Here is a 57,671-nt window from a genome sequence, read left to right on the forward strand (position 1 = left end):
AAGACAAGACATACAAGCGCTTATCGAAGATGCAGAACATACCATTTTATGGCTTCCACCTTATAGCCCAGATTTAAACCCTATTGAGCAAGTCTGGGCTTGGGTTAAACGCAAACGTAAAGAGTGGCGTCTAGATTGTATCGATACTTTGTTCTTTTATTTCCTCTGGCTATGTGGCAGTTTTTAAGTTCGTTGACTATATATGTCTACGTACTTATGCCTACGTACTTATGATGATAGTCGTAGGCATTTTTATTTTCGTATAAAGAGTAAGCTGTCAGGGCATTAACCAGATAAAAGAGGGATCAGAGAAAACTGATACCGACATTGATGAGACCGCCACCGACGATCAACCATAAAAACATAATCGCGCCTAGTATTAGAGGTTTGATGCCCGCTTGTTTGATGGCGCTAATATGAGTGGTTAGACCAAGGGCAAACATTGCCATCGTGAGTAGCATGTCATCAAATAAGACCATACTGTGCTCAAAGCCCACAGACATCGGTATCCAAGTATGAAGCAAGACGATTAAGATAAAGATAAAGGCGAACCATGGTACTTTGACTTGTTTGACACGGCTTATAAATGAAGCGGTTTCACCATTTTCGCTATTGCCTTTGATCAGAGCAAAAGATAATACCAGCAAGAACGGGGCGAGCATCATCACCCGAATCATTTTGGTGACGACTGCTGTGTCGCCAACGTCAGCACTGACGGTATTACCAGCGACCACCACTTGCGCAACTTCATGAATGGTTGAGCCAGTATAGACGCCATAATCTTGCGCGCTGAGCCATGGCTGCAACCAACCTAGATGGTAAAGAAAAGGATATAGTATCATGGCAATGGTGCCAAATACGACGACCGTTGCGACCGCGATAGTGACTTTGTGCGCTTCTGCTTTGACGATTGGATTGGCGGCGATGACGGCTGCTGCGCCGCAAATACTGGCACCTGAGCCTATCAATATCGTGGTTTCTCTATCCACTTTTAATAATTTGATACCTATCCAGTAGGTGAGAAGAAAGGTTGAGGTGAGCACCAGCGCATCGCTCATCACCGCCGGCAGACCGACACTTGCTACTTGAGTTAGCGTCAATTTAAAACCATAGAACATGATAGCGAGTCTTAAAATCTGCCCCTTAGCAAAACAGACACCTTTATTTAAACGCTCAGCAAAATTGGTATAGACCGTATTGCCAAGTATCATACCGATCAAAATCGCCAGCGTCAGTGATGACAGTCCTACGATGCGCCCATTTGTCCATGTGTTTACACTAGTATTGAGCCATAAACAAAATAAGCTGCCAATCAGCACGACGACCAATCCTGCTAGATGGTGGCTGCGTGGAAAATAGTTGTTCACTGATTGGGTCAAGGCGTACATGACTGGCTGTCCTATTATCTATAATCGAAATAAGCATAAGCTTATGAATAAACATTATAATGCAGTGTTATCTATAATAAAAATAGATTAATAAGATAGGAACTATCTATTTTATAGGTTAATTAATTGGTTTTAATCCTTAGTCAAAAAGCAATCATGAAAAATATTCAAACAAACATAAGTAAGAACAGACATAAGGGATAGATGTCCTCATGAAAAAAGTCGTACAGACTGTACCAAAGATTACCTTGCGGCAACTGGCAGTCTTTGTCAGTGTCTATCAGACAGGTAGCACCAACCGTGCTAGTGAAGCGCTGCATTTGTCACAATCAGCGGTCAGCAGTGCATTGACAGAACTGGAGTCAAGGTTACAGATGCCATTGTTTGAGCGAGTCGGGCGCAGACTCAATCAGCACTCCAATGCCCATCCTATTTATATACAGGCACAAGCAATCTTAGGGCAGTCGTTGACGCTTGAGCATTATCATAAATCTCAAGTAGGGCAGATTCACATTGGCGCAAGTACCACCATTGGTAATTATGTACTGCCGCTGCTGCTTGCCAAGCTATACGAGGCGCTGCCAGATGCGGATGTTGATATGTATATTGCCAATACCCAAGAGGTAGTAGCAGAGATTGAGCAGTTAAATATTGATATTGCTTTGGTCGAAGGTATGCCGCGCCCAGTGGATATGAAAGTCATCGAGCAGCGCAAGTGGCGCACAGATACCTTGATGATTTTTGCGAAACATGACAGTAAGTGGTTGAAGGATGTGGCTAATTATAACGATGTTAATAAATGTTATGAGCTGAGCATTGAGCAACTGTCAATGCTGCCACTATTGGTACGAGAAGCGGGGTCGGGTACGCGGCAGATTATCGATGAGCAGTTATTGCAGCATCTGCCCAATGCTGAGGTGATTATGGCGATTCAGCAGTCAGAGGCTCTTAAGCGTATGGTCAGTGCTGATATTGGGCTTGGTTGTCTATCACAGCATGTCATTGAGGCAGAGCTTGCAACAGGGAAGCTGGTACAAGTACAAGTACAGGTAGCGGGCATTGATTTGTCACGAACATGGTGGCTGGTCTGGCACAAAGCGCGCCATCAAAGCCCGATTTGGCAGACCTTTATTGATATTATTCAAGAGGATCGTGTTTAAAGGTAGCTATAGTCAGCCCCGTATTAAAAAATATAGCGAAGCTGGGATAAATTTTTTGTAGCCTCTGTCGGCGCAGCCACAGCAAGCAAGAAAAATTTGTACCAGTTTCGCCCTATAATAAAGTGCATTCACCTTATTTAGTATCGACTGTATTAATTCTATGCTTATACCTATTTATTAACTGGCTTATCAAGTCTCACAACTAAGCTGTCACAAGGCACATTTGGCAAGATATTATCTGCCGTTGCGCCGCTGAGCCAAGCTGCGATGCCATGACGTTCATGACGACCGATGACCAATAAATCAACGTCATTCTTATGGCAATAGTTGACAATACCTTCACTATTTGAGATAGCGGTCGTCACCTCAGAGTTGACGACATGTAAGTCGTTACGATCCAAAAACTGGGCCAGTTTTGCGCGCGCTTCTTGGCAACGCTCATCATCAATCTCATCATATAAGCTTGAGGCAGGCACCAGCTCATAGCCAAAGCCAACCATAGTATCTTTTACGATATGCAATACCGATAATTTGGAGTCAGGACGGTTATCAACGATGCGTTTGGCTTTTTGAGCAACCACATCAGCATCAGATAGTAAGTCGGTGACCAATAAAATATGTTGGTAACTCATGAGCGGCTCCTTCCTTGTGACAGATGATTTTAACTATAGCACTACTAATGACTGCTGTTAAGTAGGCTTTGTTAAATCGGGCGTTATCTTTGTCAGCTATTCTTGATGACTTATTATTTTTCTCCACCCACTGTCTTGACTTACTAGCGTATTAGCCCCATCTACTGTCGTTAGGCAAATTCTTTTTAGCTGATAAATGCCATTCAATTCGAAGATGACCTATGAGGCTTTGATAACTTTAATTGTTTATTCAAAGCCATCTTTTTATAAATATAAATTTTACTATTTTAATTGCTGATATCGATTTCATACCTTGGTTATTGGCTAAGATGATACTGAAGTAATTAATGCATAAGGATAACCATGACTGACCCGCTATTTACTGCTGATTTAACCCTACATCCTGCCTTTGAGCTGATTGAGCACCGCCATATCGATGCATTATCGATGGAGGTGCTGATCAGTCAGCATATCAAAACCGGAGCGATGCATTATCATTTGGCGCATCCAAGTGATGAAAATGCCTTTTTGGTCGGCTTTCGTACCCAGCCAATGGATTCAAAAGGTGAGGCGCATATTTTAGAGCACGTCGCATTATGTGGCTCAAAGAAATTCCCTGTCCGTGATCCGTTCTTTTCGATGATTAAGCGCTCATTAAATACCTTTATGAATGCGATGACGGCGGCTGATTGGACAGCATATCCGTATGCCACGCAAAATAAAAACGACTATTTTAACTTGCTTGCTGTCTATCTTGATGCGTCATTTTTCCCGAATATTCATCCGCTCGATTTTGCTCAAGAAGGAATCCGTGTTGAGTTGGACGAAAATGATAAGCCGCAGTTTAAAGGTATCGTCTTTAATGAAATGAAAGGCGCAATGAGTGGCGAGATTGACCAGTTGTATCATACGGTCGCCCATCATTTATTCCCGACGACGACGTATCACTATAATTCGGGCGGTGATCCTGCTGATATCCCAGACTTGACTCATCATGAGCTGGTTGAATTTCATCAGAGCCATTATCATCCGTCAAACAGTGTGATTATGAGCTTTGGTAATATTCCAGTTGCTCAAACGCAAGCAAAAATTCATGACGATGCTTTGATTCAGTTTGAAGCGGGCAAAAAGCACGTCTCGCGTCCAGAGCAGCGTTTGTCTGCGCCGATTAGCGCGGTCGATACCTATACCGCTGATGAAGCGGGTCCCGATCAAACCCATCACGTGCTTGCGTGGTTATTGCCATCGATTACCGATCCTAAGCAACGTTTGGCACTGCGTCTCTTAGAAGGCGTATTGATTGAACATGCTGGCTCGCCGCTACGTGCGTATCTTGACAGTCATCCGCTAGGCAAAGCGCCAAGTCCGTTATTGGGGCTGGATGACAGTCATTATGAGATGGTCTTTTATACCGGTTTACGCGGTTCTAACCCTGAACATGCTGAAGCGGTAGAGCAGGGTATTATTGATTTGCTTAAAGAGGTCGCAAGCGCGCCAGTCGATGATGAAACCATTGAAACTATCTTGCACCAAATAGAGATTGATCAGCGCCATATCGGCGGCGATAGTATGCCGTATGGTCTGAACTTGATGTTAGAAGGCTTTAGTACCGCGATTCATGATGGCAATCCTATCGATGTGTGGGAAGTTGATGAGCACTTGCAATGGTTACGCGAGCAAGTCGTCGACGCGCAGTGGCTACCCAATCTAATTAAAACGCATCTGTTAGATAATCAGCACCGTGTGCGTATCACAATGACGCCAGATAGCGAAAAAACAGCTCGCCTTGCGGCAGCTGAGCAGACGCGTCTTGATACCATCGAGATGGATTTAACTGCTGATGATAAAGATATCCTTAAGCAGCAAGCGTTGGATTTGGCAGCGCGCCAAGCGGCACCTGATGATTTAAGCTTATTACCAAAAGTCGGTCTAGAAGATGTGCCAACCGATATCAGCTTTAAGCAAGGCACGCAAAAGCAGATTAATCTAAGCGGCAAAGCCAGCACGTTATTCGAATATGAAGCGGGCACCAATGGCTTGTATTATTATCAAATAATTGTACCGTTGACCGATGAGATTGGTCAGAGCCTCGTTAACAACAGCAACGAAGAGCTGCCAGTTAATGAGGTGATTAATCATCCGTTATTGCCGATCTATTTGAGCTTATTATCAGAGCTGGGTACAGATTCTCTTAGTGCTCATGAAATGCAAGCGAAGCAAGCAGCGCATTCGTCTGGTGTGACTGCTCGTATCAGCCAACGTACCAATCTCGATGACAGTCAGGCGATTAGCAGCTACTTTGTGGTAGCAACGCGTGCGCTGAATCGTAAACCTGAAGCGATTGATTTGCTGAAAGAAGTAATGGAACATAGCGTCTTTAGTGAGCATGACCGTATCAAAGAAATCTTGCAGCAGCGTCAAGCAGGCTGGCAATCAAACCTTGCCGGTTCAGGGCATTCCTATGCCATGCAAACCGCCAGTCGCGGCATGAGTCGCCAAGCGCAGCTAGAGTATGTGCGTAGCGGTTTACCTGCTTTAAATGCGCTAAAAGACTTCTTAACCCATGCCAGTAGCGATGATGCACAGTGGGATAAGCTTGCGACGAGTTTGATGGACTTACATCAACGTCTAATTAGTTTGCCTAAGCACGCGGTTATTATTTGTGAAGCGGAGCAAACTGAACGCTTAAGCAATTTAATCGTTGAGAGTTGGAAAGACAGTCAAGCACCAAAAATTGCAGCGCAGTTAAAAAATTCTAATGCGAGTATCGAAGCAAATATCCCAAGTGAGTTTACGGCATTATCGCTAAATGCTGCATTGAGTGGTGAAAACACAGCTGCAACAGAAGAAGTAGCCGTTGACGATTTGGCATGGCTAGTGCCGACCAACGTTTATCATAATGCCAGTGCTTATACCGTTCCTACGGCTGATCATCCTGATACGGTCGCCCTGATGGTATTAGCGCCTTACCTGCGTAATGGCTATCTACATAGCGCCATTCGTGAGCGCGGTGGTGCTTATGGCGGCGGTGCGGGCTATGATGCCAATGCTTGCGCGTTTAAGTTCTTTAGCTATCGCGATCCACAGTGCGCTGAGACTTTTGCGCATTTTGATGCCAGTATCGAATGGCTACTGAATGAGCCGCAAACGGATGAGCAATTAGAAGAAGCCATCTTAGGGATTATCTCAGGCATGGATAAACCTGGCTCTCCAGCAGGCGAGGCAATCAAAGCATGCTTTGCTGACTTGCATCATCGCGGCGTCGATTGGCAGCGTAAAATGCGCGCAGCAATATTGGCAGTGACGGTTGCTGACTTACAGCGCGTTGCCAAGCAATATTTGCAAGGGCAAAAACATGTGCGTGCGGTACTAGCGCCTTATGATAAAGAAGCCGCTGTGCAGGAGCTTGGCTTTAACGTTTGTAAAATTAAGAGTTAGTAGCGTCTAATGATTATATAAAAAACCGCCGCTTCCACTAAAAATAGAAGCGGCGATTTTTTTGTTAATACTAAACTTCAGCATGACCGCTTACACTCTTCCCAAGCACTAAAGTTAATGGCAATAGAGCAAAAAAGCATTGCAGTGTCAGCATAATATCCTCACCATTCGAATGAAGCAGTTAGCTTTGGACAATAAAAAACCGTTGATAAAATTTGAGCACGATTCTTATCAACGGTTTTTACTATTTGCTTTTGTAATGTAGCGGCTTTCGTTAGCTTCGCTACTAATAGCGCTTAATGGCTTGATCTTTGCCAATGATCTCTTGATGGATAGGAAATTGATCATAACTGTCATAGTGTTGACGGTCTGCAAAATAACTTTTTAAGGTACGGCGTACCGCTTCAAAGGCAAGCTTATCCCACGGAATGTCTTCTTCTGTAAATAACGCACAATCAAGGCTTTCAGAGCCGATACCGTAAGCACCATCTTTTAGTTCGGTGACATAAATGCTATAGATTTGACCAATATCTGGAATGTCATACAAGCAATATAAATGTGGATTGATCACGACCGCGTCGGCCTCTTCAAAGCTCTCACGCGCCGCACCTTCGGCCATGGTTTCGCCATTTTCCATAAAGCCTGCAGGTAGCGTCCATAAGCCATACTGCGGCTCGATTGCGCGTCGACAGAGCAGCACCCGATGTTTATGGACGACCAGTGAGCCGCAAATGACCTTGGGGTTTTCATAATGAATATAATGACAGTTTGGGCACACCAAACGCGGCATATTATCCGTGGCTGGTATTTTGCGTTCTGCTTCACAACCGCATTGTAGACAATAGCGCATATCGACTGCCTTATATAGTAAAAATAGGACGAAAGAGAAATATAGTGAGTTCAATATAAAAGAGTTAGGCTTAGAATAGCATGATGCTGGGATGAATTTCTGTCGCTTGCTGTGCGCTTCGCACTCCAGAGGCTTGGTAAAATTTATCCCAGCAGTACTGTGTTCTTTTCAAATTGAATCGACTATAGACTTATTTTAAGAATTACACTTTTTTGATGATAATAACAGTTGTTCTCTGAAATAGTCGTTATATAAGATAGTAGGGCTATCATATGTCAGAGCTATCAAAAGTCAGAGCTATCATATGTCAGAGTGTGTCTGATAATAACCTTTTATCCTAAGATAGCATAAATATTCAACTCACTGGCAGTGATAATGATAACAGCATATTTTTGATTGCTTAATCGCTGTCGCTTACCTTGTATGCTAACAAGGTAGACAAAGCCTATCAGTCACACAAAGTGTATGCAGTTATCGTCAGATTACGCTAGGCTAGACTATAAGAGAATCTCTTGTATTTTAAACGGACTATGTTACCAATAGCGCGGATAGTGTCTGCCACGTCCAACGTTGTTATAAATCAGCGCCACGACTACCAACGCAAGGGCACCTACTAGCGTAGGAGTAATCAAAAAATGCCACTTTACACCGCCAAGCATCACAATCAATGGATTGGAGCCTGCAGGCGGATGCGGTACTCGAAGGAGTAACATGAGAGCAATCGCTGTACCAACGGCAAGAGACAAGCTCCACCACTCAATCCCAAATAAAGACATAAAGGCTAAGCCAGTAAAAGTGGTTATAAGATGACCGCCAACGATGTTTCTTGGCTGAGCAAAAGGGCTTTCTGGATAAGCAAAGATAAGCAGACAGCTGGCACCAAATGAGCCTAAAATCATCGCGATGTTTTGCCAATTTCCCAGTAATGCCAGTATGGCAGTGGCAAATGTCCCGCCAGTCCAAGCAATGGCAATGATGACTAACGGCAGTCTTTGCGGGCAATCATCGGTTTTACCCTGCATTTTATGTAATGAAAAAATCTTATCCACGAGCGTTTCCTAAATAATATATGAATGACACTATTGATCCATGAGGACCAATCGCAGTCGTACAATGATAAAAGACCGTGTCTGTCTTACGGTTGTCGCCAATCCGCTTGCTGCGACTATCCAATGTTTTGATGTCTAATACTGATAAAAATATAGGGCAATTATAATGCTAAATCCCTCGCAGTCTGCACGTTTTGATGAATTGACAGTCGCTGTACCAGATTTTATTCGTTATCCTACTATCAGAAAGTTGGCTGAACGAGTGCAGCAAGAGACCTTGAAGGCTATTGCTGGTCCGGCGCTTTATGATTCTCATGGTTATTCGCGTAGTGCCCGTATTTTAAATAGTCTTTATCAAACGCCTATTGCCGATGCCTCTATCTTGGTGGCTATCACTCACGAACGCCATCCTAAGCTGCTGCTGACTCGCCGCGCGGCTCATATGAACAGTCATGCTGGCGAAGTATCCTGTGCTGGTGGCAAACATGAAGCAGGAGATGGTAACAATGTCGTGACCGCCCTACGTGAAGCCTGCGAGGAAACCGCGCTACCGCCTAATAAAGTTCAGTTACTTGGTCAACTGCCTATCCAAACCTCTAAAAGCGGTATGAGTGTGCGTCCTATTGTGGCGCTTATTGCGCCAGACTTGCTTTTAGTGCCGGAGCTTGGGGAGATATCGCGTATTTTTTGGGCGGATTTTGAGACATTGCTGACTCAGCCGACCGTCGAATATGCCATAGAATATATGTTGCAAGATCAGGCAGCGACGCTGCTCACACCGAGCTGGCAAGTAGATGGAGAGACAGTATGGGGGCTGACAGGACGAGTCATTGCCAGTTTATTAGAGACAGGCTTTGATCGGCAGCTGGAGTGGTACTACCGCATACAAGATACCCGATTATAGAAGTGTTAGATACTGGTGTAATGGACAAAATTCATGCTAAAAAGTAGAAGGTAGTCGCTAATGGACATAATTCATGCTATTTGAGTGACTTCGAGCCTAAAAAGTCTTTAATAAACCGTAACTTACGATGCTCATTTAGCCCGTGATGACTGTGTAATTGTCGCTTTAGCTCACTGAACAACCCTTCAAGAGAATTGGTGGTATTTGGTATGTCTAAATGCTCATACTCTTGATAAGTGAATAGCCAATCACCATTGGTTCTGAGGCTACGATAAGCACTTCTAAGACGTTTATGCGTGTACCATGTTTTACCAGTATCCTCATTGGTACTACGCTCACTTAGGTAGCCTTCATGAGTCAAGTACCAGTGATCTAAGCACTTTATGAACGCCTCTTTATCAAGCTTTGTTATTTTTAAAGTAAGTCGTCTAAGCTCGATACTGGCGCTGTTCTTAGGGCGACGGGTTAAGTAGCGGGTCACTATTTGTATTTGATGAAACTGGCACATCTGACAAGGTATACTGGTAAATAGCGTCCTAAGTCCTCGTCTGCCATCGCAGGTGATGCTTTGTATATCAATGCCTGACGATGCTAGGTGATCCACTCCTTGCTTATAGGCACTGTTGGTTTCATGACTCACTATCGCGTAATAAAGAACGGTTCTAGTTGTGTTGTCCATAAAGACCATTAAACCAAATTTGCGACCAAAGTAAGTGGTGTCCATGATGATATTAGCAGTCTTTGGCCGTTTAATCTGATACTCAATACTGATTTTGTCTAAGCGTCTTTGGATGGTTTTAAGACTACAGTGGTATTTTTCAGCCAGTTGTTTGTAGGTCTGTTTACCTTCGGTATATTCAATCCAAAGGGTTTGGTTGTTGAGTCTGGTGCCACCTGAAAACTGCCGTTTGCAAGCTAGACATTGATACTGCTGTTTGCCTAGTTTGCGCCCGTTCTTCTTGGTGTGTTTGTCACGACAAAAAGGGCAGTTTTTTGATTCATGGCGCTGATTCCTTGCAAATATAGACAGTATATAGCTTTAGAGCCTATGACAGCATGAATTTTGTCCATTACACCTAGATACTCGCTAATAATCATGTTTTTGGTGAAGGAGGATGGTTAGTATAGACGTTAGTGCTCATGGCTCATTATCTTCTATTGAGTACTAATATTTATGACTTAAGTTTCTAGTTAGAATTTATAACGTTTTTCTCTTTAGACGTTTTTAAATGAGTGCCTTCTATTTATAATAATCATCGTTTTTCTTAAGCCACCAGTTCATATTGTCTTGGCGCTTGGCACGAAATACCTCTAACTTATCTGCAACAGTACTATTATGCTGGCGTGCGGTATCGAGGGCAAATAGAATCGGCACCGAAGATAGCACCCCAAATCGTATTTTTGATTTTGGCAGATGTAGTCCGTCGCCGATATCATCACCGACCAAGGTACGGGTCACGCTGGCATTGACCATCTCAACAAAACGCCCACGGCGATTGTCTTCACCCATCAGCTGACGTGGTAAATCGTGCAGGGCTTTTGCCAGTGGTCGTCCCATTTTAAAATCAAGCTGTTGAATAGATAAATAGGTATAGAGCCACTCCCAACAGGCGGCTTCATCTTTGGGCAGTCGTTGTAAATCAACGCCCAGCCAATAACTGGCAAGATTCCATAAATGCAAGATGCCTTTGGCTTCCTCAGTACTAATACGGGCGCCAAGCAATCTCAGTCCGCGCATAATCAACAGTGAAAACTGCAAATGAGTAGCAATCATATCGGTTTGATTGATAGGGATACCCCAATAAGCCGTGTTCCAGCTACCATCAGGAAAATGGTACTGGTCGGCATTCGATATGACACCGTTCGCCGCTTTCGCTTTACCTTTAAGTAAATTTTGACGTACTAAAGTATGTATTTGACGTACTTTGATAGATTGCTGCCAACCTTCAGAGCCGATAGCCAATACTCGTTCAATATTAGGTTTGCTATGCTCTGAATCTAAATGCAATTGAGGGTGCTCAGAGACCGCCAAGATATAGGCGTAGGTACGCATCAATCTTGGTAAAGCGTCATGCATCAGTGCGCCAGTCTGAATCAGCGGTAGCGATAAGGCAGGAATACTGTAGCCTGCCATGAGTGCCACGTTACGCAATAGCCAGATCAGCATCAGCGGATAACGCCGATAGGCAATTGCGCCAATGTTCGCAAGCTTGGGATCAAACCAATCGGGATGACGGCTAAATTGTTCGGTTAAAGCGTTAAATGAAGGGTGATTTATAAGAGCATTGTCATCGAAGCGAAGGTTGTTTCTATCATCAATAACAAACTGCTGTAATGGCTTGGCAAAACGAATGCCGTCAGTGGCTAGATCATCCGCTAGTGGATCGCCAATATCGTAGCCTGCAACTATTTCCTCTAACAAATCTTGTGAGATGACAAAGTCTTTTGGCAATAAATAGCGCTTAATACGCTTTAAAACTTGCAAATCGCTATGGTCGTCAATAGCAGTGGTGCGTCCATGCCGCTGATAGTTTATCGCGTCTTTAGAAGCGTTATTATCTAAGGCACTTGAATGATCTATTGTATCTCTATCGATTGAATCCATCGTTATCCAATACCCTTTTATTAGGCTTTGACTCAGGTTTTGTATCGAGTGCTATTTACCAAGCATCTTTTGCATCGACAAGGTGTTTGTTAAAGGCTTTTGATACCAAATGCTATATAGTTGATCAACTTTTAAAAGGATACAGAGCTACTGGGGTTAATTATTCGCAGCTTCTGTCTGCATGGGCACAGCAAGCAAGAAAAATTTACCCCAGTAGTGCTTTATAACATTTGTATTTTTTTACTTAGGACTAACTATAGACACCAAATGCTATAAAAGCCTTTAAGCTAATAAAACACCGACAAATAACCTCTTAAACCTTTAAATAACTGAACGGTAAAAAATACGGTTAAGAATGGCGCGTTAAGTCTACAGAGGTTACATTAACCTCATCTTTTAAAGTGGCTTTGAGCATCATATAACCTGCGATACCAGAGACGATTGAACCCATAATGATACCCAAACGCTCATCAAATAATGGCGTCTCAGCGGCAAATGCAAGCCCACCGATAAACAAACTCATGGTAAAGCCCACACCGCATAATAAGGCTGCGCCATAGACTTGCTTAAAGTTCATGCCTTTTGGCATGGTAGAAATGCCCAGCTTAAAGATTAACCAGCACATCATCATAACGCCTAGTTGTTTACCGATGAACAGTCCGGCGGCAATACCAAGCGGCACAGAATGAAACAGCTCACCAAACCCTGCGCCCTTAAGCGAAATGCCCGCATTGGCAAAAGCAAATAGGGGTAAGATACCGTAAGAAACGGTGTTTTGTAGGTCGTGCTCAAGCTCTTCAAGCGGCGAGTGCTCAGGATCAGTGCGGTCAAATAAAGGAATAAAGAGCGCCAATACAACCCCAGCTAACGTTGCATGGATACCGGATTTGAGTACGGCAACCCACATGATAACGCCAATTAGCAAATAAGGCGTGATGCTAGTAACGTTACGGCGATTGAGCAGATATAAAAACGGCAGACATAAGCCCGCGATAGCCAGTGAACCAAGCGATAAATCATTGGTATAAAATAAAGCGATGATAATAATCGCGCCGATATCATCAAAGATAGCAATCGAGACTAAGAATACTTTTAATGAATTGGGTACGCGATTACCAAGTAAACTTAAGATACCAAGAGCAAAGGCGATATCAGTCGCTGCTGGAATCGCCCAACCTCGCCAAAATTCAGGGTTGTTATAGTTAAAAAGCAGATAGACGATGGCTGGCATGATCATACCGCCAAGTGCCGCCCCTGCTGGCAAGATAATTTGCTTTACATTGGACAGCTCGCCGATTAACACTTCACGCTTAAGCTCAAGTCCCACTAAAAAGAAAAATACCGCCATCAAGCCATCATTGATCCAATGATGAGCATCTTTGGCAATCTCAAAACTACCAATCTGAATGGCAACTGGTGCTTGAATAAAGGATTCGTACCACGTATTTAGAGAAGTATTAGCAATAATCATTGCTGCGATAGCTGCCAGCGCTAGGACAATACCGCCCGACGCCTCGAGATTAAAAAACGCTCTGATTTTATGTGTTGCCATATTGTCCTCATTAACCAAATAAAACGTGCGAAAGTATTCAAAAGCTCAAGTATTTTTCATATATCTATAATGGCTCTGCTTTAAATGCGAGACTGCGTATCGGGACGAGTCTTTGTTAGCATCAATGTTTATAATACCAGTGTCATAGACGTATATCGCTAGTTTCTCATATTCTTATTCATATAAACAAATGAAATAGGTTACCGGTTTTACCCTCTAAATTGAAAGCTTGATGAAAGTAAAAGCTGTTTTTAGAGTATCTTATATAGTTGCTCTACTTTTAAAAGAGTATAGAACTACTGGGGTTAATTATTCGCAGCCTCTGTCTGCGTAGGCACAGCAAGCAAGAAAAATTGATCCCAGTAGTGATGGATAACATTTGCGTTTCTTTTATTTAGGATGGGTTATATGCTAAATCTAGCAGACTTTGCTAGGTTTATGGCTTTTTTCGCGGTTTTAACTCTATAATAAGCCGCTTTATGCAATGGCTAGCATCAGATTTGGCTGTTATAAAATTGGCTGTTATGAAATTGGCCGTTATCAAAACAATATGCACATTATCTATCCATATATTTTTTGCCTGATAGGCATCCAACTGTTTTTAAATGAGCGTTTTTAAATAAATACGGCCAATAAACCGCTACTAAAAATCGCTGCTAAAAAGTACCACTAAAAAATGCTACCAAAAATTACGGTTGGTTGAACCTTTTAAGGCTTGTGTCTCTTATATTATAAATTTTGCAGGTCAGTGTCATGGACGTATCCCTTTCTATTGAAGTTATTTTAATGTTGACGGCTGTAGCGGCGCTGGCAGGTTTTATCGATGCCATTGCCGGTGGCGGTGGTTTGCTTACTATTCCTGCCATGCTGCTTGCCAATATTCCGCCTGTATTGACATTGGGCACTAATAAGCTACAAGCCGCTTCAGGGGCATTAGCAGCATCTATTACGATGATTAAAAAGGGCGTCGTCAAACCTAAAAATATAAAAACAGCGATTATTGCGGCTTTTATCGGCTCTATTTTTGGCTCAATTGCAGTGCAGTTATCGCCACCTGACCTGTTAGAAAAGCTGATTCCATTTTTGATTGCGGCAATTGGTATCTATACTTTGTTTGCCCCCAAACTTGGTGAAGTGGAAGCTGCCCCGCGTATCTCAGAGGGCGCTTGGCAAAAAATTGCTGCTCCTTTGATTGGTTTTTATGATGGGTATATGGGACCTGGGACGGGTATGTTTTTTGCGCTCGGCAATGTGGCGTTACGTGGTCGAAAAATTATTGAAGCAACTGGTGCGGCAAAGGTACTGAATTTATCTACCAATATTGGCTCATTAATATTTTTTATCTTGGGCGGTAATGTCTTGTGGACAGTGGGGCTGGCGATGATGGTCGGGCAAACCATAGGGGCGTATTTTGGCTCGCATATGGTGGTAAAAGGCGGCAGTCGACTCATTCGTCCGATGATTGTGTTGGTCTGTCTTGTGATGGTGACCAAATATGTACTTGGTTAATAGACAGTAGATTAACTGAAAAGAAAGCATCTTTTGATCTAAAAATATATTTGTTGCATAAAAAAACCTCAGTCTAATCGGCTGAGGTTTTTCAACATTTCATATAGGCTATTTCTACTAAGAACTAGCCGCGCTTAACATCGTCGTATTCACTACCCATCACACCATCATGAAAGACTGCCGATAATTCGCGTTCGCTGTTCTCATCGATATGACCGTCAAACATCTCTTTTGCACCCGCATCAGGATCGTTATAAATAGCCAAATCCATCTCACCCTCTGACTTTGCAACGATGACTGTAACTGCCGCATCGCCACCGACGTTCACCGCGGTACGTAACATATCAAGAATACGGTCAACCCCTAAAATCAAACCAATACCTTCAATAGGTAGACCGACTTGGGCAAATACCATGGATAGCATGATCAGACCTACGCCTGGCACGCCTGCCGTACCGATAGAGGCGAGCACTGACATCAAGATAACCGTCAGGTAACCGGTAACCCCTAATTGAACACCATACAGATTGGCGATAAAGATGGTCGCTGTACCTTGCATGATTGCCGTGCCATCCATATTAATCGTCGCGCCAAATGGGATGGTAAATGAAGCCACTGAATTACTAACGCCCATACGCTTGGTGACTGCGCGTAGAGTAATGGGAATGGTTGCGTTCGAGCTTGACGTACTAAAGGCAAAGATTTGTACTTCACGCATTTTTGCCAAAAAGGTCTTAACAGATAGCCCTGAAGTCAGCTTGAGTATCACCATCATCGTGACAAAAAAGTGAAAGAAGAGTGCAGCAACCAATACCGCGACATAGCCCAGTAGTGACCAGATAAGATCTAATCCAAGTTCTGCCATTGCTTTGGTCAGTAGTGCAAATACACCATACGGCGCTAGATTCATAATGATGGTCACCATTTTTAAGATGACTTCATTGATAAGCTCTAAGCTTTGTACCAAACCTTTTGCAGGCTTACCTACCATTAAAATACTAATACCGATCAACATGGCAAAAAAGATAATAGATAGCATATCGCCATTTGCCATCGCGCTGATGGGGTTAGCGGGGATAATATTGGAGAAAACGTCGATAAGGGGCGGTGCTGACTCTGCTTCGAATACCGCTTCAGTTTCGATTTGCATGCCTTTACCAATACCAAATAGTGAACCAAGCCCGATAGCAGTAGTAATCGCTAGTGCTGTGGTCACCATATAGATAAAGAATGTTTTGCCACCAATACGTCCTAATAGACGAATATCACCGATACCGCAGACGCCGCAGATAAGCGAAATCAAGACCAGCGGTACAACGAGCATTTTGAGCGAATTAACAAACAGCTTACCAACAATGGCAAGAAAACCATTGGTGATATAATTATTAACGAAGCTGCCTTGCGTGTTCAAGCCAGAATAGTTTATAAATAGACCCAGTATAATACCGAGCACCATGGCAACCATAATCTTGCCCGTCAAACCCATATTTTTCCACATAAACGCTATCCTTGGTGTCCGTTACGCACAACAATAGACGCAATAGCGCGCTCAATATGAGGGCAATATTTCTGTCATTGCTATTGTTGTGACGTCTATAAATATATGACCTGACCATCAAATCAGATTTTGGGGGACAATATAAAATAATAGTTAGGGGTACTGCAAGAATTTTTTATGAATTAAATGCCGTCACATTACAAGATTGGTATGTTCGAGATTTTTATCTGTCAGAAATTTATATAAAATGGACTGAACTAAGCACTGTTGAAGCAGTACATAATGTGTCAATATTACTTTTCGCTGACTATAGAAAAGCGAGATGACTCTGATGAGACCATCTCGCTTACTTCAATCAATATAGATACATAACGATATATAGACTAATCCTAGTTAGACATTGTCGTTTTCATCACGGCGCAACCCATCTTTCCATTTAGAGTCACTACTTTCTGTTTGCTGCGCGTGCTCATCTTGACCATTATCTGCGCTAGCAACTTTATCTTTGTTTAATTGGTGGTTGTAACTCATACGCTCATTTAGATGTGATGCTGCATCACGGTGACGCGAGCCGAGCGCTTCTGTTTGAGGATGTGAGTTCTGAAAATCAGTCTGAGCACGGACTTCCTCGGCAGTATCTTGCTCATTCACCATTTTGACATCGCCATCACTCTCATAGCCATGATTAGGATTGGCATCTCCTGTTGGTTGGTTATTGTCTGGCATTGAGTCAATTGATGCCATATTTTCAGAGGTCTGCTGCAGATCCTTATCGTTTGATGCTTGATTTAACGGAGCATTATTTTTTAACTGAGCATTATTTTTTAACTGAGCATTGTTTTTTAGTTCAGCATAGTCAGTTAGCCTATGTACGGCATTCTCTAGACTATGCGGGTTATCACGTTCTTGTACTTTTGATAAATGCTTATCAAATGTATCGGTCAATAATGAATCATAGCGTATTGAATTATAGGTTATCAGCTGCTCAGCTTCTTCTTCAGTAATATCACCATTTTGACTGGCATGAACCACATGATCTTCAAAGGTCAACCCTTCAAAGTTGTCTTTATGTTCTGCCTTTTTAAATTTCTGCCATAAGGGTTCAACTTCGAGCAGTATTTGATAAGCATGCTCCATACGCCCTGTAACATCATCTGGCTCAGTATTGTAATAAACCATGGTTTTAAGATAATCACGGAAGGGGTTGGCGGCAAAATCATCCATAAACGTATCGCCCAATTGGCGTTTTAGCTCATCGCTCACTGGCGCAAAGATACGACCACTTGGGAAAGTAACAAAGCTTACCAATTTGGCTGCCAACTGATTTGGGAAGTTAGCGAATAAGGACAGGAATGCTTCTTGAATAGTATAAAGGCTATTTTTTAGCGCCACTTCAGCATGTAAGCGTTCAGCGAATGATTTGCTGCCATATTGATAAAATTGTAGAATCGCTGTACAGATGAATAGGTGAGAGTGAATATCTGCTAAGCGCCCAGAGAGCATCTCTTTGCGTTTTAAATCACCAGCCAATAATCCTAGAGACATATCAGCGGTTAACGCAAAGCTTGCGCTTAGGCGGTTGATGTCTTTGTAATAGGGACGGGTAAAGTTGTCTGCGAAGCTTGGCGCATCATTGCTACCACCGACATAGCCTGCGACAAACGCCTTGGCACCTCGGTTGAAGGTATAGCCTAAATGCTTAAAGAATAAGTTGTCGAACTGCTTGAGTGCACTCTCTTTATCTTCACTTTGTAATAGTTGCAATTCATCGAATAAATAAGGATGACAACGCATCGCACCTTGACCAAAAATCATCAATGAGCGCGTCAATATATTAGCGCCCTCAACGGTGATCGATACTGGAATCGCTTGATAAGGAATGGCTAAAAAGTTACGCGGGCCCATTTGTACCGCGCGACCACCAACGACATCCATACCATCATTAATCACTGAACGCATGGTCTCAGTGGCATAGTATTTTGCCATCGCTGTCATCACTGACGGCGTACCACCTTGGTTTAGACCACAAGTCACCAGATGCCGAAAAGCTTCTAACATATAAGTATTACTGGCAATACGGCTGGTGGCATCTTGCACGCCTTCAAATTTGCCGACAGAGATTTTAAATTGCTCACGAACCTTTGCAAAGGCACCCACCGATAAATAGCTCATTTCACTGGCGGAAGTTGATAGAGCAGGTAAGGATATCCCGCGACCGACGCCTAAGCATTCCATCAGCATCCGCCAGCCGCGTCCTGCATTTTCAACCCCGCCGATAATATAATCTAATGGTATAAAGACATCTTGACCATCGACTGTACCATTCATAAATGGCGAACCGATTGGATTGTGGCGTGGACCGATAATGACCCCTTTATGCTTAGCAGGCACCAGTGCACAAGTAATACCATAATCCGTTTTTTCAGGATTACCTAGCAGCCCTTCTGGATCATGCATTTTAAATGCCAAACCCACCACGGTTGCAATAGGCGCCAAAGTAATCCAGCGCTTAGAGAAATTCATCCGCAGACCGAGTACTTGCTCGCCTTCATGCATGCCATAACAAACCACACCGGTATCAGGAATAGCACCAGCATCAGAGCCAGCTTCTGGACCTGTCAAGCCAAAGCAAGGAACCTCTTCACCTTTCGCTAAACCCGGCAGCCAGCGCAGCTTTTGCTCATCAGTGCCGTAATGCATGAGTAACTCACCAGGACCAAGCGAGTTTGGTACCATACAAGTAACAGCAGCAGTTGGTGAGCGCGACGCGATTTTACTCATCACCCGACTTTGGGCATACGAGCTAAATTCTAAACCACCATATTCTTTGGGAATAATTAAACCCAAAAAGCCATTGGCTTTGATAAATCGCCACGCCTCTGGTGACAGCTCTTTATCTTCATGATGAATTTTCCACTCATCAAGCATTGTGCAAAGCGCTTCTACTTCATTATCTATAAAGCTTTGCTCTTCTTCTGATAATTCTGGATAGGGATATTTTGCAAAAGTATCCCAGTCAGGCGCGCCCATAAACAGCTCTTTTTCCCACCAGCTAGTACCTGCATCAAGTGCCTCACGCTCTGTGTCACTCATACTTGGCATGGCACCGCCCAAGGCTTTATAGACAGGCTTGGTAAGCAGGCTTTGACGAATAGGGGTAATAAGCAGCACTAGGCAAAGTAGGGCAATAGGCAGACCTAAGATAAGTGACCATGGACTGATAAAAGCGGTAACGAGGACAGTAATTAAGGCAACGATGCTGCCAGTGACGCGCGATAATGACAACAAAAAGATGGCCAAGACCATGGCTAATTGAATGATGACTGCCAGAATAAATAAGCCAATGGCCATAACTGCCTCCTTTGCAACGCTCAATAAAAAAGCGTCAAAATATAAGTGAATAAGAACGTTTGAAATAAATATGATTGTTGTTTTATATTTCAGCCATTCTTTTTATAGTGAGTAATGATTTTAATTTTTGAAAGTAGTAATTTCTGATATATAGTCCGTTCAAAATAAAAGCGATACGATTGTAATAACGTCCTATTGGCTATAGTTTTTCTTGCTTGCTGTGCCTACGCAGACAGAGGCTGCAAAAGATTTATAGCCAACAGCACTGTATCGTTTTTAAAACGAATCGACTATAGCAGTTTTGAGGTTAAAAGTTTATTTTGAAAATAAAACTTTTCCCAAAAATAAAGTTAACTACCAATATGAAACAGTTGTTTATAACTATCAAGAGCGAAAACGCTACGCTGTGTCGATAATATGTATCAAGGTTTATTTATATAACCAAACGATATAGATATTTAATCAAAAGGCGCTAAACAACGCTCGGCATAAGATAAAGTTTCATTACGTCCAACAATGACATGGTCAATCAAAGACAAATCTATAAGATCACAAGCCTTTTTGAGCTCATAGGTTAACAAGTTATCCGCCGTTGATGGCTTAGCATCGGTATGCGGATGGTTGTGAGCAACAATGAGCTGGCTTGCGGCATGGCTCAACGCATGACGTAACACGTGCTTGATACACACAGAGCAAGAGGAGATGCCGCCTGTAAACAATATCTCGAAATTGATTAAGTTTAAGGCATTGTCCAAACATAGCACAGCAAACACTTCTCGCGGCTCACCGCGCAACTGGGTACTGATATAGTCTTTGACCATTTGCGAGCGATCAAGTCCTTGACCCGTTTTAAGCTGACTGTCCAAATAGCGTCTGCCCATCTCAAGTGAGGCGAGCATCTGCGCGTATTTGGCAGGACCGATGCCGTGACAAGCAAGGACAGTCTCTTGCGGCGCAGCTAAGAGTTCTGCAAGGCTACCAAATTGCTCAATCAAATGACGAGCCAGCTCAATAGCTGACTGTGACGGGGTGCCCGTGCGCAAAAATATCGCTAATATTTCGGCATCCGATAAATGTGCTGCGCCAAATTTTAATAGCTTCTCACGCGGTCTATCATCCTCATGCCAGTCTTTGATTGCCATGCTTACTCCTTGAGATGTCATTGCTACATGATAATTGCCACACAATAAATGTGTTAAATCCAGAAAACTTTCCCTAACTTATCTCATAATTGCTACTATAAGCGCAATTTTATCTTTCAATTTTTTGCTGATGCCACGCTTATGTCAAATATCCTGCTTGCTATCACCGGCGGTATTGCCGCTTATAAATCTGCTGTATTTGCCCGTCTATTAATCAAGGCAGGCTTTGAGGTACGCGTTATTATGACCTCAGGCGCTCAAGCCTTTATCACGCCATTGACGTTACAAGCTTTGACTGGTAATGAGGTGCATATCTCATTGTTAGATGAAAAAGCGGAAGCGGGCATGGGTCATATCGAGCTTGCCAAGTGGGCAGACCTTGTGGTCATCGCGCCGGCATCTGCCAATACCTTGGCACGGCTTGCAATGGGTATGGCTGATGATTTGCTAACGACCGTATGTCTTGCAACGACAGCGCCGGTCATTATTGCGCCAGCGATGAATCAGCAGATGTGGGCCCATCCAGCGGTCAACCTGAACGTGCAAACCCTGCATGATATGAATTATCAAATTATTAAGCCTGCTAGCGGTGAGCAAGCTTGCGGCGATGTGGGAGCGGGACGCTTACCTGAGCCTGAACAGTTATTAGAAGAGATTTTGCTGTTTCAAGCAATGCAGACGACGCCTCAGTTATTGGCAGGTAAAAGAGTGGTGATTACTGCTGGACCGACGGTTGAAGCCATCGATCCGGTGCGTTATTTGTCTAATCATTCTACAGGAAAAATGGGTTTTGCTTTGGCGCGTGCCTGTGTGGCTGCAGGTGCAGATGTTATCTTAATTGCTGGTGGTAAAATCGCTCTGCCAACACCCCTCAATGTCACACGCATTGATGTATTGTCAGCCAAAGAGATGCTGATAGCCGCGCAGCAATGTGTGACAGGTACGCATAGCGCGCTACAGTATATGGTTGAAGATGAGCATTCTCACGACCATAACCATGACCATAACCATGACCATAACCACGAACATGGGCATGACGATTACAGTGAAGAGCATGATAATAACGTCAATGATGACAGCGTGAAAGTAGCTGATATCTTTATTGCCACTGCTGCTGTTGCTGATTATCGCACTGAAGAAGCGGCGCCGCAAAAAATCAAAAAAACTCAAGCGGCGATGACGCTAAGCTTGGTCAAAAACCCTGACATCTTAGCGACGATTTCGCTTGCTCATCCTGAGTTGTTTGTCGTTGGCTTTGCCGCAGAAACGCAAGATGTTGAACGTTATGCTCGCGGTAAACTGCTCTCTAAAGATTTGGATTTGATTGCTTGCAATGATGTCTCACGTGCCGATATTGGCTTTGCCAGTGACGACAATGCTATGGAGGTTTTTTTCTCAACGCATTATAAGAATGATAGCATTACGCTTGATAAAGCGAGTAAAGATAAGATTGCCGAGCAGTTGACGACGATTATCGGTGAGACAATCTGGCAACGTCACAATGCTCAGTAATGCTCAGTAATGCTCAGTAATGCTCGGTAATGCTCAGTACAGTGATCATTGTATGGTTGAACTTTTAAAAGAGCACAGCACTACTGGGGTTAATTATTCGCAGCCTCTGTCTGCGCAGGCACAGCAAGCAAGAAAAATTAACCCCAGTAGTGATTGATAACATTTGTATTTCTTTTATTTAGGACTGACTGTAGTCACGCTACAATGATTAGTACGATGACTCATTACATAAGCACCTATATCGAAAATAAGCATCGAAAATAAGCATCGAATAATGACGATATCACTTACTCAACTGCCTTACCAAAGAATATCTGCTGCGCCAGTCGAAAGGTATTGCAGTGCGCTTCAACCACATCATTGATATCTTCTGAATAACCGCCGCCCATGACGATAGCGATTGGAATATTGGCGGTTTTGGCTTGGCGTAGAACATATTCATCACGCGCCTTGCAGCCTTCTATTGTCAACCCAAGCTTGCCCAATTTGTCCGTTGCCAGTACATCAACCGCAGACTGATAAAAAATCATATCAGGTACGAAATCGGCGATTAAGCGCGGTAGCGTATCCTCTAAAATCTGCAAGTACTCCTCATCACCGGTATCGTTATCCAGCTCAATATCCAAATCTGATACTTGTTTACGAAACGGATAGTTCTTTGCGCCGTGCATGCTAAAAATAAAAACACGTGGCTCATCTGCCATGATACTGGCATTACCATTGCCTTGATGAACATCCAAATCAATGACCAAAATTCTTTGCGCTTGTCCGCGATCGAGCAATAAGTTGCTTGCGACACAGACATCATTAAAGACGCAGAATCCCTCGCCATGATCAGCAAAGGCATGATGAGTGCCGCCCGCAACATTCATTGCCACGCCGTATTGCTGCGCAAAAAGCGCGCATTCATAAGTCGCGTGAGCAATATAACGACCACGTTCTACCAGCTCTGGTGTCATCTCAAAACCGATCGCTCGCGCTTCTTTTCGTGGTAATGTCTGGGTCTTAAGCTGATACCAATAGTCAGCAGTGTGCGTCGTTAAAATCTCATTTTCACTTAAGCGCGTAGGGGCAAAAAAATTATCGGCACTAATGGTTCCTTCTGCTAATAGTCGCTCAGGAATCATGGTGTATTTTTGCATGGGAAAGCGATGTTTTTCGGGTACGGAGTAACGGAAAATATCAGAGTAGGCAATTTTTAGCATCATATTTTTAACATCATATTTTTAATATATAGTCAGTGAAAAGTAATATCGACACATTATGTACTGCTGGTATCAACTTTTCTTGCTTGCTGTGCCCATGCAGACAGAGGCTGCAAAAAATTTATACCAGCAGTACCGTAGCGGTTTTAGAGTATTTTGACTATAGTATTGAGGGTTTCTTGAGTAGAGGGTTGTTTACAATGGGGAGTCTAAACTGATGGTTTTAAAGTGATTTCAATATAAGAAAAGTAAAGTCTTACTGAACAAACTGAGTAGGCAAAAAGAAGGTTCGTGAGTCTGCTTGCTTACGTAGCTGCAACAGGAGGTCTGGTAATTCTTCAGCAGGGTTTTGGTTATTGACCAAATCGCTAAATATCTCATGAGCAACCGTCGTCATGGCAACGATACTTTGCAATAAATGCTCAAGAATATCGTCATCAAGACCGACCGCTTCGATATCAATGGCGTTTTTATAGCGTATCTCACCATCATTGACATCCATCTCTAAATTGCCAATCACCATGTCATAGTTGATTTGAGTCATTAATAACATAGCGGCACTTTGATGACTCTCTGGTATCAAAAATGGCAAGATGCCATAGACTGCCAGCAGCTTATTTCTCTCTTGTACCCGAAACAGATAACCGCAATCAAGCCGTTTATTACGCATTCTTAAAGACAAATAGTGTGATTTTTGGCTGTCTCTTATTTTGGGCTGATAATGATTATAGTGCCACTCTTTATCATCAAAGTACTGTTTTAGATAATCGACAATAGGTATATCGCTATCACTTTTTTGCTCTGCACTATTTTGCAAATCCTTGCCAATAGCTGTATCAATATCGGTTTCAACTTCGATAGATTTATTCATTGTTTCGATGTTATCAGCGACATTTGTGTCTGCCCTAGACGCATTTTTGTCGCTGACAGCGCTGTCAATATTGTTAGGGTCATTTTCTTTATGATTAGTATTAATATTATCCGTACTAACCTTATCCGTACTAACATTATCAGTTGCTACTTGTGAAGCACTCACCTGACTATCAATCTCATCAATCTCATCAAAGTCAGCACTTGTCAAATCCTTCGACGATTTAATATTATCAATAACAAATCGCACAGTTGATGCGGTTAGCAGCTGCTTCATTTTTTGCCATAAGCTGAGTTTATTACGTTGACTCATAAATAGTCTGCTAACCAACAAATGAAATATAAAGATTAAGAAAAAATACACATAAAGAAGCAGGCAAAAATAAATTACTGGTCGTTAAAACCCAAACTGGCTTTAATATTGGGTTGGTTATAAAATTCTTGCAGCATTTCGCGAAGGTGTGCCGTCAACCATTCGCTTGCAAGCGCATCATTAATGATAGGTAAGAGGGTAGGAGTCAATTGCGCCATTGCTTGCTCATCGATATGTAAGCTTGCTGCCACAGTCGCTATGGTATCGGCTTGATGATTGCGATACCAAGTATCGACGCCAGCTGCTACTAGACTATGTAAATAGGGCGACATACGCAAGCGGTTGTAGCTCTGCCCAATACTGGCTTCAATATGATCGATACTGCTATTGTCAGGCTCATCACGTAGATAGGTTTGGATATGGCTAATCGGCTGCGCTTTAATCCGTGCCCAACCAGTGACCAATAATCGCGCGACTTCCTCGTTCGATAAATGCGCTTTGGCATTGGCTTCTGCGCGATGCGCCAAATCTTTAATATTGCGATGCAGATACGTCTGCAACTTTTCATCAAGGTTTTTATTGGTTACTTTTTCAAACGAGCTGCGCCCAAGTTTCATCAGTTTACCGACGCCGCCTGCTTTGTCTAAGGTGGTTTCCATAAAGTCATTGATGGCGTGATATAGCGTTTGGGTAAGTAAGTCTGTAAATGTCTCATTGCCAATCAGCGTATGAATCAATATATTGCGCTGCTGTTCATGGCTGCCGATATAGTCCGCTAGCGTTGCAACTTGCGTATCATCGACAAGCTCTGATAACGGCACATTGTCATTGACCGGATGATAAATCACCGTATGCAAAATATCACGAATATCAGCGCGCATCACCTCACTTAGCGGATGATTTAGCAGCCAATCATTAAGCAGGTATTGCAAATCATCGCGACTGATATATTTAGACAATGGCTGCCCACCGAACCACTGCCAAGCTTCCATGCTAAGCGGTTCAGCTTGCTTACATAACCATTGCTGCATAAAAGCCACTTGCGCATCAATTAAGCCGTCTATCGTTAACGCTGGCGTGTTTGGATTTTGAATATCTTTTGTGGTGTGAATAGGTTTTGAGGTCATAGTAATCGACAATTTGTTATACTGTGTGGTTGTGGTGGGCATGAGGTATTATGACACGAACATTGTCTTTATTTGTGATGAATATTGACCGCGGCTTATATTAATAAATGAGAGGTTTTGATGACAGCTCTAGATAGCGCTCTACTTGCGCTCGATAACCTCACGGTTCAGCGCGGTGAAATCCCTCTATGTGAAGCAGTGACTCTCAACCTAGCTGCTGGTAGCATCTGTCATTTGATAGGGGCAAATGGTACGGGTAAAACGACGCTACTGATGCAATTAGCTGGATTGTTACCGGTACTGACGGGTGACGTTTATTATCAAGGAACGGTAAGTTTGCCGATTCAGCCTTTATATGTCTCGCATCAATTGGGTATTCATCCAAATCTCACTGTCGCCCAAAACCTCACTTTTTTGCTGAATTTATATGGTATCACACCAAGCAAAGCTGATATTGATGACGCCCTTGTTTGGGTAGGATTGCAAGGATTTGAGACCATAAGCTCAAGCCATTTATCCGCAGGTCAAACAAGGCGAATCACCCTTGCACGCTTATATTTATTGACGCCAGAAGTGACGCCATTATGGCTACTTGATGAGCCATTTACCGCGCTTGATGTCGATATGGTGGCACGGATGGAAGAAAGATTGCGCGATTTTGCCAATGAGGGCGGTGCGATATTAATGACCAGCCATCAAGCCGTTGAGGTTGTCAATCAGCTGCTTGATTTGTCTGATTATATGGTATAAATAGTATTGATTTAAGTGCGATAGGCATCATGAAGAGCAAATAAATGATAGACACAGACAGTCCAGTACAAACCGTGAAAACAAGCTCAAATGCTCATGTAGCTGCTGCGCGTAGTATCAGTTTTATGCAGCTGTGGCGCCGTGAATGGCAAGTTAAGCAGCAAGGGGCAGTGCAGTGGTTGTATCCGCTAGTATTGTTTTTGGTGATTATTACCTTGTTTCCGCTGGCGGTTGGGAGTGAGCCTGCACTACTACAACGCCTTGGTGTAGCAGCGGTATGGATTGCTGCCTTACTGTCGCTTGTCATGGGCGTCGATGGTTTGTTTAAGCCGGCCTTTGATAATGGTACATTGGCGCAATTGATTGTCGCTAAGGCCTCATTACCGTTATGGGTGCTAATTCGATTGGTGATTCACTGGGTATTTAGCAGCGGTATTGTGGCGGCTTTAAGTCTGCTTGCCGTGCCTTTATTTCAACTGAGCTGGTTTGAGGCATGGATATTGATGGCTTCCATCGTCGCTGGCAGTCCGATGCTGCTCATGCTGTCAGCGGTTGCTAGCAGTTTGACGCTATCGCTCAAAAATGGCGCTGTACTGGTGCCTTTAATCGCTTTGCCGATGCAATTGCCGGTATTGATTTTTGCGACGGGTGCGGTTGATCTATTTGCTACGGGTCTTAACGGTTTGCCTATTTTGGCGTTATTGCTGGCAGGTAGTATTATGTCAGTTTTGATTATGCCATGGGTGATTGCTATGACGTTGAAAATGTCGTGGTTAAATTAAGACGTTATACTGGCAAAGTGTTTTCCTATTATTAAAGCCTTTTATATTAACAACATGATGAAAACGAGCAACTTTGCTATAATGACTTATCAATGCTTCATCGAACAAACAGTCATTGGTAGATTCTATCCAGCGTTTAACGCCAGCAGGTTTGCGAGCAATAGCGTTAATAAGGCGCTATATCGACCATAATCAACAAGCTGCGCAATAGGTTTATGTCCATGCCCAACCTGAATAATGTCTCATCTCCTAGCCTATGGCAACGCATTTGGCAAGTTTTCTTGACCACGGTGGGTACCAAGGAGTTTTTTCGCATCTTTTCGCCTTGGGTCAAGTGGCTTGCGATACTGGCAAGCCTTTGCTTGCTCATCGGCAGTATTTGGGGTCTTGCTTTTGCGCCGCCTGATTATCTCCAAGGCAACAGCTATCGCATTATCTTTATTCACGTACCAGCGGCCAGCCTTGCTATTTCCATTTATTTTGCCTTAGCAGTGCTTGGGGCGATCTATTTAGTCTGGAAAATTAAGACAGCAAGCCTTGTCGCTCAGGCACTTGCCCCTCTGGGATTTTTACTCTGTGTCATCAGCTTATTAACAGGTTCTATTTGGGCAAAACCCACGTGGGGTACTTATTGGGTTTGGGATGCGCGGCTGACATCAATGCTGATTTTGGCGTTTTTATATGCCGGTGTGATGGCGTTATTTGCAGCCTTTGAACATACGGCAAATCGCGGTAAAGCGGCGGCTATTTTGTCTATTGTTGGTGCAGTGAATTTGCCGATTATCAAGTATTCAGTAGAGTGGTGGAACACCTTACATCAAGGATCGACCTTTACCTTGACTGCTGCACCTAAGATGTCAGCAGATATGTGGCTGCCGTTGTTATTGATGATTATCGGTAGTTATCTACTGGTTGCGACCTTAGCGATTTATCGTACCAATACGCTAATCTTGCATCGTGACCAAGGTAAAGCGTGGGTGAAAGAATACATTCGCGGGCAAGCCAAATGACTGTAATGCCTTAATGCCTGTAATTACTGTCGAGCAACCAAATAACGGCTAGGAAAATATAATGCAGCCTTACTTTTATAGTTTTTCTGAGTTTATTGCCATGGGTAAGCATGGGGTGTTTGTCTGGTCATGCTGGGCGATTACCGTTGGTATGATGCTGGGTTTTGTATTTTATAGCCGTCGTCAAAGACAAGCCCTTATCAAGCAGCTGGCGATTCAGCAAGCCCGTCAAGCACAGCGCACGACCAGAATTCAAACACCTGTGATCAAAAATACTGACTAAAAATAATTTTTATATAGTCAGATGAAAATAAAAATGTTATGAAAATTTAAACGCGCTATTGGTATGAATTTTACGCAGCCTCTGGGAACGCAGCACGCCAGTAAAATTTATACCAATAGCGCTATAACACTTTTATAATAAAATCACTGTATCAGACCTTTACTGCCTGAATTTAATGTATTTCGCTGATAAATAAGGGAGCGGATAAAGAGTCTTAATAAAGGGTACTAGACGTATTGAGTTATAGCAAAAATGCTACCATATAGTTATTAGAAGAGTACGATTAGAAAGACATTTTTAGGACGTTTTTCTAATGGTAGTTTCTTTAATACTCAATATTTAATATTTTCTGTTTTATAAATAGATAGGATGTAAAACAGCGACTCATCAATGAGGTAGTGGTATGAACGCAGTTCGTCGCAAAAAACTAATGTGGGTGATGTTTACCCTTGCAGGAGCAGCGATAGCTGTGGTGTTGGTGATTTATGCTATTGGGCAACAAACCGATTACTATTTCGACGCGACCGCCATTGCGCAAGGTGAAGCACCACAAGACAAACGTATCCGTGCAGGTGGCATGGTCGTAGCAGGCAGTGTGCAGCGTGCGCCAAACGATCCGTTGAGCGTTGAATTTGCTATCACGGATTTTCAGTCGACCGTACCGGTCACTTATCAAGGTATCTTGCCAGATTTGTTCGCTGAAAACTCAGGGGTAGTGGCCACGGGTAAAATGCAAGGCGATACTTTTGTCGCAGGTGAAGTATTGGCAAAGCATGATGAAAACTATATGCCGCCAGAAGTTGCCAAATCGATGAAAGAAAACAATCGTAATGGTGCGGTACCGTCTTCTGAGCAATACAATCCAGCCGAACAGCTCCATGAGACGAAAACGTTGCAGCAATAATGATGGTCAGTATAGTTAGAATATCTCAAAAACGCTACAGTGCTGCTGGTATAAATTTTTTGCAGCCTCTGTCTGCATAGGCACAGCAAGCAAGAAAAATTAATATCAGCAGTACTTGATGTATCGATATTACTTTTCCCTGACTATACTTAAACTAAAAAAGCCAGTGAGTAGGTCTCACTGGCTTTTTTATGCAACTTGCATAGTCATCAATGTTGATTTAATCATCCCATTCTGGCGAATAATCTGGATGCTTAATTTTACGACCATCAGCACGCGCTAAGCTGCTTATTTTTTCAATCTCATCGCTGCTCAATTGCACATTGATAGCATCTAGATTGCCTTGTAGATGGTCAGGATTAGCCGTTTTTGGAATCGCAATGCGCAGCTTATCTGACAAAATCCAAGCCAACGATATCTGCGCTGGCGTAACCTTATGATTATGGGCAATCTCTTTGATAATATCGTTATCAAAGACATCACCGCGCGCAAGTGGCGAGTAAGCTTCTAATAAAATATGATGGTTGTTTAAAAAAGTCTGCAAGGTGTTTTGCTTAATAAAAGGATGAAACTCGACTTGATTGACGACGATAGGCACGTCAGCGTATTTCTCGGCTTCGATGATATTGGCGATATTAAAGTTAGAAACGCCGATATTACGAGTCAGCCCCTGTTTTTGCAGCTCGCATAGGGCAGGAATAGTCTGTGACAAAGGCACACGGTCATCAGGCCAATGTAGTAGCAGTAAATCGACATAATCCGTGTCTAAATTTTCTAAAGAGCGCTTAGCTGCTGCGATTAGTTTTTCCGGCTCAAACTTCATGTCATCTGGGAATATTTTTGTCGTTAAAAAAAACGTATCGCGAGCGACGCCTGATTGCTTGATACCTTTACCAACCTCGACTTCGTTGTCATACGCTTGGGCAGTATCGATATGCTCGTAGCCCATTTTTAGTCCCTGACTGACGACATCGATACAGTCTTGTCCCGTCGATTGCCAAGTGCCAAGCCCTAGTACCGGAATATTTGCTTGTCCAGCGGTACGAATATTATAAGTTTTAGCACGCATATTATTATCCTTGTGGTTTTTGTGATTTATTAATAGAGTGTTTAAGCAGAAATATAATGTTCCAGTCTCTATTAAGCTTAGCCACTATAGAAAGAAATTGCGGTAAGTGAAAGGGCAAGTGACGCTTTCATACAAACGACAAACAGGCTGTAACGTCATTTAAATTATTTTTGCTTATCATTCCTAAAATACAGACAAAAAAACGCCCATTACTATTCAGTAATGAGCGTCTACAACTATCAAAATACCCATAGGTTTAGGGTATTTTTTTGTTCAATAGCTTATTTAGCAGGATCTTCTACAGGGGCAGTACTTGCAGCGGTAGAGGTATTTGTGCTCTTGTCAGCACCCCAGATTTTTGGATATTTGTAGCCAGGGAAAGTGTCGTGAGCGTACTTTTTAAAGGCATCTGAGTTATAAGCGTTGGTCACGTCTTTGACCCATTTTTTATCTTTGTCGGCCGTTTTGACGGCAGACCAGTTCACATAAGCAAAGCTTGGCTCTTGGAATAATGCTTCAGTTAACTTGATACCAGAGTCAGTCGCGTAGTTACCATTAATAATGGCAAAGTCTACTTCATCACGCGCACGCGGTAATTGCGCTGCTTCTAGCTCAACGATTTTTATGTCGTATTTGCTGTTGTCAGCGATATCAGCTTTTGAGGCAGTCAATGGGTCGATATTGTCTTTTAGGGTAATCCAGCCAAGCTCATTCATCATGACTAATGCGCGAGCAAAGTTACTTGGGTCATTCGGTGCAGAGACGCTCATGCCCTTATAGACTTCTTCGATTTTGGTTTTTTTACCAGCGTAAATACCTAATGGAGCAGTTGGTACTTGAAAGACTTCTACCAAATCAAGATTGTTTTCTTTTTTGAAGGTATCTAGATACGGCTTATGTTGGAAGATATTGATGTCTAAGTCGCCATCTGCTAACGCAACGTTTGGACGGACATAATCAGTAAAGGTTACTAGCTCTACTTCATAGCCTTGTGCTTCGAGTGAACCTTTTACTTGGTTACGAACCATATCGGCAAAGTCGCCTTCGGTGGTACCGATGACGATTTTGCTGTGTTCAGGGTCGATATCACTGGTCGTAGTGGCTTCTGTATTGGTGGTTTCGGTTGTGCCTTCAGTGACTGGCTCTTTGGTGGCCTCTGGTGCTGATGAATTGTTGCAACCAACCAATACGAGACTTGATACGCCAACAGCAGCAAATGCCGTCGCTACTTGACGGCTGATATCTGTTAATTTCATGTAACTTCCTTAATAAGGGTAAGAATCAAAGGGTAAGAATCAAAGGGTAAAATACTGAGAGTAAAAACAGAATTAAAAAAACTGCATTAAAAAAGCAACATTATGTATAGTAATGCTGCTAAGTTAACGAGTGTTAATATAGTATCAAAATTAAAGGGAATCAGTTACAAAGTCAAGCATTTGCTTAGGATGAATCAGCATTGGACCCTGTGTATTATTTATATCAAGCATTATTCAATCATCAATCATCAATAGCCAATTTCAATGAACCAAGTAATCACAGGTTTTTAACGTTTATCTAATCGGGTCGCTATCCAATTGCCCAAGGCTTGGATACCGATGACCATGATTGATAGCATAATGACAATGAATACCATGACCTCAGTCTGATAACGGTAATAGCCATAACGAATGGCCAAATCACCCAAACCGCCGCCGCCGATCATGCCAGCTGCTGCTGAAAAAGAGAGCAAGCTGATACAAAGGATGGTCACAGATAAAACCAAGCCAGAACGGGCTTCATTGAGCAGTACCTTGATGATGGTAAAGGGTCTTGCACCCATCGATTCGGTCGCTTCAATAATACCGCGCGGCACTTCACGCAAGTTTTGTTCGACTAAGCGCGCAAAGTAAAATGAGCCTGCAATCGCAAGCACTAGTGAGGCGGCGATAGGACCAATACCGGTACCGACGATGGCTTTAGTAAAGGGGCTCATCGCAATCATCAAAATGACGAATGGAAAAGCACGCATAAAGTTCGTGATGCCGCCAAGAACAGCATAGAGCGTCTTATTTTGCAAAAACTGCCGATCACTGGATAAAAATAAGAAAACGCCAAACAGACCACCGATAAGAATGGCGACTGTCGTTGAAATACCAAGCATAATAAAAGTATCTAAAAACGCCTGCCAAATCTCTTTACGCAGCACGAGTAGCTTGTCTATCGAGGCGGATAATTCAGCACCGGTTATCATGTTTATCTCTCCTGCCTCATTAGTCCTCAAAGACTAAGCCTTTGCCAATTGGGGTGGTGGCCTGAATGAGACCGTCGCGGATATCTGCAACTTCAAGTAATTGTCCTTGATGTAACAATGCCGCGCGGTCACATAATCTACGAATGACGCTCATCTCATGAGTCACAATGACGATAGTGACGCCAAGCTGCTCATTGATATCACGTAAACAGGTTAATAAACTGCGCGTGGTGGCAGGGTCAAGCGCGCTGGTTGGCTCATCAGCGAGGAGCACTTTGGGGCTTGGTGCAATCGCCCGAGCGATACCAACGCGCTGTTTTTGTCCACCTGACAACTGCGCAGGATAGTGACTAGCACGATCAGTTAAGTCAACGATGTCTAAACAATCCATGACACGCTGATGAATATCAGCGCGAGGGTAACCTGCAACTGTTAAATTAAAGGCAACATTATCAAAGACGGTGCGGTTAGACATCAGATTAAACTGCTGAAAAACCATACCGATATTGTGACGGGCGATACGCAAATCACTGGCAGACAGGGTAGTTAGGTCTGTACCATCGACAATCACTTGACCTGAATCAGGACGCTCAAGCAAATTAATCAAGCGTAAAAGCGTTGATTTACCAGCCCCTGAATAGCCCATCAAGCCAAAAATCTCACCTTGCTGAACAGTCAGTGACGTCGGCTCGACAGCAGTAAACCAATGTGGCTTACCCTCTTTATCTTTTATAGACCGGTCACTCAAAAAACTTTTGGTCACATCGTTTAAGACAATCATGTCACTCATGGAAGGCTCAAAATTCAATAAATGTTTTAGTGGTTATGAATTGGTCGTCGTCTCTCTGGCTGTTTAATAGCTGAGTTAAAACAACATTCACTAACCCCATAATAAGGGGCGCTAATATAGCATATTATGCAAGGTTTTGGATACGGCCATCCGTGATTGACTGACAACTCAGTTCAGTCGAAATGAAGATGTGTAGAATGAAAATGTATAGTCAAAATACTCTAAAAACGCTACAGTGCTGCTGGTACAAATTTTTTGCAGCTTCTGTCTGCGTAGGCACAGCAAGCAAGAAAAATTGATACCAGCAGTACATAATGTGTCGATATTACTTTTCACAGACCATATAAGGCTCAAGATAGAGCTCAAATTGTTAACAATACAATACGCTTTGAAGGGATAGCATTCAAAAGTAGCGTATAAAAGGTTATTCGCTATTCCTTCGCTATGAATGACCAGTATTATTTACAAGTGGTCATAATGATTGTAGTGAGGATCAAGTTTGACAGGTAGTACCACCAAAAATCGCGTATGACCATTAATAGTGTCAGTAGTGATTCTTCCTTGATGGGCAGTGACAATTTGTGAAACCAATGATAAGCCAAGCCCTGAGCCTTTGTTTTTTTGCTGTAAGCGTACAAAGGGACTAAAAACTTCTTCACGTTTGTTTTCAGGGATGCCATCACCCTCATCGATCACTGCCAATACCACATACGTCGGCAGCGGACGTGTGGGCTCCGCTTTAGATTTTTTGAGATGTTTGCTAAATAGGCTTTCTTTACGAATGGTATTTGACGTTTTAGGGCTGTCTTTATTGATTGATTTATCGCTTTCTGTTATCGCAGCATCACTATTTTTATTAACTTTATTGGCATTCTCATTGTTACTATTGATAGCATTGTTGTCAATGCCCTGTTCAATGCCATCTTCAATAGCATGGTCAGGAGTTTCAGAGGACGTTTGCTTCTCAGGTACAGCACGCCACATGACTTTCTTTAACTTATCGGTTAAATCTGATGTAAAACTATGATAGTTAACAAACAATGAGGAGTTACTGACTTTTTCAAGTGTCTCGTTCGTATTGGTAGGCTCTACTTGATCTAAAGTGGCACTGTCGCCTTCTTGATTCACAATACTATCAGATTCATTATCAGTGCTAGGATCAGCATCAATCACTACATTTTCACCATTTTGATAAATAGGCGGTGTTGGCAATGCAACAATAGAATCACTATTTGCTACTTTTGGCTTTGGAAGCGTTGCGCTAGCATCATTGTCTAATGCAGTATCTTGCTTATGATTACGGAGATTTGTACTATGCGATGCTTCATCAGAGTAAAAGTCTGAGCTGTTATAGTCTATAAAGCTACTGCATAGGACTGTCTGCAATAAAAAATCAGGGATATCTTTGGCTTCCTCAAGGGTTTGCACGCCATAAAGTAGCACAGTGACCGGTGGCTTACCATGCAGCATGGCATTGGTTAATAGATTGCGAATCAAATGCGTGAGCATCGATGATTGACCATCAATCACGATGTGCTCGCCAATTAACGTGGCTTCAGGATAATGTTGGCGCTCTTGATTCACCAAATCATATATATCCAAATGTTCAACTTGCTGTAAGGCATGACCGGCATCCAAGCGGCTTACTAGCAAAATACTCTCGACCAAATCATTGAGACCTGAGAGGTCACGATTGATGGCTTGAGCGCGCTTATCAAACTTGGCTTTGGTATCCGTTGGCAATGTACCCGTCAACATATCCATCATTTCAATCTGTAAGCGGATACGTGTGATGGGCGTACGCAGCTCATGAGAGGCATGTGCCAGTAATAAATTATTGGCATCAATAAGGTGCTCAATCTTTTGTGCCGCTTGGTTGAATCCGCGTGCCAGCGAGGCAATTTCATCATTGCCACGAGCATTCACTCGTACCGTAAAGTCACCATCGCCGAGCTGAGCCATCTGTAAACTCATCTGATTGATACGCCAAGTGATGGTACGGGCAATCCACCAAAGGACGCCCGCCATAATGAGTAGCAACAAGAGAGTACCGGTAAATAAATTAAGCGCTGCAGAGAGTACCGGCTTTTTGGGTGGCAAGCGTGATTCATACAATAGCGTATAGCCAGTGCTGCTATAGACTTGTGCTTGTTTGGTTGGTGATGTTTCTGCAAAAGAGGGGAAAACACGTGAGAATAAAGAAGGCGTGGCAGGAAGCTCTAATGGCAAATCGCTATTATCCGTTTGCATCAGCAGATGACCTTCGCTGTCATATAAGCCCATTTTTGCCTGCAATGACTCATCAAAAATATCAAAACTTTTTTTGACTACGGCTAGCATAAATCGCGATTGTAAGCGATTTTCTTTGCCAATCGCAATATTTAGCTCATGCAAAAAAGGATCGATTTGTCCCAAAATTTGCGTTGCCAACACCTCTGAGCGAATGCCTGCATCCTTATCATGTACCAGCTGCGTTAATAATACCATCGCAACAGCAAATAAGATAAGCGCCAACATGACGCTGGCAAATAGCTTGGCAAATACGGAACGAAAACCCAATTGCTGCATCAAATCATCTCTATTATCAAACGCTTATGCCACGTGACATGGTCAAACATAAAAGGGGTTATCATACGTATGATACCCCTTTTAACTTACCGTTTTAAAGCATTTTGACTGTTTATTTGCCAACAGTTTACTATTGACTACACCTGATCGGTTGCAAACTGATAACCAACGCCGCGTACCGTAATAATACGTTTTGGCTGACGTGGATTGTCCTCTATCAAGGCACGCAGACGTGAAATATGTACGTCAATCGCGCGATCAATGTTGTCTGAGCTGTCATCATTCGGCATGGCTTGCCACAATTGCTCGCGGTTCAGTACTTTGCCAGAATGCGTGGCAAAATAATGCAGCAATTGGAATTGATGCGTCGTCAAGCGTACAGGTAGATCATCGATAGTCACTTCATGACTGTCAGGGAATACGCTCAAACGACCGAAAGTTAAGCTGTCTGATTGACTGTCAGCTTGGTTTGGCTGTTCATGGCGACGAATAACCGCACGAATACGAGCCAACAGTTCACGTGGCTCAAACGGTTTGGAGATATAGTCATCAGCGCCCATTTCTAGACCCAATACACGGTCTGTGGTATCACCTTTTGCCGTCAACATAATGATCGGCACTTTATTGGTCATATTGTTTTTATTGCCACGTATTTTTTGGCAAACCTGCATACCATCCATATCGGGCAGCATAAGGTCGAGTACTACCAAATCAATATCACGCTCTTTGGTATCCAATAAATCAAGACCTTCTTGACCAAGACCTGCATGATGCACATCATAATAATTCATGGTCAGATAATCGCTGATTAACTCTGCTAAATCTGGATCATCTTCAATTAGCAAAATCTGCTTACTCATAATGTTTCCTCTAGTTGTTGTTATAGTTTGTCTTAATGTACTTTCTAAATTTACAGAAGTGGCGTCTGCCCTTAGTTTTCAATTATCCCAAATGCCCATATTACAGCCATCTAAGGTACAAGCCATGCTTTAATATTGTGCAATAATATTGTGCAATAAAAGAATGAAATTTATACTATCCATAATACGCTATATTGCCTAAACAGGATGTTATTAAACAAGGCGTGCTTTGTTAATGTTTCTACACAATGTAACTACTTGGCTCTGTACTTAAGACACCACCACTTTTTTGCCTATAGATTCAATAGGTAAGTTCGCCAAACAAATCAAACTGTCACTACTGATGCCAGCGATTAAATATTGTTTGGTCAGTGGATCGTACTCAATCACTTCAATAGGCTGGCGGGTCAAGCGCTGATCTTGTCCTATAATCCAGATATTAGCACTCAAAGAACGCAGTGGTTTATAAGGCGGCACCTGTATTGGCGTCAAATCGACATTATGCAAGGCGTTTTTAGGCACAATGGTACCCACTTCTATCTGCCCATAGTCAACCCGACCGGTGACTTGCATGTCAGGCGCTAGCTGACTGCGACTGACTTCATTGTTAATAACGCTCACATAAACCAAAAGCTGTATCGGTTGTTTTACCGCCTGTACTTTACTGACCTGACCGGTAAATTTATCCACTCTATCTTTGGCAGTAAAGTTGACAGTTTGACCGACAGAAATTTGTGATTCGGCTTCAATCGGTAAGGTTGAGATAAAATGCAGTTCCGTTTCATCACTGAGCTGCAATAACGCTGTTTGAGCCTCTATCTTTTGTCCAGCTTGCAACGACAAATTTGTTACGCGCCCTGAAAAACGGGCACGCAATGTGATCAAATCAGAGGTCTGCGTTGCCGTCGTGCTGTCTTTGCTATTACTAACAAGATCGGTGCTAGTATTATCGTTAATAACAGGCGGTGTTAGCATTGTTTTACTATTAGCAGCAGATGTTGTATTGAGGACAGAGGTCTGAATAGCATTGTCAGAAGTAGTAGCTCTGTCAGCATTACTAGCAGTTGTATTTAATTCCGCTGCTATATTGGTTTCAGTATCATCTAAGCCTATCGCTTTGTTTGAAATTTCCTGACGTCGAACCGTGAGTAGGGGCGTGCCTTTTTTTACCCACTGGTTTTCACTGACTAATACTTGCTCTACCGTTAGCGACTGCGCCGCCACAAGGTTGATTTGCTTGATAGGATCGATACGACCCTGTAAGCCAAGGCTCGGCTGATAACGGGTAGGTTTGATACTTAAAATATGATCAGGTGTGATGGTGACACTATCGGCACTAATAAGCGGCATATCAACTGCCTCATTATTTTCGCTAGTCAACGCTTCGGTAGGTGACGTGGGTTGGCAGGCAATCAGAAATAGGGCGCTCAATAAATAGGCGCTCTTTTTTAACAGCCCCGCCCGTAAGACTATAAAACGCATGTAATGCAGTAAGCGCATAGAAAATGTCATACCAATCACCACCATAAACGACTTTTTATTATATAGTGAATGACGGTTATTATATAGTGCATGACGGCTATGGGAAATGGCTACGCTGCATTGTATTTACCGAGCTCTTTATAGTTGATTCATTTTAAGAACGATACAGTGCTATCGGCTATAGATTTTTTGCAGCCTCTGTCACGCCTGCGAACAGCAAGCAAGAAAAAATTATAGCCAATAGCACGTTATAACAATCGTAAAGCTTTTATTTTGAACGGACTATATAAGCGCTAGATGAGTGGCTTTGGAATGCCGCTTTTATATAGAGAACATTCGTTAAACTGCTACATTCACAAAATTGATTTGAACATAATTTCACTAATTACTGGATAATGGTTAGTAACTGTGCTAAAACGAACATATAAAAATATATTGATACATTTTTATCACAAAGGTAAATTATTCAGTAAGATGGATGCTCGTCCTATATAATGACTATGATTGAAAAGACGACATTTACGAACGATGCTATAGTTGACGCACTTTTAAGAGAGTACAGCACTACTGGGGTTAATGATTCACATTCTCTGTCTGCCTAGGCACAGTAAGTAAGAAAAATGAACCCCAGTAGTGATTGATAATATTTGTATTTTTTTACTTAGGACTAACTATATGTATTTGCGACTTGGTTTATTTTGTCAGTTTTCAATATAGTAGGTTTTTTGCTGAGACTAAATATTCAACTGTTTTTATAGCAAGCCATATTGAGTAAGAGATACTCGTTTATTGACAGAGCATTTGATTGAATTATTCATCAAATTTTCTCGCAATAATTAATGATTATAAAGTATGAGCAATCATTGAATTTATGGCTATAATCATGCTGTAAAAAAATTTAACATAACGCCCAATTTACTAAGATAATTCATCATAAAGTGAGTATAGTGATTCATGGTAGTACCGTTTTTCTATCAAGCCGAAAATAAGTATAGTTGATCCACTTTTAAAGGAGTACAGCACTACTGGGGTTAATTATTCGCAGCCTCTGTCTGCATAGGCACAGCAAGCAAGAAAAATTAACCCCAGTAGTACTTTATAACATTTGCACTTCTTTTATTTAGGACTGACTATAGTGGAATCGGCTCATAGGGACGGTACGCTGTTTTAGATGAATGGTTTATAGCCAAGTGGCATTATGAGTAAACATCACTATCCATAAGCAGCACTATGTATAAACAGCACTGTGAACATACTACATGATGAATAAATAGTCGTTAATAGGACAATGAGAATGGAAAATAATTTTGATGGTTTAAAAGTAATGGTTATTGATGATTCAAAAACCATTCGCCGTACCGCAGAAACCTTGCTACAAAAAGCTGGCTGCGAAGTTGTAACTGCGATTGATGGGTTTGATGCCTTGGCTAAGATTGTAGATCATAATCCAGATATTATTTTTGTGGATATCATGATGCCACGTTTGGATGGTTATCAAACTTGTGCTTTGATTAAAAATAACCCTGACTATGCTAGCAAGCCTGTAATTATGTTGTCATCTAAAGATGGTTTATTTGATAAAGCACGTGGACGTATTGTGGGTTCTGATGAGTATCTGACCAAACCGTTTAGTAAGGATGAGCTTTTTGAGGCAATTAATCAGCATCGTTAGTCTTTAATATGATCATAAAAAGTGGTCATGAATTTTTATATAGCGATAAGTTATTTTTGTCACAATCAGTAATATGTATTCAGTTCAGCATAAAAATATTACTTCAATCGGTTTGTTTGAACCCTATATTCTAACGGATATCATCTAAAATAGAGGAAATAACCATGACTACTGTATTAGTCATTGACGACTCGCCATCTGAGATGGCGAAATTTCGTGACATGCTTTCTAAAAGTAACTATCAAGTATTGGAAGCAACCAATGGTGAACAAGGCTGCCAAATGGCCGTTGCTCATCTGCCAGACGTCATTTTGATGGACGTGGTCATGCCTGAGATGAATGGTTTTCAGGCAACACGTAAAATTACTCGTGACAAGGCAACAGCACATATTCCTATCATTATGATCAGTACTAAAAATCAAGAAACTGATCGTGTGTGGGGCAAGCGTCAAGGTGCAAAAGAATATATCACCAAGCCTATCGATGAAAGCGGTCTGGTGCAGATAATTCGTAAAGTAATGGAGTAGCTTGTGGCATCGAGAGGGTTTATTGAGCTTCTGCGTATAGCGGATATGGCACGCTCGCGCAAAAGTGGGCGCCGCGGTGGACAAGAATTTGACTGGCAAGGAGTGGTATTTGAGATTGGCGGTCAACGCTTGGTTTCGCCAATGGGTCAAGTAGCAGAAGTATTATCCATGCCAGAATATACCAGCGTACCCTTAGTAAAGCCTTGGATGCTTGGCATCGCCAATATTCGTGGGCGTTTACTACCATTGACCGATTTGTCTCGATTTTTACAAGTGCCCAGTCGCTTGGCGCAAATAAGCCAGCGCAAAGTTATAGTCATTGACCATAATAATATGTTTTCAGGATTGCTTGTTGATCAAGTGATCGGTATTGAACAGTTTACTCAAGACCAATATCGCCCAGAAGCCATTGAGCCGAATTCGCCATTTGCGCCTTATAATCATGGTAAGTTTTTGAAAGATGAACAAGATTGGTATGTGTTTATGCCAAGCTTACTGGTACAGGATTTACAGTATACCGATGCTGCAATATAACTGTCTTTAATGACACTTCATGTTTGCTCATTAGGTGTTCATTAAAACGATGACAGAAGAATCATAGCTGACATGATCCGGTGGTGTGTCAGTATTCATGCAGGCTTTGTTCATCACTGTTGTTTTTGATAACACGATGATTTCAGAGTCAGTCACAACAAGACTTTGACGATTGTTTGAAAGGAATAAGTACGATGAGTGATATTATAAACAACCCTGTAACTGGTGCTAATAAAACCACGACTGATGCTAATAATAAGTGGCGGCTATTACTGGGGCTTTGTGCGCTAGTCAGTGTGATTTGTCTATTTTGGCTGGTGAAATCCTTGTCATTAGTCAGTCAGTATTTAGAAAATTTCAACCAATCAGTCGTAGTGCCAGTGATTGTATTTGTACTGGGCGTATTGGGTATCTTATTTTCCTTATACCAGTTATTACAACAGAGGGGTGGCTCAGAGCGTTTACTGATCGAAAAAGAGACATTGCGTCGTCGCCAAGAAGCGGAATCTGAGTCTGAACGTGCACGCCAAATTCAAGAAGAAAACGAACGTAACCAGATTGCTATTTTGCGCCTACTTGATGAGTTGGGCGATTTAGCAGATGGCGATTTGACAGTCAATGCGACGGTATCAGAAGATTTTACTGGTGCAATTGCCGACTCTGTTAACTTCGCCATTGACCAATTACGTCAATTAGTACTGGTTATTAACAGTACCGCTGATCGCGTTTCGCAGTCCTCAGAGCAAACGCAGATGAATGCTGTCGAGCTTGCTGAAGCATCTGAACACCAAGCACAAGAAATCGTTGGTGTATCAGCCGCTATTAATGAGATGACGGTGTCAATTGATCAAGTTTCAAATAACGCTGCAGAATCTGCAACAGTTGCACAGCGTTCGGTTGCCATCTCTTATAATGGAGCAGAAGTTGTACAACGCTCTATTGAAGGTATGAACGTTATCCGTGATCAGATTCAAGAGACATCAAAGCGTATCAAACGCCTTGGTGAGTCTTCGCAAGAAATTGGTGATATCGTTGGTTTGATTAATGATATTGCTGACCAGACCAACGTTTTAGCATTGAATGCGGCAATTCAGGCATCGATGGCAGGTGAGGCAGGGCGAGGCTTTGCAGTCGTTGCTGATGAGGTTCAGCGTCTTGCTGAGCGTTCAGCAAATGCAACCAAGCAGATTGAAACGCTGGTAAAAACCATTCAGGCAGATACCAATGAAGCGGTTATGTCGATGGAATCGACGACTTCTGAGGTCGTGCGTGGTGCGCGTCTGGCAAAAGATGCTGGTGAGGCTCTAGAAGAGGTGCAGTCGGTTTCTAATACACTGGCTGATCTTATTCAAAATATCTCAAATGCTGCTCTGCAACAGGCAGAGTCAGCAGGTCATATCTCTCATACCATGAACATCATTCAAGATATCACCTCTCAAACGTCTTCTGGTACGATGGCGACAGCACGCTCTATTGGTGAGCTTAGTGAAATGGCGGCTGCACTACAAGAGTCGGTCACCGGCTTTAAGGTATCTAATGATGATGAGCAGTTGGATCATGACAGCATGGACCATGAATATATTGATACGGATGATAGATTTTCAACCAGTATGTAATAATTGTCGATAGCATTTATGATTTTTTCTATGGAAATGTTGACCAAATTACTGCTTTAAACAGACATTATAAAATTTGGAGCAGCAACAGTAATAGCAGGTCACATGAATCGTCATATTCAAAAAGACAGTAATAGCATTCATATCATTGAAGCTGCCTCAATAGAAAGCTTCATGCCAGAGAATGCGAAAATGATACGCTATGACCATGACTTTGATGCCAAGCAATGGCAACGCTATATAGAGTGTGAGATTGGTTTTATCTTACCCAGTATCCAACGCAATTGGTTGGAAAACGCGGTCGTTCAGACGGCATTGTCTTATGGATTGACTACTGTTCAGTTATGGCAGCAGTTGCCGCTCAATGATGAGCTGCGCCAGTGTTTGGTCGATAAAGTATTGATTCATGAAAGCCGCTTTTTTCGTCACATGCCTTCTATAGATTTTGTCACAGAATGTGCAGTACAGCATCAGCGCAGTAAGCTTACAACGGATGATGTTAGTGAGCTGTTTCGGATATGGAGTGTGGGCTGCGCGAGTGGACAAGAGACGTGGTCACTGGCAATGAGTTTGGCCGCAAAGCAGTTGAGCAATTATACGATCTTGGGTACTGATGTCAGTCAACAAGTCCTAGCAAAGGCGCGCTTAGGTCAATATGATGATAAACAACACTCATTAATCCCGCCATATTGTCAGCAGTTTGTGCAACCATTACAACCAAAAAACATCGCTGACGACACAGGTTTTGGTCACACTTGTATAAATAAAGACATCGTAAGTAGTAGCTATGCCTACTGGCAGATCACAGCAACGCTAAAATCGCAGGTTCGCTTTGCTTTACACAACATTATGGATGAAAAACCGCCTACCGCGCATTTACAGCAGGTGATTGTTTGTCAAAACGTCCTACTATATTTTCGCAAATTTGATCAACGTGATATTTTGGCTCGATTATCAAATCAATGCGCCTTAGGCGGTTATATTATATTGGCTCCAGGTGAGGCGTTATTTTGGCGTCCTTCAAATATGCGCCGTATTGCGCACCCACAGATCAATGCGTGGCAAAAAATCAGTGCCTAAATTAGCGCCCAAAAGAGTCAGGATGAATCTATGAAAAACCAGCCCAATGACATGGTAACGCTCGAGTGGTTATTGCCATTGTTTAATCAGCAGTTGTCACAGGTAGCTAATGGCTGGCAATTAGAGGCAGTGCACGCTAATGATAAGCAAACGGCACAGTACTATCATGAGATTGCTGGCGCGCTGATCATGATTAATCTGCCTACTCTGGCAAGTTTAGCGAATAAGCTCAGCCTATTGGCAGAAGTTACTGTTTTTGAGGGTCTGGATAATGATAGCTCATATACAAATCTGCCTGCTGAGAGAGCTAGAATAGGGCAGATTGCTCATAGAGTGTTACAGCGTGAGCTGGAACGCTATGTGCGAACCGGTAGATATCATGCTGTTTTAATGAATAAGACCCTGACTGATTTGGCCCAATTCTTATCGCAGTTGGGCATAGCAACAGAGCAGCTTATAGATACGCCGTCATTTGCTATAGGCAGCCATTTGGCTGGTTTATCGGATTATGATGATATTGACATAACTACACCCATGAGTATGGCTGTGTCAGATTTAGATAACCAACAACATCAGCAATTGCTAGTGGTTTGGCGCCAACAGACGCAAGAACTACTGGCTGCCAATATGAATAAACCTGCTATCTTGACTGTGCTGGAAAAGGTTGGTCACTATCTATGGCAAACAGCGCAAGAAGCTGATGTGCAGCGTCTGTGGTATCTGGCTGAGCTGTGGCTACATGATCTTGGGCAAAATGAAATACCGCTACCGAAGTATTATGCAGGGATATTAAGTCAGCTGGATCAGTTGATAGATAGTCCTCAACATCCGCTTGAGCGATCGACAGACGAGATTCAAAGTCTCATCAATCATATTTATATCGAATTGAGCGGTCTTATCAATAATAGTGATAATGCTCAATCTTTATTAAATGGTGGTATGCAGACAGACGCTGAAGTACGTTTCTTACCCCGTATATTGAGTGAGATTGAAACGCTTATTTTTGCGCTTGATAAGCCTCAGACTTTGTTAAAGCCTTTAGCTAGAATAAGTAACCAACTTAAAAATCGTGGTTGGACGTTATTTGCCTCACAAATTGCTTCTATTGCGACTGATATAGAGCATAGCCTCTCATTAGACCAAGATTTTGCTCAAAAACAATGGCAGATTGAACGTCAGCTACAAGAAGTGTATAGCGCTGTCTATACGACAGAGCAAATCATTTCTATCAAAATTGGTGAGGCTGCTTCATTCACTGTTTCTGGTAGCATCGATGATGACTTACAGCCAGAAACCAGCCTATATGTTGGTTCTGATAATGCAGATTTACGCGAGTTGCGTATTGCTGCTGAAGAAATCAAGCAAGGTTTTCATAACTATATACAGCGCCAACAGTTGGAGCTATTACCAGATCAGACAGATTTTACGAGCATGAGCCATGCTTTTAATAGCATGGGACTGCCATTGATTGGTGAAGTAACCGATAAGATAGCCGATATATTTGTACAGATACATACTCATAAAATTGCAATATTGAGCTGGGACGTTACCCAAGCGCTGGCAGAAAGCTTGACCGCTATTGAGCTATTACTGGATTATCTTGCGCAGCAGTTCTTTGATCACGTATTACTAGAAAAAGCAAATGCCTATATTGATAATGCAACCAAGCTACTGGATGCATATATTCATGCGCCTGAAACGATTAACGATACTTTCCTCACGAAAAAAGCAGCAGCCAGCGATGTCATGCGCTATGACGACAGCGGTGAGATTGCACCGGTTACTGAGCCATCTTTTGGTACTGAGACGTTGACTGATTCACTATTAGATAATGAGAACGCTGTAGATACAGAGGACCGCCAAGCGTTATTGAAGATGCGTCAACAGCTTAAGCCGGATAACTTCGATATCGATGAAGACATCCGAGAAATATTCATTGAAGAAGTTGAAGAGATAGTTACTGATTTAGAAGACTTTTTACCAATATGGCAAGAAGACGCGCAAGATTTAACGCCATTAACTGAACTACGTCGTGGTTTCCATACCTTAAAGGGCTCAGGACGTATGGTTGGTGCTAGTAGCATCAGCGAGATGGCATGGTCTATCGAAAACCTGCTCAATTGTTTGTTGAATAAAACCTTACCGGTAACGGATGATGTGGTTACCTTAATAACAGAAACAACCAAACGTCTACCAGCTATGCTAGTCGACTTTGCGGCACAGCAACCACCAAGCTTTGATCCTGCTATCACTCTTCTACAAAGCCATAATTTGATGACTCAGCAACCGCTTAATGCGGGTTTGGTAGCGGTTGCGCCGACATCATCAACAGCTGATATTGAAGAATCTGACTCTGTATCAGATCGTTGTATATCTGAACATGATTTACACTCGCAAGCCATAAGCTCAGTCGCTGAGCCAACAGATACTTTGGGTGCATTGGATGCATTGGCAGCTTTAGAGCTACCTTTAGTATTGCAGCCATTTATCTTAGAGGCAGAGTCGCTAGCCACAGATGCAAACGATGCTGATCCTGATATCAAAGAGATATTTATAGAAGAAGCCAACGAAGTCTTGGACGAAATTGTTCCTTTATATGAGCGCTGGCAGCTTCTACCTACTGATTTGACCGAAATAACAGACATACGCCGTGGCTTTCATACCCTAAAAGGCTCTGGTCGCATGGTCGGTGCTCATTATAGTGCTGAGCTAGCATGGTCTATAGAAAACATGCTAAACCGCATTTTGGATAAGAGTATTATTGCCTCAGCCGATATACAGCAAATTATTGGCGATGTATTGGCTGTGTATCCTGAGTTATTGATGACTTTTGAAAATGAAAGCCATGACTATCCTACTATGGTGCCATTGTGGGTTGCCTGTGCCAACGCTTACAGCAAGCAGTTAGGTAATGAGTTCAGCTACAGTGCGTTATATAGTCAATGGTCACAGCCTCTTGAGCAAGCGACACTGCACGCTGATTTAGATAGGCATATTCAAGAGTCAGATCATGATAAAGCAATTGATCGAACCTTACAGACGATACATTTGATAAATGAAAAGATGGCAGAAGCACCAGTTATTTTGATGCCTCAAAGTCAAGAAGAGCAGGCGTTCTTTAATATCTTTATTGAAGAGGCAGAGGAGTTGTTAGAAGGTGTCAATGATTTTGTAAATCATCATCAAAATGAGCCATATGTCGAGGTCAGTGACGAGATTGTACGCGCATTCCATACCTTGCGAGCGGCTTCTGGCTCTAGTGCGTTGACTGCCATTAGCGACGTGAGTGCAACGATAGAGCAAAGCCTAGAGCTTCTACAGCAGCAGGATATACCGATGAATGCCAGCCACTTAACTGCTCTGGCTCAATCTGTCACGCTTATTGATGGTTATCTCTGTAATTATAAACAACAGGCGTATCAGCAGGATGTGTCGGCAGAGCGAATGCAAAGCGAGCAGGACATTGCATCGTTACAGGCTTTACTTGAAGAGCAAGATGATGATAGTGAGGCAGGTACTGAAAATAAACCAACGATTAATGACTTGTTAAATGGTAATATCGATGAGTTATTAGATGCAGAGTGGCAATTAGATGAAGCGCTTAACAGCACTGATATGGAGCAAATTCAAGCCTATATCGCTGAGCAAATCTTGCAAATTAAATATCTGACTGATAAAGCACAAGCCTTTCCAAAATTCGTCTCTATTCTTGATGCCTTGCAAAATGCTTATCGTTATTTGAGTCAGTATCCTAAAGAAGCGGCAGATATTGATATCCAAGAAATTCTCCTTGCAGGTCATGCGCAGTTAGTCGGTTTATTTGATGCCTTAGCAGGCAGTACGTCATTAAAAATTGATGAGCAGGTACTTGAGCGGTTGCAGAGCATTACGCAAGACAATATTGGGCAAGCTAGTATCGTGCAGGACAATATCGTGCAGGACAATATTGGGCAAGCTAGTATCGCGCAAGACAATATCGTACAAGACAATAATCAAAGTGATAAAAATATAGCCAATGAAGAACAGGCTGCTGTGCAAAGTGTTGCCGCGCCTGAGTTAGAGCTTGAAACCATCGATACTGACATTGAGCTATTAGAAATCTTCTTAGAAGAAGCGCAAGAGCTTGATGATGCGCTGGTCGATAGCTTTAGTAAGTGGCGTGCAGACATCACCCATATCAATACCTTAAAGGTACTCCAACGCCATTTGCATACCATCAAAGGTGGTGCGCTTATGGCAGGTATCCGTAGTATTGGCGACTTGACGCATGAAGCAGAAAGCGTTTATGAGGCGTTTGTAGAATCTAAACGCGAGCCAACTGCGCAGTGGCTTGAGATTATGCAAGTGGTACAAGATACCCTGTCACTGCAGGTAGCACATATTGTACGCTATCAAAAATCGTTTTTTGCGCCTGAGCTGATGGCTCAATTACAACAGTTTTTAAAAGCACAAGTATTGCCAGAAACGGTTCAGCTTATTGTACCTATGCCAAATAACCATGTGGCAGCTGAGCCTCAAATCTTTGCCAATCAAGATGCCCAACATGTAGCAAATGTGGCAGATACGTTAAGTTTAGATAGAATCATCCAGCAATCATGGGCGGATGGGTTACCTGACCCTGATGTTTTAGAGGTGTTCTTAAAAGAAGCAGCGGCGTTCACCAATGGTAATGAGTGTCTACAGTTATTCATAAATGATGTTGATGATATGGTTGCGCTGCAAGCACTACAGCGTGACTTGCATACCTTAAAAGGTGGCGCACGTATGGTCACTGCTACTGGTATTGCTGACCTAGCTCATGAAATGGAATCGGTTTATCAAGACTTTGTTGCTCAGCGCCGCCCTGCGACCAAAAAAGTATTGGAGTTACTGGTTGCTTGTTATGACTGGTTGGCAGACGCTGTGTTTATCCTATCGCAGCAAGTTAATCCACCAACACCTAGTTTGCTGATTGAGGCATTACAGCAATTTAGTGAAAATCCTGATAGCTTAGAGCAGATACCAACAGAAACCCTGCAAACTCAGCGTGAAACGATTTCAATTGCTAAAGAAAAACAACAGGCTACCTATATCCAAAAAGACATCAGTGCCATGCCGCTGATGGCTAACAATACGACTGAGCAAGAACAAAATGCCAATAATAATGAGATGATTCGTATCTCAGGTGGCCTGATTGAGCATATGATTAATCTGTCAGGTGAGTCGGCGATTAACCGTGCTCGTATCGATATGGGTATCAGTAGCTTGACCACCAGTATTGAAGAGATGGGCACTACCGTACAGCGTCTAGCCGATCAGTTGCGCCGTATGGAGATTGAGCTTGAGGCGCAGATTTTATCGCAAATTGATGAAGAACTGGTCAATCATGAAGGCTTTGATCCGCTAGAGATGGATCAGTACTCCTCTTTAAATCAGCTATCAAAATCTTTGACAGAGTCAGCATCGGATTTGGTCGATATTAACCACACCTTGTTAGAGAAAACGCGTGACAGTGAAAGTCTATTGCTCCAGCTATCGCGGACGCAGACTGAACTACAAGATGGCTTGATGAACTCACGCATGGTGCCTTTCACCCGATTAACACCAAGGCTTGAGCGTATCGTGCGCCAAACGGCCAATGAGCTGAACAAGTCGGTTGAGCTAAAAATTATCAATGCTGATGACGAGATGGACAGAACCATCCTAGAACGCATTACCTCACCGCTTGAGCACATGTTACGTAACGCGGTTGATCATGGTATCGAAAATGTGGCAGCAAGGCTTGCAGCAGGTAAAGAGCGCAGCGGTCAAATCACGCTTGAAGTGCTACGTGAAGGAAGTGAGATTGTCATTTTGCTAGATGATGATGGGCAAGGTATTGACGTAGAGGCTGTACGTGAAAAGGCCATCTCTCAAGGTTTGATTGACGCCAACGATAGCAATCTTAGCGACCTTGATATCATGCAATATATCTTTAATGCCGGTCTAAGTACCAGCAAACAGGTCACTCAAATATCAGGGCGCGGCGTCGGTATGGACGTTGTTATCAGTGAGATTCGTCAGCTAGGCGGCGCCGTATCTGTGGTATCAGAGCTTGGCAAAGGTTCGAGCTTTACCATACGTGTACCATTAACAGTTGCTGTGTCTGATGCTTTGGTGGTTCGAGCAGCTGATCGTTACTATGCCATACCTTTGGTGCAGATTGAACGCGTTGTACGCATCAATCCAGAAAAAGTTTATGATTATTATCAATCGGGCGAGGCGACCCTCAATTTTGAAGATACTGATTATTATGTACGTTATTTAAATGAGATTTTGTCCGGTAATAAGCTCAATGAGCTGGTTGTTAATACCAATACCAGCGTGCCGCTCATCATCATCAAAAACCGCAGTGGTCAGAATATGGCCTTACAGGTGGATCAAATAGCGGGCTCACGTATTGAAGTGGTGGTAAAACCTTTGGGGCAACAGTTCTCAAATTTATCCGGTATCTCAGCTGCCACCATTATGGGCGATGGCTCAGTGATGCTCATTCTAGACTTGATAGCCTTGATGCGTAACGCGGCTTTGGTCAAGGACGTCACGCATTCTAAAGTTACTAAACAAAGAAACGTGGAATCTAATACCACGATCTTGGTCGTTGATGATTCAGTCACAGTGAGAAAAGTAACATCACGATTCTTAGAGCGTCAAGGGTTCAATGTTGTGCTTGCTAAAGATGGTATCGATGCGCTTGAGATACTACAAGAGATGACGCCTGACTTAATGCTACTCGACATTGAAATGCCGCGCATGGACGGTTTTGAGGTTGCTACCCAAGTTAGAGATAATGGACGCTTGCAGCATCTGCCTATTATTATGATTACGTCACGTACGGGTGAAAAGCATCGTGAGCGCGCCCTTGAGATTGGGGTAAATGACTATATGGGTAAGCCTTTCCAAGAAAACCAGCTGCTTGATAAAATCCAAAGTTTATTGGATGAAAAGGTCCATCTAACTTATCATGGATAACATACGTGCCTTGGCGCTAAAAGATAAAAGTAAGATTAAAGTGCTGGTGGTGGCAGAAGATCATCAGCAGCGGATGGCTTTTTCTGATACGGTGCATAGCTGTGGTTTTTATCTGGTGGATTGTGTCACACCAACGCAGTTGCAAGATAAGTTTGATGGTTATGAAAGCGCTATCGATATCTGGTTGATAGATAGTGATTACGATGAGCATCTAGCGACCATGACAGCTGCCTCCAATTCTGTAGCGGTGTTGGTCGGGTTTAGTCAAGCGCCTTATCTTAATGAGGCACAGCAGTACGCTAAATGGCAACGTAAACTCAAACGTAAGCTTGCGCAAATGCTGGCCTTACCTACGCTTGTCGATAATTCTATCTATAGGGATGAGGTCAGTGATTGGCACTATGTGGTATTCTTAGGGGCATCTATGGGTGGCCCTAGTGCGGTAAAAGCGTTCTTAGATCACTTATCGCCCACGTTGCCGATAAGTATTTTATTGGCGCATCATTTTAATCAAACCATGATTAGCACTTTGCCACGTATATTAAATCGCCATAATGACTGGCGCTGCCAGATGATTACCTCCTCGCAGCGCCTGCGTACGGGACAATGTCTGATTGCCCCTATCGACAAACAAATTGTCTGTGACTCAACCGGTCGCATCATCTTATTGGATCAGGCTTGGGTAGGGGATTATAAACCTGCTATTGGTCAGATTCTCAAAAATACTAGCGATGTTTATGGCAGTGAGCTAATAAATATTATCTTTTCAGGTATGGGCAACGATGGCACGCAGTATTTGGATTTGATTCAAGATAATGACAGTCAATTATGGGCGCAAGACCCAAGTTTGAGTACTTGTCCCAGTCAGCCACAGGCCATCATTGACTCAGGATATTGTACCTTTATCGGCAGTCCTCAAGCATTGGCAGAAAAGCTGACCGACTATATTGCTGATAGAGCAGCAAACGACACTCCACATTCATTTATTGTGAGCGACTTATGAGACAGATGTTAAAACATTCATTTGAGGCAGTAAGTTTACTGACTACCACTAATGGTATGCTCGATGTGACGATCATTCCAGCGCTTGATCAGCCTGATTGGCTTGTTCCCAGTAGTTTGATTTTGGCTGTAGATGAGTATCGCGAATATGCGTCAATTTATGAGTGGCAACAGCAAAAGATCGCCGTATTCCACATGTTACCGAGTCATCAAACCCCAGACAAGATAGTGGTATTGGAAGGAAATACCTCAGCCCATCGTATTGCTTTACAGACTTTAGGTGAGTTGCGCCAACTACAGGCACGTATCTCTGATGTAAAAGATGTTGAGCTACCTGAGCATTTTATCGAGTCGAATAGCAATATCGCTACGGTTAGTGAACATGTGCAAGAAGAGGTTGTGCTATCCTACCTTTTTCAGACGGTCATGATTGATGATACGCTGTATTTGGTACCGGATTTGGATAAAATTGCGCATCAATTGGTAGATGTAGACGGCTAGTTTGCTCAGTAGGTAGTTGCTGTCTATATCTATATTTAAGCGCTTATTAAGCAATCAGTAGCGACAAAGGTGACACAGTAAAGCTATGAATAATACCCATTCAAACCTGACAAAATGGTCCTTTGCTAGTCGATTTTTTCACTGGATTAGCGCGATTTTATTGCTGATCACATGGACCATGATATTTTTATATGACAATCTTGATAGCAAGCTCTATATTGGTCTACACAAAGCTTTTGGGGTTAGCTTGTTATTTTGGATGATAGCGCGAGTCATTAATCGCCTCTTTAGCAAAGCACCACCAGCAGTAGTGATGCCGAAATGGCAAATGTTACTCTCCCAATTATCGCATTTTGCACTCTATGCTCTGCTGATTGCGATGCCGATAGCAGGACTATTGATGTCTTTGTATGGCGGTCGTCCGGTTGATATATTTGGTATATTTCAGATACCTGTATTTGTGACCCCAGATAGAGGGTTAGCCCGACTCTTCAATGACTGGCATACCGATATCATCTGGCCAATGATTATCGCCTTTACTGTGCTTCATATCGGTGCAGCTTTATATCATCAGTTTGTGAAGAAAGACAATCTTATAGCACGTATTAAGTAATAGGCTATTAATGTCGTCAAAACACGTTAGAATTTATACCAGCAGTGCTGTAGCCTTTTAAAATGTATTAACTATATTTTATACTGACAACATCATAAAATACACCCACAAAAAAGCCCTGAGTATCATACAAAGGGCTTTTTTTGGTGATAAAAAATAGATGTTACTATGTCAATAAATCTACTTTTTATGCTCAGGTAAATTTATATTCATTTCAAGCACGTCTAAGCTGTCCTCAGAACGATGATTGATATTGACATCATCAATCTGCACGCCGTTGACATACTTATTTACCACTTCCAGTATTTCACGTTTCATTTTTTCGATACGGTCTGCGGTCAAGCGATTGCTCAAGCGATTTTCACTTGCGACAATAACTTTTAAGCGCTCAGTGGCCATATTGGCACTGCCTGCGTTGCTATTGTCATCCGTGCCGAATAAGCTGCTCCAAAATCCTTTCTTCTTACTCATTATTAACCCCCAAACCAGCGCTGTAATAAACCCTTTTTCTTCGCATCAATATGACGTAGCGGACGCTCTTCACCTAAGAAGCGAGCGACAATATCATCATAACATTGACCAGCGATAGAGTCGGTATAGTGAATCACGGGCTCACCATGGTTAGAGGCTTCAAGCACAGAGTGGCTTTCAGGAACAACACCAAGTAAGGGCACTTTCAAGATATCATTTGAGATAGTATCAATATCCATCATCTCGTTAGCTGCTGCTCGTTCTGCATTGTAGCGTGTGATAATTAGATGCTCACGTACAGAACCTTGGTTTTCAGCCACCTTTTTCGTCTGGCTCTGTAAGATACCAATGATACGATCTGAGTCACGTACTGATGAGATCTCAGGGTTGGTAACGATGATGGCTTCATCCGCATGATACATGGCGAGCTGCGCGCCGCGTTCGATACCTGCAGGTGAGTCACAAATAATATAATCGAATTGCTTAGAAAGCTCTTCCATAATCTCTGCCACACCTTCGTCTGTTAACGCATCTTTATCACGCGTTTGACTGGCAGGAAGAATATAAAGGTTTTCCAATTGCTTATCTTTAACAAGCGCTTGTGATAGGCGTGCGCTACCATTGATAACATCGACAAAGTCATAAACAATTCGATTTTCGCAGCCCATAATCAAGTCTAGATTACGCAAGCCTACATCAAAATCGATAACAACTGTCTTATAGCCACGTAATGCTAAACCGGCGGCAAAAGAAGCACTGGTCGTGGTTTTACCCACACCGCCTTTACCCGAAGTGATTACAACAATCTTCGCCACAATGGCACACTCCTATAAATTGATGAATTGATGAATTGATGAGATGTTTGTTATATAAAACAGCATATATATCATATATAAAGCATTATATTTGTTGGTTGTCCATACACTGTGTATATACTCTCTGCGAGCGTAAGCCTAGCATAAATCTAGCAGAACTTATAGCAAGTCTCTATTAAAGCATACAAACGGCTGAGATATAAAATTAAGCGATGACCTAACTCATATATACGCGCGCAGGTATGGTAAATAGTGGCAGAGCTAAAAATTCATCATAGCGCAGTTTTGTTAAATAAACTTACTACAATATGAATTAGAAGGGTTTATGACATATTTACTCTTTAAACGTAAAAGTACCTATATAAATAGCTAGGGTTTGAATAAATAACTAGGGTTTAACACCTTTATTAATTTGAGATTCATCGATGATCGTAAATACCAAGCCCTGACCTTCTAAAAATCGTACCTCTACCGACTTATCAATCACATGCTCAGGCAGATTGTCGCGTAAACAATAGGTACCGGCGACTGACACTAGGGAGGGGTTAAAGACTTGGCAAAAAATGCGGGCGTCTTTATCGCCAGTAGCACCTGCAACCAAGCGCCCTTGAGCACGACCATAAACGTGCAAATTGTTATCCGTGATGGCTTCAGCACCACTATTAACACTGTTGGTCAAAATCAAATCGCCACCGACATGATTGAGACTTTGTCCTGAGCGCAGCATTTGATCATAGATAAGACTGGTAATATGCTCAGCACTGATAAGGGTCTCTGCGGTTTCTACAGATGAAGCAGCTTGCATTTCCGCGCTTTTTTGCACCGCTTGATGGGCACTCACGTTATCCGTCTTAGACTCATTATTATCAGTAGCAGCCGTCGTAGAGGCAGGGACTTGGCTTAGCTGCGTGACGGTTTTTTTGTTGGGTAATATGCGCTCAATACGTTTGCCGTCTGCTGGGAATATTGCCAAGCGTAAGTCGCGTGCTTGCGCGTCAAGTAGCCCTGTCACCACGCCGATAGGCTGCAAACCCCAAGACCACAGAAGCTCTACCAATGCTGATAAATCTTGCTCAACATCGCTATCAATCAACACAGGAATATGACTGCTCTTATTGCTCAGCGTGCTTTGTAATTGAGCAGCAATCGCCACAAAGTCATCGGTACTAAACTGCACCCGCGAAAAGGTCAGCATTTTGCCATAAAAAGCTAAAGCAGGCGTGTCAGGCGCCGTGTCAGTATGGTTGTCATGGTCTGCAATGGTCATAATCTACATCCTCAAAAAGTGGTCATAATGCTGTATTCGTGGTGATATTTTTCTTATAAAATCATTATTTTAAAGCTTTAAAGGTTTTATAACTTAAGCAAGTCTTGGTGCTTCCACTGTTGAACTTTTATTTGTGCTTCAAATTCTGTCAGACCATCATCGATAATGCTAGCAATGAGATGGTCTAGTGCCGGATTGTCGGTATCGATTTGAGCAATACCGCTGGCGATAGCGACCATCAACGCATCAAGACGTTCGGCATCAAGCAGACGCTCGTTGAGCGCGTTAACCACGTTTTCGCCAACATTATGACCCACATGTTGTAGTTGTGCTTCAATCAAGCTACCCGCAATAGGTATCATGCGCAGATAGCGACGCAATTCTGGCGTGTTGGCAAGTCCTTCTTGAATTGCATTACCCATTTCACTAGCGATGATAGCGCCGCCACCTGCTGACTCGGTCAGTGCTTGTAGCTTTGGCGTCAGCTCTTTACGCAGTAATGACAGGATGGCGGCTTCAATCTCTTCACGGTTTCGCGCAATGGTAGATTCTATAAAAGATTTTTGTCTCTTAGGGTCTGTAAGCTCTTGGCGAAAGGTCTGAATCGTCGTTAAAATGACACGGTCAGACAACTCTTCCAGTACGACATCGATATAGAAGTTGATTCTATTGATCCATGGCTGCGGTAATACTTGATAGCCCAGCTGATATAGTCGTCGTCCAATAATCACAACGCGAAACAATCGCAGCGCACGCAATTGTGGAAAACAACCTAATACCTCATACCAGTGTACAAAAGGGAAAAAGAACCAACGGTAATAGATGTTTTCTTTGATGGCAATTGCCCAGCGTAATAGCAGCTCTGCAATCAAGAACAAGGTAAAAAAGCCACCCACAGTGCGTAATGAATCATGGATATTACTTTGATACCAGATCAACTGACTAGAAATTCCAAGCCAATTTGCCGCGTCGCTACTAAAAGTACTCATTAAGATGGCATCGGTACTGATTAGCAATAAATCAATACTGATGACTATAATCATCACGATATCATAAGTGAGCTTTAAGCGATTTGGCTTAGGACGGTTTGGTCTTACAGGCGGCGTCTCTGGTAACCCTGTTGGTCGTTCGGACCCTACTGAGGACTGATTGAGCGTGGACGTTGACTCTATAGGCGGGCGAGTAGTGGAAGAGGCGGGCACAGTCAGTCCTTATAAATAATAAATGGCAGCAGTCATGATTGGTGTTACGCCAATCACGACCAAATCGACAAAGCGTTATAATGGTCATTCACATTATCAATGAATAATGCCAAAAAACAAGCCATCAACCATTATAATTTGGTATTTTGCCATTTATCTTTTTTCAAAGAATCCTGTCATTTTAATTGCTCGGATTGTCAGCATTAGGATTGGTTTCAAACTTAGCCAACATAGTGCTGATACGCTGATCTTTTTGTTGCCATATGTGCTCTACCCAATCAAACATTTGTGCTTTGATCGCCTCATTGTTCTCATAACCACCAGCTTTAACACCGGCAAATAAATCATCAGGTATCTCTATATAACGCACATCAACGCCTAAGCGTTTGATATTACCTTTCCACAAATCCCCATAAGTTGGTACCCCATCAGGATAGACAATTGTCATATCTAAGATACCGTCGATGTCTTCACCTAAGGCGCTGATTGCTAGCAACAATCCGCCAGCTCGTGGTTTTAACAAATGGACGTAAGGCGAGTTCTGCTTA

Annotated in this window: 42 protein-coding genes and 3 pseudogenes (1 of these 45 running past the window's edge); 20 read left to right on the top strand and 25 right to left on the bottom strand. The window is 42.6% G+C overall.

The annotated features are described in order from the left end of the window. Positions 1-112: pseudogene (locus JMW90_RS13720) on the top strand (transposase); the annotation flags it as partial. A gap of 193 nt (positions 113-305) precedes the next feature. On the opposite strand, the gene JMW90_RS04960 reads toward JMW90_RS13720, so the two are convergent. Continuing rightward, complete coding sequence (locus JMW90_RS04960) at positions 306-1,388, bottom strand: YeiH family protein (protein WP_201561964.1); 1,083 nt, start codon at positions 1,386-1,388, stop codon at positions 306-308. A 212-nt stretch (positions 1,389-1,600) separates the two neighbouring features. Here JMW90_RS04960 and JMW90_RS04965 point away from each other — a divergent pair, with 212 nt between their 5' ends. Further along, a complete protein-coding gene (locus JMW90_RS04965; RefSeq protein WP_201561965.1) occupies positions 1,601-2,548 on the top strand; it encodes a LysR substrate-binding domain-containing protein in 948 nt (315 codons plus the stop codon). Between the two features lie 170 nt (positions 2,549-2,718). Here the strand turns inward: JMW90_RS04965 and JMW90_RS04970 are convergent, their stop codons facing one another. Then, positions 2,719-3,180, bottom strand: coding sequence for a universal stress protein (locus JMW90_RS04970; RefSeq protein ID WP_201561966.1), 462 nt, complete (start codon positions 3,178-3,180; stop codon positions 2,719-2,721). A gap of 363 nt (positions 3,181-3,543) precedes the next feature. On the opposite strand from JMW90_RS04970, the gene JMW90_RS04975 reads away from it, so the two are divergent. Beyond that, positions 3,544-6,618, top strand: a complete 3,075-nt coding sequence (locus JMW90_RS04975; protein WP_201561967.1) for an insulinase family protein — start codon at positions 3,544-3,546, stop codon at positions 6,616-6,618. Between the two features lie 286 nt (positions 6,619-6,904). On the opposite strand, the gene JMW90_RS04980 is transcribed toward JMW90_RS04975, so the two are convergent. Both JMW90_RS04980 and JMW90_RS04985 read right to left on the bottom strand, forming a co-directional pair. Then, on the bottom strand, positions 6,905-7,468 hold the full coding sequence (locus JMW90_RS04980) for an NUDIX hydrolase (protein ID WP_201561968.1): 564 nt from the start codon (positions 7,466-7,468) through the stop codon (positions 6,905-6,907). Positions 7,469-8,001: 533 nt separating this feature from the next. After that, the gene (locus JMW90_RS04985; RefSeq protein WP_227691864.1) at positions 8,002-8,517 is read right to left on the bottom strand and encodes an HPP family protein; all 516 of its coding nucleotides are present in this window, start codon (positions 8,515-8,517) and stop codon (positions 8,002-8,004) included. 166 nt (positions 8,518-8,683) lie between these two features. Between JMW90_RS04985 and JMW90_RS04990 the strand changes: the two genes are divergently transcribed. Continuing rightward, entirely contained in the window at positions 8,684-9,421 is a 738-nt protein-coding gene (locus JMW90_RS04990; RefSeq protein ID WP_201561969.1) for an NUDIX hydrolase, read from the top strand. Positions 9,422-9,497: 76 nt separating this feature from the next. Here the strand turns inward: JMW90_RS04990 and JMW90_RS04995 are convergent, their stop codons facing one another. From JMW90_RS04995 to nhaA, 3 genes are all read right to left on the bottom strand, one after another. After that, positions 9,498-10,445, bottom strand: coding sequence for an IS256 family transposase, variant Zn-binding type (locus JMW90_RS04995; protein WP_417715099.1), 948 nt, complete (start codon positions 10,443-10,445; stop codon positions 9,498-9,500). A 216-nt stretch (positions 10,446-10,661) separates the two neighbouring features. Then, complete coding sequence (locus tag JMW90_RS05000; RefSeq protein WP_201561971.1) at positions 10,662-12,026, bottom strand: oxygenase MpaB family protein; 1,365 nt, start codon at positions 12,024-12,026, stop codon at positions 10,662-10,664. A gap of 349 nt (positions 12,027-12,375) precedes the next feature. After that, positions 12,376-13,578: a Na+/H+ antiporter NhaA gene (gene nhaA / locus JMW90_RS05005; RefSeq protein WP_201561972.1), complete on the bottom strand. Its 1,203-nt coding sequence runs from the start codon at positions 13,576-13,578 to the stop codon at positions 12,376-12,378. A gap of 753 nt (positions 13,579-14,331) precedes the next feature. Here nhaA and JMW90_RS05010 point away from each other — a divergent pair. Further along, positions 14,332-15,087 carry a TSUP family transporter gene (locus tag JMW90_RS05010; RefSeq protein WP_201561973.1) on the top strand — a complete coding sequence of 252 codons (756 nt, stop codon included), beginning with the start codon at positions 14,332-14,334 and terminating at the stop codon, positions 15,085-15,087. A gap of 295 nt (positions 15,088-15,382) precedes the next feature. Here the strand turns inward: JMW90_RS05010 and JMW90_RS05015 are convergent. From JMW90_RS05015 to radC, 3 genes and pseudogenes are all read right to left on the bottom strand, one after another. Beyond that, positions 15,383-16,585: pseudogene (locus JMW90_RS05015) on the bottom strand (dicarboxylate/amino acid:cation symporter); the annotation flags it as partial. Between the two features lie 393 nt (positions 16,586-16,978). Further along, positions 16,979-19,936 (bottom strand): acyl-CoA dehydrogenase, encoded by a 2,958-nt coding sequence (locus JMW90_RS05020; protein WP_201561975.1) that lies wholly within the window; start codon positions 19,934-19,936, stop codon positions 16,979-16,981. A gap of 458 nt (positions 19,937-20,394) precedes the next feature. After that, positions 20,395-21,078 (bottom strand): RadC family protein, encoded by a 684-nt coding sequence (gene radC, locus JMW90_RS05025; protein WP_201561976.1) that lies wholly within the window; start codon positions 21,076-21,078, stop codon positions 20,395-20,397. Between the two features lie 141 nt (positions 21,079-21,219). Here radC and coaBC point away from each other — a divergent pair, with 141 nt between their 5' ends. Continuing rightward, complete coding sequence (gene coaBC / locus JMW90_RS05030; RefSeq protein WP_201561977.1) at positions 21,220-22,590, top strand: bifunctional phosphopantothenoylcysteine decarboxylase/phosphopantothenate--cysteine ligase CoaBC; 1,371 nt, start codon at positions 21,220-21,222, stop codon at positions 22,588-22,590. 287 nt (positions 22,591-22,877) lie between these two features. On the opposite strand, the gene JMW90_RS05035 is transcribed toward coaBC, so the two are convergent. The 3 genes from JMW90_RS05035 to JMW90_RS05045 form a co-directional block, all read right to left on the bottom strand. Beyond that, on the bottom strand, positions 22,878-23,795 hold the full coding sequence (locus tag JMW90_RS05035) for a histone deacetylase family protein (protein WP_201562082.1): 918 nt from the start codon (positions 23,793-23,795) through the stop codon (positions 22,878-22,880). Between the two features lie 256 nt (positions 23,796-24,051). Next, complete coding sequence (locus JMW90_RS05040; protein WP_201561978.1) at positions 24,052-24,978, bottom strand: type III secretion system chaperone family protein; 927 nt, start codon at positions 24,976-24,978, stop codon at positions 24,052-24,054. 74 nt (positions 24,979-25,052) lie between these two features. Then, complete coding sequence (locus JMW90_RS05045) at positions 25,053-26,147, bottom strand: hypothetical protein (RefSeq protein ID WP_227691865.1); 1,095 nt, start codon at positions 26,145-26,147, stop codon at positions 25,053-25,055. Between the two features lie 78 nt (positions 26,148-26,225). Here JMW90_RS05045 and ccmA point away from each other — a divergent pair, with 78 nt between their 5' ends. The 5 genes from ccmA to ccmE all read left to right on the top strand — a co-directional run bounded on the left by ccmA (position 26,226) and on the right by ccmE (position 29,834). Further along, positions 26,226-26,855 carry a heme ABC exporter ATP-binding protein CcmA gene (ccmA, locus tag JMW90_RS05050; protein ID WP_201561979.1) on the top strand — a complete coding sequence of 210 codons (630 nt, stop codon included), beginning with the start codon at positions 26,226-26,228 and terminating at the stop codon, positions 26,853-26,855. Positions 26,856-26,980: 125 nt separating this feature from the next. Next, positions 26,981-27,637 carry a heme exporter protein CcmB gene (locus JMW90_RS05055; RefSeq protein WP_201562084.1) on the top strand — a complete coding sequence of 219 codons (657 nt, stop codon included), beginning with the start codon at positions 26,981-26,983 and terminating at the stop codon, positions 27,635-27,637. A gap of 221 nt (positions 27,638-27,858) precedes the next feature. Continuing rightward, positions 27,859-28,647, top strand: coding sequence for a heme ABC transporter permease CcmC (gene ccmC / locus JMW90_RS05060; RefSeq protein ID WP_201561980.1), 789 nt, complete (start codon positions 27,859-27,861; stop codon positions 28,645-28,647). 61 nt (positions 28,648-28,708) lie between these two features. After that, the gene (gene ccmD, locus JMW90_RS05065; RefSeq protein ID WP_201561981.1) at positions 28,709-28,930 is read left to right on the top strand and encodes a heme exporter protein CcmD; all 222 of its coding nucleotides are present in this window, start codon (positions 28,709-28,711) and stop codon (positions 28,928-28,930) included. Between the two features lie 403 nt (positions 28,931-29,333). Beyond that, positions 29,334-29,834: a cytochrome c maturation protein CcmE gene (gene ccmE, locus JMW90_RS05070; RefSeq protein ID WP_201561982.1), complete on the top strand. Its 501-nt coding sequence runs from the start codon at positions 29,334-29,336 to the stop codon at positions 29,832-29,834. A gap of 220 nt (positions 29,835-30,054) precedes the next feature. On the opposite strand, the gene JMW90_RS05075 is transcribed toward ccmE, so the two are convergent. The 7 genes from JMW90_RS05075 to JMW90_RS05105 all read right to left on the bottom strand — a co-directional run bounded on the left by JMW90_RS05075 (position 30,055) and on the right by JMW90_RS05105 (position 38,863). Then, positions 30,055-30,903, bottom strand: a complete 849-nt coding sequence (locus tag JMW90_RS05075) for an aldo/keto reductase (RefSeq protein WP_201561983.1) — start codon at positions 30,901-30,903, stop codon at positions 30,055-30,057. 281 nt (positions 30,904-31,184) lie between these two features. Then, positions 31,185-32,159 (bottom strand): MetQ/NlpA family ABC transporter substrate-binding protein, encoded by a 975-nt coding sequence (locus JMW90_RS05080; protein WP_201561984.1) that lies wholly within the window; start codon positions 32,157-32,159, stop codon positions 31,185-31,187. A 287-nt stretch (positions 32,160-32,446) separates the two neighbouring features. Next, complete coding sequence (locus tag JMW90_RS05085) at positions 32,447-33,133, bottom strand: methionine ABC transporter permease (protein ID WP_201561985.1); 687 nt, start codon at positions 33,131-33,133, stop codon at positions 32,447-32,449. Between the two features lie 19 nt (positions 33,134-33,152). Further along, positions 33,153-33,923 (bottom strand): methionine ABC transporter ATP-binding protein, encoded by a 771-nt coding sequence (locus JMW90_RS05090; RefSeq protein ID WP_201561986.1) that lies wholly within the window; start codon positions 33,921-33,923, stop codon positions 33,153-33,155. Between the two features lie 462 nt (positions 33,924-34,385). Beyond that, the gene (locus tag JMW90_RS05095) at positions 34,386-36,491 is read right to left on the bottom strand and encodes a HAMP domain-containing sensor histidine kinase (protein ID WP_201562085.1); all 2,106 of its coding nucleotides are present in this window, start codon (positions 36,489-36,491) and stop codon (positions 34,386-34,388) included. A gap of 137 nt (positions 36,492-36,628) precedes the next feature. Next, entirely contained in the window at positions 36,629-37,351 is a 723-nt protein-coding gene (locus tag JMW90_RS05100) for a response regulator transcription factor (protein WP_201561987.1), read from the bottom strand. Between the two features lie 270 nt (positions 37,352-37,621). Then, positions 37,622-38,863 carry an efflux RND transporter periplasmic adaptor subunit gene (locus tag JMW90_RS05105; protein ID WP_201561988.1) on the bottom strand — a complete coding sequence of 414 codons (1,242 nt, stop codon included), beginning with the start codon at positions 38,861-38,863 and terminating at the stop codon, positions 37,622-37,624. A gap of 1,264 nt (positions 38,864-40,127) precedes the next feature. Between JMW90_RS05105 and pilG the strand changes: the two genes are divergently transcribed. From pilG to JMW90_RS05150, 9 genes and pseudogenes are all read left to right on the top strand, one after another. Next, on the top strand, positions 40,128-40,505 hold the full coding sequence (gene pilG, locus JMW90_RS05110) for a twitching motility response regulator PilG (RefSeq protein ID WP_201561989.1): 378 nt from the start codon (positions 40,128-40,130) through the stop codon (positions 40,503-40,505). Positions 40,506-40,669: 164 nt separating this feature from the next. After that, positions 40,670-41,032 (top strand): response regulator, encoded by a 363-nt coding sequence (locus tag JMW90_RS05115; RefSeq protein WP_201561990.1) that lies wholly within the window; start codon positions 40,670-40,672, stop codon positions 41,030-41,032. Positions 41,033-41,035: 3 nt separating this feature from the next. Further along, positions 41,036-41,566: a chemotaxis protein CheW gene (locus JMW90_RS05120; RefSeq protein ID WP_201561991.1), complete on the top strand. Its 531-nt coding sequence runs from the start codon at positions 41,036-41,038 to the stop codon at positions 41,564-41,566. 527 nt (positions 41,567-42,093) lie between these two features. Then, positions 42,094-43,098 (top strand): annotated as a pseudogene (locus JMW90_RS05125) (methyl-accepting chemotaxis protein); the annotation flags it as partial. Positions 43,099-43,287: 189 nt separating this feature from the next. Next, positions 43,288-44,262: a CheR family methyltransferase gene (locus tag JMW90_RS05130; protein WP_201561993.1), complete on the top strand. Its 975-nt coding sequence runs from the start codon at positions 43,288-43,290 to the stop codon at positions 44,260-44,262. Between the two features lie 30 nt (positions 44,263-44,292). Then, a complete protein-coding gene (locus JMW90_RS05135; protein ID WP_201561994.1) occupies positions 44,293-51,252 on the top strand; it encodes an Hpt domain-containing protein in 6,960 nt (2,319 codons plus the stop codon). After that, positions 51,245-52,255: a chemotaxis protein CheB gene (locus JMW90_RS05140; RefSeq protein ID WP_201561995.1), complete on the top strand. Its 1,011-nt coding sequence runs from the start codon at positions 51,245-51,247 to the stop codon at positions 52,253-52,255. Before JMW90_RS05135 ends, JMW90_RS05140 begins: the two co-directional genes overlap by 8 nt. Continuing rightward, positions 52,252-52,755, top strand: coding sequence for a hypothetical protein (locus JMW90_RS05145; RefSeq protein WP_201561996.1), 504 nt, complete (start codon positions 52,252-52,254; stop codon positions 52,753-52,755). The genes JMW90_RS05140 and JMW90_RS05145 overlap by 4 nt, the downstream gene beginning before the upstream one ends. Before the next feature lie 85 nt (positions 52,756-52,840). Continuing rightward, complete coding sequence (locus tag JMW90_RS05150) at positions 52,841-53,368, top strand: cytochrome b (RefSeq protein WP_201561997.1); 528 nt, start codon at positions 52,841-52,843, stop codon at positions 53,366-53,368. Between the two features lie 180 nt (positions 53,369-53,548). On the opposite strand, the gene minE is transcribed toward JMW90_RS05150, so the two are convergent. The 5 genes from minE to JMW90_RS05175 all read right to left on the bottom strand — a co-directional run. After that, a complete protein-coding gene (minE, locus tag JMW90_RS05155; RefSeq protein WP_201561998.1) occupies positions 53,549-53,839 on the bottom strand; it encodes a cell division topological specificity factor MinE in 291 nt (96 codons plus the stop codon). Between the two features lie 2 nt (positions 53,840-53,841). Beyond that, the gene (gene minD / locus JMW90_RS05160) at positions 53,842-54,654 is read right to left on the bottom strand and encodes a septum site-determining protein MinD (RefSeq protein WP_201561999.1); all 813 of its coding nucleotides are present in this window, start codon (positions 54,652-54,654) and stop codon (positions 53,842-53,844) included. A gap of 388 nt (positions 54,655-55,042) precedes the next feature. Continuing rightward, the gene (gene minC / locus JMW90_RS05165) at positions 55,043-55,921 is read right to left on the bottom strand and encodes a septum site-determining protein MinC (protein ID WP_201562000.1); all 879 of its coding nucleotides are present in this window, start codon (positions 55,919-55,921) and stop codon (positions 55,043-55,045) included. Positions 55,922-56,007: 86 nt separating this feature from the next. Beyond that, entirely contained in the window at positions 56,008-57,123 is a 1,116-nt protein-coding gene (locus JMW90_RS05170; RefSeq protein ID WP_201562001.1) for a hypothetical protein, read from the bottom strand. Positions 57,124-57,304: 181 nt separating this feature from the next. After that, positions 57,305-57,671 carry the end of an acyltransferase gene (locus tag JMW90_RS05175; protein WP_201562002.1) on the bottom strand. Its footprint extends 602 nt past the window's final position, so only the last 367 of its 969 coding nucleotides appear in the window; its start codon lies off the right edge, out of view; the stop codon is at positions 57,305-57,307.

The organism is Psychrobacter glacincola (assembly GCF_904846215.1).
Taxonomy (GTDB): domain Bacteria; phylum Pseudomonadota; class Gammaproteobacteria; order Pseudomonadales; family Moraxellaceae; genus Psychrobacter; species Psychrobacter glacincola.

Bases quoted from the DNA above. Each gene is read 5' to 3' on its own strand.
- JMW90_RS05115 (WP_201561990.1), top strand. From the start codon at position 40,670: ATGACTACTGTATTAGTCATTGACGACTCGCCATCTGAGATGGCGAAA.
- coaBC (WP_201561977.1), top strand. From the start codon at position 21,220: ATGTCAAATATCCTGCTTGCTATCACCGGCGGTATTGCCGCTTATAAA.
- JMW90_RS04990 (WP_201561969.1), top strand. From the start codon at position 8,684: ATGCTAAATCCCTCGCAGTCTGCACGTTTTGATGAATTGACAGTCGCT.
- JMW90_RS05090 (WP_201561986.1), bottom strand. From the start codon at position 33,923: ATGAGTGACATGATTGTCTTAAACGATGTGACCAAAAGTTTTTTGAGT.
- JMW90_RS05140 (WP_201561995.1), top strand. From the start codon at position 51,245: ATGGATAACATACGTGCCTTGGCGCTAAAAGATAAAAGTAAGATTAAA.
- JMW90_RS05095 (WP_201562085.1), bottom strand. From the start codon at position 36,491: ATGCAGCAATTGGGTTTTCGTTCCGTATTTGCCAAGCTATTTGCCAGC.
- JMW90_RS05045 (WP_227691865.1), bottom strand. From the start codon at position 26,147: ATGCCCACCACAACCACACAGTATAACAAATTGTCGATTACTATGACC.
- JMW90_RS04970 (WP_201561966.1), bottom strand. From the start codon at position 3,180: ATGAGTTACCAACATATTTTATTGGTCACCGACTTACTATCTGATGCT.
- JMW90_RS04960 (WP_201561964.1), bottom strand. From the start codon at position 1,388: ATGTACGCCTTGACCCAATCAGTGAACAACTATTTTCCACGCAGCCAC.
- JMW90_RS04975 (WP_201561967.1), top strand. From the start codon at position 3,544: ATGACTGACCCGCTATTTACTGCTGATTTAACCCTACATCCTGCCTTT.
- ccmC (WP_201561980.1), top strand. From the start codon at position 27,859: ATGCCCAACCTGAATAATGTCTCATCTCCTAGCCTATGGCAACGCATT.
- JMW90_RS05080 (WP_201561984.1), bottom strand. From the start codon at position 32,159: ATGAAATTAACAGATATCAGCCGTCAAGTAGCGACGGCATTTGCTGCT.
- ccmD (WP_201561981.1), top strand. From the start codon at position 28,709: ATGCAGCCTTACTTTTATAGTTTTTCTGAGTTTATTGCCATGGGTAAG.
- radC (WP_201561976.1), bottom strand. From the start codon at position 21,078: ATGGCAATCAAAGACTGGCATGAGGATGATAGACCGCGTGAGAAGCTA.
- minC (WP_201562000.1), bottom strand. From the start codon at position 55,921: ATGACCATTGCAGACCATGACAACCATACTGACACGGCGCCTGACACG.
- ccmE (WP_201561982.1), top strand. From the start codon at position 29,334: ATGAACGCAGTTCGTCGCAAAAAACTAATGTGGGTGATGTTTACCCTT.
- JMW90_RS05040 (WP_201561978.1), bottom strand. From the start codon at position 24,978: ATGAGTCAACGTAATAAACTCAGCTTATGGCAAAAAATGAAGCAGCTG.
- JMW90_RS05000 (WP_201561971.1), bottom strand. From the start codon at position 12,026: ATGGATTCAATCGATAGAGATACAATAGATCATTCAAGTGCCTTAGAT.
- nhaA (WP_201561972.1), bottom strand. From the start codon at position 13,578: ATGGCAACACATAAAATCAGAGCGTTTTTTAATCTCGAGGCGTCGGGC.
- pilG (WP_201561989.1), top strand. From the start codon at position 40,128: ATGGAAAATAATTTTGATGGTTTAAAAGTAATGGTTATTGATGATTCA.
- minE (WP_201561998.1), bottom strand. From the start codon at position 53,839: ATGAGTAAGAAGAAAGGATTTTGGAGCAGCTTATTCGGCACGGATGAC.
- JMW90_RS05020 (WP_201561975.1), bottom strand. From the start codon at position 19,936: ATGGCCATTGGCTTATTTATTCTGGCAGTCATCATTCAATTAGCCATG.
- JMW90_RS05100 (WP_201561987.1), bottom strand. From the start codon at position 37,351: ATGAGTAAGCAGATTTTGCTAATTGAAGATGATCCAGATTTAGCAGAG.
- JMW90_RS05075 (WP_201561983.1), bottom strand. From the start codon at position 30,903: ATGCGTGCTAAAACTTATAATATTCGTACCGCTGGACAAGCAAATATT.
- JMW90_RS04980 (WP_201561968.1), bottom strand. From the start codon at position 7,468: ATGCGCTATTGTCTACAATGCGGTTGTGAAGCAGAACGCAAAATACCA.
- JMW90_RS05145 (WP_201561996.1), top strand. From the start codon at position 52,252: ATGAGACAGATGTTAAAACATTCATTTGAGGCAGTAAGTTTACTGACT.
- JMW90_RS05135 (WP_201561994.1), top strand. From the start codon at position 44,293: ATGAAAAACCAGCCCAATGACATGGTAACGCTCGAGTGGTTATTGCCA.
- JMW90_RS04965 (WP_201561965.1), top strand. From the start codon at position 1,601: ATGAAAAAAGTCGTACAGACTGTACCAAAGATTACCTTGCGGCAACTG.
- JMW90_RS05010 (WP_201561973.1), top strand. From the start codon at position 14,332: ATGGACGTATCCCTTTCTATTGAAGTTATTTTAATGTTGACGGCTGTA.
- JMW90_RS05105 (WP_201561988.1), bottom strand. From the start codon at position 38,863: ATGACATTTTCTATGCGCTTACTGCATTACATGCGTTTTATAGTCTTA.
- JMW90_RS05035 (WP_201562082.1), bottom strand. From the start codon at position 23,795: ATGCTAAAAATTGCCTACTCTGATATTTTCCGTTACTCCGTACCCGAA.
- JMW90_RS05085 (WP_201561985.1), bottom strand. From the start codon at position 33,133: ATGATAACCGGTGCTGAATTATCCGCCTCGATAGACAAGCTACTCGTG.
- ccmA (WP_201561979.1), top strand. From the start codon at position 26,226: ATGACAGCTCTAGATAGCGCTCTACTTGCGCTCGATAACCTCACGGTT.
- JMW90_RS05150 (WP_201561997.1), top strand. From the start codon at position 52,841: ATGAATAATACCCATTCAAACCTGACAAAATGGTCCTTTGCTAGTCGA.
- JMW90_RS05055 (WP_201562084.1), top strand. From the start codon at position 26,981: ATGCAGCTGTGGCGCCGTGAATGGCAAGTTAAGCAGCAAGGGGCAGTG.
- JMW90_RS05130 (WP_201561993.1), top strand. From the start codon at position 43,288: ATGAATCGTCATATTCAAAAAGACAGTAATAGCATTCATATCATTGAA.